Annotated in this window: 51 protein-coding genes (2 of these 51 cut by a window edge); 17 read left to right on the plus strand and 34 right to left on the minus strand. The window is 67.7% G+C overall.

Going from position 1 to position 56,262, the window contains the following annotated elements:
- The 3 genes from B5Y19_RS04435 to B5Y19_RS04445 form a co-directional block, all read right to left on the minus strand.
- Nucleotides 1-556, minus strand: partial view of an HAD family hydrolase gene (locus B5Y19_RS04435; protein WP_055730524.1) — the 5' portion only. 119 nt of this gene lie to the left of the window's left edge; only the first 556 of its 675 coding nucleotides appear in the window; the start codon lies at nt 554-556; the stop codon falls past the left edge of the window.
- Between the two features lie 76 nt (nt 557-632).
- Nucleotides 633-2,093, minus strand: coding sequence for a xylulokinase (gene xylB / locus B5Y19_RS04440; protein WP_055730523.1), 1,461 nt, complete (start codon nt 2,091-2,093; stop codon nt 633-635).
- Between the two features lie 48 nt (nt 2,094-2,141).
- Entirely contained in the window at nt 2,142-3,182 is a 1,041-nt protein-coding gene (locus tag B5Y19_RS04445; RefSeq protein WP_055730522.1) for a zinc-dependent alcohol dehydrogenase, read from the minus strand.
- Between the two features lie 214 nt (nt 3,183-3,396).
- On the opposite strand from B5Y19_RS04445, the gene B5Y19_RS04450 reads away from it, so the two are divergent.
- On the plus strand, nt 3,397-4,344 hold the full coding sequence (locus B5Y19_RS04450; protein ID WP_055730521.1) for a sugar-binding transcriptional regulator: 948 nt from the start codon (nt 3,397-3,399) through the stop codon (nt 4,342-4,344).
- Between the two features lie 3 nt (nt 4,345-4,347).
- On the opposite strand, the gene B5Y19_RS04455 is transcribed toward B5Y19_RS04450, so the two are convergent.
- The 7 genes from B5Y19_RS04455 to B5Y19_RS04485 all read right to left on the minus strand — a co-directional run bounded on the left by B5Y19_RS04455 (nt 4,348) and on the right by B5Y19_RS04485 (nt 11,449).
- On the minus strand, nt 4,348-5,139 hold the full coding sequence (locus B5Y19_RS04455; protein WP_055730520.1) for an inositol monophosphatase family protein: 792 nt from the start codon (nt 5,137-5,139) through the stop codon (nt 4,348-4,350).
- Nucleotides 5,140-5,152: 13 nt separating this feature from the next.
- Complete coding sequence (locus tag B5Y19_RS04460) at nt 5,153-5,977, minus strand: phosphodiesterase (protein ID WP_055730519.1); 825 nt, start codon at nt 5,975-5,977, stop codon at nt 5,153-5,155.
- 216 nt (nt 5,978-6,193) lie between these two features.
- Nucleotides 6,194-7,465, minus strand: a complete 1,272-nt coding sequence (locus B5Y19_RS04465) for an ABC transporter substrate-binding protein (RefSeq protein ID WP_139384260.1) — start codon at nt 7,463-7,465, stop codon at nt 6,194-6,196.
- Nucleotides 7,466-7,556: 91 nt separating this feature from the next.
- Nucleotides 7,557-8,321 (minus strand): carbohydrate ABC transporter permease, encoded by a 765-nt coding sequence (locus B5Y19_RS04470; RefSeq protein WP_411914140.1) that lies wholly within the window; start codon nt 8,319-8,321, stop codon nt 7,557-7,559.
- Between the two features lie 113 nt (nt 8,322-8,434).
- Entirely contained in the window at nt 8,435-9,358 is a 924-nt protein-coding gene (locus B5Y19_RS04475) for a carbohydrate ABC transporter permease (protein WP_055730516.1), read from the minus strand.
- Between the two features lie 2 nt (nt 9,359-9,360).
- Entirely contained in the window at nt 9,361-10,548 is a 1,188-nt protein-coding gene (locus tag B5Y19_RS04480; RefSeq protein ID WP_055730515.1) for an ABC transporter ATP-binding protein, read from the minus strand.
- Nucleotides 10,549-10,627: 79 nt separating this feature from the next.
- A complete protein-coding gene (locus B5Y19_RS04485) occupies nt 10,628-11,449 on the minus strand; it encodes a metallophosphoesterase family protein (protein ID WP_055730514.1) in 822 nt (273 codons plus the stop codon).
- Nucleotides 11,450-11,687: 238 nt separating this feature from the next.
- Here B5Y19_RS04485 and B5Y19_RS04490 point away from each other — a divergent pair, with 238 nt between their 5' ends.
- Complete coding sequence (locus B5Y19_RS04490; RefSeq protein ID WP_055730513.1) at nt 11,688-12,581, plus strand: LysR family transcriptional regulator; 894 nt, start codon at nt 11,688-11,690, stop codon at nt 12,579-12,581.
- Nucleotides 12,582-12,615: 34 nt separating this feature from the next.
- Here B5Y19_RS04490 and B5Y19_RS04495 read toward each other — a convergent pair whose 3' ends face one another.
- Nucleotides 12,616-13,860: an MFS transporter gene (locus B5Y19_RS04495; protein WP_079591150.1), complete on the minus strand. Its 1,245-nt coding sequence runs from the start codon at nt 13,858-13,860 to the stop codon at nt 12,616-12,618.
- 248 nt (nt 13,861-14,108) lie between these two features.
- On the opposite strand from B5Y19_RS04495, the gene B5Y19_RS04500 reads away from it, so the two are divergent.
- The 4 genes from B5Y19_RS04500 (at nt 14,109) to B5Y19_RS04515 (ending at nt 19,368) form a co-directional block, all read left to right on the plus strand.
- Complete coding sequence (locus B5Y19_RS04500) at nt 14,109-14,822, plus strand: orotate phosphoribosyltransferase (protein WP_055730512.1); 714 nt, start codon at nt 14,109-14,111, stop codon at nt 14,820-14,822.
- A 222-nt stretch (nt 14,823-15,044) separates the two neighbouring features.
- Complete coding sequence (locus B5Y19_RS04505) at nt 15,045-16,373, plus strand: ABC transporter substrate-binding protein (protein ID WP_139384261.1); 1,329 nt, start codon at nt 15,045-15,047, stop codon at nt 16,371-16,373.
- 176 nt (nt 16,374-16,549) lie between these two features.
- Entirely contained in the window at nt 16,550-18,268 is a 1,719-nt protein-coding gene (locus tag B5Y19_RS04510; RefSeq protein WP_055730550.1) for an ABC transporter permease, read from the plus strand.
- 2 nt (nt 18,269-18,270) lie between these two features.
- Nucleotides 18,271-19,368: an ABC transporter ATP-binding protein gene (locus B5Y19_RS04515; RefSeq protein ID WP_244555479.1), complete on the plus strand. Its 1,098-nt coding sequence runs from the start codon at nt 18,271-18,273 to the stop codon at nt 19,366-19,368.
- Between the two features lie 15 nt (nt 19,369-19,383).
- Here the strand turns inward: B5Y19_RS04515 and B5Y19_RS04520 are convergent, their stop codons facing one another.
- Nucleotides 19,384-19,875: a MarR family winged helix-turn-helix transcriptional regulator gene (locus B5Y19_RS04520; RefSeq protein ID WP_055730509.1), complete on the minus strand. Its 492-nt coding sequence runs from the start codon at nt 19,873-19,875 to the stop codon at nt 19,384-19,386.
- A gap of 45 nt (nt 19,876-19,920) precedes the next feature.
- Between B5Y19_RS04520 and B5Y19_RS04525 the strand changes: the two genes are divergently transcribed.
- Nucleotides 19,921-20,808, plus strand: coding sequence for an alpha/beta fold hydrolase (locus B5Y19_RS04525; RefSeq protein WP_055730508.1), 888 nt, complete (start codon nt 19,921-19,923; stop codon nt 20,806-20,808).
- Between the two features lie 67 nt (nt 20,809-20,875).
- Here B5Y19_RS04525 and B5Y19_RS04530 read toward each other — a convergent pair whose 3' ends face one another.
- Entirely contained in the window at nt 20,876-21,205 is a 330-nt protein-coding gene (locus B5Y19_RS04530) for a hypothetical protein (protein ID WP_139384262.1), read from the minus strand.
- Nucleotides 21,206-21,340: 135 nt separating this feature from the next.
- Nucleotides 21,341-22,405 carry a ferrochelatase gene (hemH, locus tag B5Y19_RS04535; protein WP_055730506.1) on the minus strand — a complete coding sequence of 355 codons (1,065 nt, stop codon included), beginning with the start codon at nt 22,403-22,405 and terminating at the stop codon, nt 21,341-21,343.
- 248 nt (nt 22,406-22,653) lie between these two features.
- On the opposite strand from hemH, the gene B5Y19_RS04540 reads away from it, so the two are divergent.
- Both B5Y19_RS04540 and ung read left to right on the plus strand, forming a co-directional pair.
- Entirely contained in the window at nt 22,654-24,174 is a 1,521-nt protein-coding gene (locus B5Y19_RS04540) for a bifunctional metallophosphatase/5'-nucleotidase (RefSeq protein WP_055730505.1), read from the plus strand.
- Nucleotides 24,175-24,325: 151 nt separating this feature from the next.
- A complete protein-coding gene (gene ung, locus B5Y19_RS04545; protein ID WP_055730504.1) occupies nt 24,326-25,024 on the plus strand; it encodes a uracil-DNA glycosylase in 699 nt (232 codons plus the stop codon).
- Nucleotides 25,025-25,150: 126 nt separating this feature from the next.
- Here ung and B5Y19_RS04550 read toward each other — a convergent pair whose 3' ends face one another.
- The 11 genes from B5Y19_RS04550 to B5Y19_RS04600 form a co-directional block, all read right to left on the minus strand.
- On the minus strand, nt 25,151-26,383 hold the full coding sequence (locus tag B5Y19_RS04550; protein WP_055730503.1) for a phenylacetate--CoA ligase family protein: 1,233 nt from the start codon (nt 26,381-26,383) through the stop codon (nt 25,151-25,153).
- A 169-nt stretch (nt 26,384-26,552) separates the two neighbouring features.
- Complete coding sequence (locus B5Y19_RS04555) at nt 26,553-27,398, minus strand: ABC transporter ATP-binding protein (protein ID WP_055730502.1); 846 nt, start codon at nt 27,396-27,398, stop codon at nt 26,553-26,555.
- Nucleotides 27,399-27,562: 164 nt separating this feature from the next.
- Entirely contained in the window at nt 27,563-28,891 is a 1,329-nt protein-coding gene (locus B5Y19_RS04560; RefSeq protein WP_055730501.1) for an ABC transporter substrate-binding protein, read from the minus strand.
- A 104-nt stretch (nt 28,892-28,995) separates the two neighbouring features.
- Nucleotides 28,996-30,075, minus strand: a complete 1,080-nt coding sequence (locus tag B5Y19_RS04565) for a branched-chain amino acid ABC transporter permease (RefSeq protein ID WP_055730500.1) — start codon at nt 30,073-30,075, stop codon at nt 28,996-28,998.
- Nucleotides 30,076-30,088: 13 nt separating this feature from the next.
- Nucleotides 30,089-31,003: a branched-chain amino acid ABC transporter permease gene (locus B5Y19_RS04570; protein ID WP_055730549.1), complete on the minus strand. Its 915-nt coding sequence runs from the start codon at nt 31,001-31,003 to the stop codon at nt 30,089-30,091.
- A gap of 172 nt (nt 31,004-31,175) precedes the next feature.
- Nucleotides 31,176-31,976 carry an ABC transporter ATP-binding protein gene (locus B5Y19_RS04575; RefSeq protein ID WP_210168204.1) on the minus strand — a complete coding sequence of 267 codons (801 nt, stop codon included), beginning with the start codon at nt 31,974-31,976 and terminating at the stop codon, nt 31,176-31,178.
- Between the two features lie 11 nt (nt 31,977-31,987).
- Nucleotides 31,988-33,973, minus strand: a complete 1,986-nt coding sequence (locus B5Y19_RS04580; RefSeq protein ID WP_211200393.1) for an AMP-dependent synthetase/ligase — start codon at nt 33,971-33,973, stop codon at nt 31,988-31,990.
- A 321-nt stretch (nt 33,974-34,294) separates the two neighbouring features.
- Nucleotides 34,295-34,609 carry a hypothetical protein gene (locus B5Y19_RS04585; protein ID WP_139384263.1) on the minus strand — a complete coding sequence of 105 codons (315 nt, stop codon included), beginning with the start codon at nt 34,607-34,609 and terminating at the stop codon, nt 34,295-34,297.
- A 78-nt stretch (nt 34,610-34,687) separates the two neighbouring features.
- The gene (locus B5Y19_RS04590) at nt 34,688-34,933 is read right to left on the minus strand and encodes a hypothetical protein (protein ID WP_139384264.1); all 246 of its coding nucleotides are present in this window, start codon (nt 34,931-34,933) and stop codon (nt 34,688-34,690) included.
- Between the two features lie 36 nt (nt 34,934-34,969).
- Nucleotides 34,970-35,644 carry a Crp/Fnr family transcriptional regulator gene (locus B5Y19_RS04595; protein WP_055730495.1) on the minus strand — a complete coding sequence of 225 codons (675 nt, stop codon included), beginning with the start codon at nt 35,642-35,644 and terminating at the stop codon, nt 34,970-34,972.
- Between the two features lie 257 nt (nt 35,645-35,901).
- Entirely contained in the window at nt 35,902-39,459 is a 3,558-nt protein-coding gene (locus B5Y19_RS04600) for an indolepyruvate ferredoxin oxidoreductase family protein (protein ID WP_244555481.1), read from the minus strand.
- Nucleotides 39,460-39,773: 314 nt separating this feature from the next.
- Here B5Y19_RS04600 and B5Y19_RS04605 point away from each other — a divergent pair, with 314 nt between their 5' ends.
- A complete protein-coding gene (locus B5Y19_RS04605; RefSeq protein ID WP_055730494.1) occupies nt 39,774-40,418 on the plus strand; it encodes a DUF1007 family protein in 645 nt (214 codons plus the stop codon).
- Nucleotides 40,409-41,431, plus strand: coding sequence for a nickel/cobalt transporter (locus B5Y19_RS04610; RefSeq protein WP_055730493.1), 1,023 nt, complete (start codon nt 40,409-40,411; stop codon nt 41,429-41,431). The genes B5Y19_RS04605 and B5Y19_RS04610 overlap by 10 nt, the downstream gene beginning before the upstream one ends.
- A gap of 13 nt (nt 41,432-41,444) precedes the next feature.
- Here B5Y19_RS04610 and B5Y19_RS04615 read toward each other — a convergent pair whose 3' ends face one another.
- From B5Y19_RS04615 to B5Y19_RS04640, 6 genes are read right to left on the minus strand one after another with little or no spacing between them, the layout of a single operon-like run.
- Nucleotides 41,445-42,386 carry a DUF6454 family protein gene (locus B5Y19_RS04615; protein ID WP_197282500.1) on the minus strand — a complete coding sequence of 314 codons (942 nt, stop codon included), beginning with the start codon at nt 42,384-42,386 and terminating at the stop codon, nt 41,445-41,447.
- A gap of 60 nt (nt 42,387-42,446) precedes the next feature.
- Nucleotides 42,447-42,854 (minus strand): nitrile hydratase accessory protein, encoded by a 408-nt coding sequence (locus B5Y19_RS04620; protein ID WP_244555482.1) that lies wholly within the window; start codon nt 42,852-42,854, stop codon nt 42,447-42,449.
- Nucleotides 42,841-43,500 (minus strand): nitrile hydratase subunit beta, encoded by a 660-nt coding sequence (gene nthB / locus B5Y19_RS04625; RefSeq protein WP_055730492.1) that lies wholly within the window; start codon nt 43,498-43,500, stop codon nt 42,841-42,843. Before nthB ends, B5Y19_RS04620 begins: the two co-directional genes overlap by 14 nt.
- Entirely contained in the window at nt 43,497-44,117 is a 621-nt protein-coding gene (gene nthA, locus B5Y19_RS04630; RefSeq protein WP_055730491.1) for a nitrile hydratase subunit alpha, read from the minus strand. Before nthA ends, nthB begins: the two co-directional genes overlap by 4 nt.
- 12 nt (nt 44,118-44,129) lie before the next feature.
- On the minus strand, nt 44,130-45,326 hold the full coding sequence (locus B5Y19_RS04635; protein WP_055730490.1) for an amidase: 1,197 nt from the start codon (nt 45,324-45,326) through the stop codon (nt 44,130-44,132).
- Between the two features lie 22 nt (nt 45,327-45,348).
- Entirely contained in the window at nt 45,349-46,938 is a 1,590-nt protein-coding gene (locus B5Y19_RS04640) for a gamma-glutamyltransferase family protein (protein ID WP_055730489.1), read from the minus strand.
- Between the two features lie 133 nt (nt 46,939-47,071).
- Here B5Y19_RS04640 and B5Y19_RS04645 point away from each other — a divergent pair, with 133 nt between their 5' ends.
- Nucleotides 47,072-47,311: a hypothetical protein gene (locus B5Y19_RS04645; protein WP_055730488.1), complete on the plus strand. Its 240-nt coding sequence runs from the start codon at nt 47,072-47,074 to the stop codon at nt 47,309-47,311.
- 137 nt (nt 47,312-47,448) lie between these two features.
- Here the strand turns inward: B5Y19_RS04645 and B5Y19_RS04650 are convergent, their stop codons facing one another.
- From B5Y19_RS04650 to B5Y19_RS04660, 3 genes are all read right to left on the minus strand, one after another.
- Complete coding sequence (locus B5Y19_RS04650) at nt 47,449-47,814, minus strand: DUF1850 domain-containing protein (protein ID WP_079591152.1); 366 nt, start codon at nt 47,812-47,814, stop codon at nt 47,449-47,451.
- Nucleotides 47,811-50,117: a TRAP transporter permease gene (locus B5Y19_RS04655; protein ID WP_079591153.1), complete on the minus strand. Its 2,307-nt coding sequence runs from the start codon at nt 50,115-50,117 to the stop codon at nt 47,811-47,813. The genes B5Y19_RS04650 and B5Y19_RS04655 overlap by 4 nt, the downstream gene beginning before the upstream one ends.
- 117 nt (nt 50,118-50,234) lie before the next feature.
- Entirely contained in the window at nt 50,235-51,203 is a 969-nt protein-coding gene (locus B5Y19_RS04660; RefSeq protein WP_055730486.1) for a TAXI family TRAP transporter solute-binding subunit, read from the minus strand.
- 225 nt (nt 51,204-51,428) lie between these two features.
- Between B5Y19_RS04660 and B5Y19_RS04665 the strand changes: the two genes are divergently transcribed.
- The 5 genes from B5Y19_RS04665 to B5Y19_RS04690 all read left to right on the plus strand — a co-directional run.
- A complete protein-coding gene (locus tag B5Y19_RS04665; protein WP_055730485.1) occupies nt 51,429-53,060 on the plus strand; it encodes an OpgD/OpgG family glucan biosynthesis protein in 1,632 nt (543 codons plus the stop codon).
- Between the two features lie 228 nt (nt 53,061-53,288).
- Nucleotides 53,289-54,023 (plus strand): zinc ABC transporter ATP-binding protein AztA, encoded by a 735-nt coding sequence (aztA, locus tag B5Y19_RS04675; RefSeq protein WP_055730483.1) that lies wholly within the window; start codon nt 53,289-53,291, stop codon nt 54,021-54,023.
- A gap of 151 nt (nt 54,024-54,174) precedes the next feature.
- Nucleotides 54,175-55,053 carry a metal ABC transporter permease gene (locus B5Y19_RS04680; RefSeq protein ID WP_055730482.1) on the plus strand — a complete coding sequence of 293 codons (879 nt, stop codon included), beginning with the start codon at nt 54,175-54,177 and terminating at the stop codon, nt 55,051-55,053.
- 34 nt (nt 55,054-55,087) lie between these two features.
- On the plus strand, nt 55,088-56,038 hold the full coding sequence (locus B5Y19_RS04685; protein WP_055730481.1) for a metal ABC transporter substrate-binding protein: 951 nt from the start codon (nt 55,088-55,090) through the stop codon (nt 56,036-56,038).
- Between the two features lie 46 nt (nt 56,039-56,084).
- Nucleotides 56,085-56,262, plus strand: partial view of a CobW family GTP-binding protein gene (locus B5Y19_RS04690; protein ID WP_055730480.1) — the 5' end (the start) only. Its footprint extends 785 nt past the window's final position; the window shows 178 of its 963 coding nt (coding positions 1-178); its start codon is at nt 56,085-56,087; the stop codon falls past the right edge of the window.

A 56,262-nucleotide genomic window follows, 5' to 3' on the forward strand; every position in this document is an offset into this window, starting at 1 on the left:
CGTAGACGGTCATCCCGGCCGCCTTGGCGGCCATGACGCCGCTGACGCTGTCCTCGATCACGAGGCAGCGCTCGGGCGCCGCGCCGCGCTCCCGGGCCGCGAGCAGGAAGAGATCCGGGGCGGGCTTGCCGCGTGCGACGCGGGTGGTGCTGAAGATGCGGCCAGCGAACAGGTCCCAGAGGCCGGTATGGCGCAGGCAGTGCTCGATGCGCTCCTCGTCGCTCGATGAGGCGACGCAGTAATCGGTGCCGAAGGCGGTCACTGCCGCGCGAACGCCGGAGACCGGTTCCAGCGCCGCGCTGAAAGCGGAGAAGAGCCGCGTCCGCCAGTCCTGCCTGAAGCTCTCCGGGGCCGGGCGGCCGGTCATTCTCTCATAGTCCTCGACGACGGCGCTGGCCGGGCGCCCGAGATAGCGCCGCATCACCGTTTCCAGATCATAATCCGGATCCAGAGGCGAGAGAATATCGACGAGGGTGCGGCAGCTGATCGTCTCGCTGTCGACGAGGACGCCGTCGCAATCGAGGATGATCAGGTCGAAGCGCGGATCGGGAGCCATCAGACAGCAAGAATCCTGAACGAATGCTCCAGTCAAGAGCATTCGCTCGAATTCTGTCAATCGCGTTCTCCGGCGCCTAACGCAGCTCGCGGCTGAACCGAGCGGCCCGGCCCCACAAGGCTCGATGCTCCGCATAGGCGGCGGCCAAATTTGGTTCCGGCACGAAGCTGCGGGCCCGGCCCTGCGGCCGCCGGCAGATGGCGAGCGGGTCCTCGCCGGTGCAGGCCAGGCGCGCGAGGCGGGCCGCGCCGAAGGCGGCGCCGGCCTCGGCCGCGGGATAGCGCAGCAAGGTCATGTCCAGGACGTTGGCGAGGATGGAGAGCCAGAGGGGCGAGCGCGCGCCGCCGCCGATGGCGATGGCCATCTCGATTGGCGGGCCGGCGGCTTCGAGCGCATCCTTGCCGTCACGCAGGGCGAAGGCGACACCCTCCAGCACCGCTTGGGTCATCGCCTCGCGGCCGGTGCCGTGGCCGAGACGGGCGAAGCCGCCGCGCATCCGCGGGTCGTTGTGCGGGGTGCGCTCGCCGGACAGGTAGGGCGTGAACAGGGCGGGCGAGGGATGTTCGGGCCGTGTGCCGAGTGGCGCCAGCAAGGCCTTCTCGGAGCGGCCACTGATGGCGGCCCACCAGGCCAGGCTCGCCGCGGCCGAGAGATGCACCGACATCTGGTGCCAGAGGCCCGGCAAAGCATGGCAGAAGGCATGGACCGCGCTGTCAGCCTGCGGGGCGAAGCCATCTGTGGTGCGCCAGAGCACGCCGGAGGTACCGAGCGAGAGGAAGCTGTCGCCCGACGCGACCGCGCCGAGCCCGACCGCGCCCGCGGCATTGTCGCCCGCCCCGCCGGCGAAGAGCGGCGGGGCGGCGAAGCCGAGCTCGCGGCTCAGTTCCGCCCGCATTCGGCCGGCCGGCCGCGAGCCCTCGACGAGGGCTGGCATGTGGCCGAGCTCGAGGCCTGTCGCGGCGAGCATGCGCTGCGACCAGTCGCGGGCACCGACATCGAGCCAGAGCGTGCCGGCCGCATCCGACATGTCCTCGATCGTCTCGCCGGTCAGTGCCAGCCGGAGATAGGCCTTCGGCAGCAGGACGCGGCGGGTCCGGCGGAAGAGGTCCGGCTCGTGCCGGCGGACCCAGAGCAGCTTCGGGGCGGTGAAGCCGGGCATGGCGATGTTGCCGGTGATCGCGCGCGAAGCCGGCTCGGCGGCCTCGATCGCGGCGCATTCCGCCGTCGCGCGGCCGTCATTCCACAGGATGCAGGGGCGTAGCGGCCGGTCGGCTTCGTCGAGCAGGACGGCGCCGTGCATCTGCCCGGAGAGACCGATGCCCTTGCAGGCGCGGAAGGCGGCCGGCGCGTCGTCGCCGAGGCCGCGCAGCACCGCGATCGCAGCCTCGATCCAGTCGGCCGGGTCCTGCTCGGACCAGAGTGGCTGTGGCCGGCGGACGGCAAGATCGCATGTTCGACTCGCCAGCACGCGCTGGCGCTCGTCGACCAGGACGGCCTTGACCGAGGAGGTGCCGAGGTCGATGCCGATATAGCTCATGCCGGCCGCCTTGCGGGCGTGGCGCGGTGCCGAAGCCGCAGTGATCGCTTACCGGCGTTTGCCATCGGTCCCGTGCGGATAGAGCAGGCTCTTGACCATGCCGGCCTCGTTGGCGGCATGGCGCCGGAAAGCCTCCGGCCCGTCGGCCAGGGGGAAGCGGTGGCTGACGACGGCGTCGACATCGACCTTGCCCTGCGCGACCAGCTCGATCGCGCGGGGGTAGACATGGCCCATGCGGCGGGAAAACTTGACGGTGAGCCCGCGCCGGCGCGCCTCGGCCGCGGGGATCATGTAGCTGTCGCCATCGGGGATGCCGACGAGCACGAGGCGCCCGCCGATGCGCGTGGCGCGGATGGCGTCGCGGAATCCTTCCGGCGCATTGGTCGCCTCGATCACGAGCGGCAGCCCTTCGCCTCGCGTCCATTCGGCGATGTCCGCCACGTTCGCGCCGGCTCTGGTCGCGCCGAGCTCGAGCGCCAGGGCGCGGCGATGCGGCTGCGGATCGCAGACCAGGATCTCGCCGACCCCGACGCTGCGCAGGACCTGCAGGATCAGCAGGCCGATCGGCCCGCAGCCAACCAGGGCGACCCGCTCCAGCAGGCGCGGCCTCGCCAGGTCGACGGCGTGGATCGCGACGCCGAGCGGCTCGAGCATCACGGCGTCGCTCGGGGTGAAGCGCTCGGGGACCGGGACGATCTGCGATTTCGGCACCCAGATCCGCTCGGTCATCGCGCCGTCATGGGGGGGAGCGCCGATGAAGACCACGTCGGGGCAGAGATTGGGATGGCCGTCGCGGCAGTGCTGGCAGTGGCCGCAGGCCTGGTTGGGGTCGACCGCGACCAGTGCGCCGCGCGCGAGCCCGAGCTCCGGCAGATCCTCGGTCAGCCAGCCGCTGAACTCGTGGCCCGGTACAAAGGGGGTGGCGATGACGGCCGAGCCGATGCCGCCGTCCTTGTAATAATGCAGGTCGCTGCCGCAGAGGCCGATGGCGGCGACGTCGAGCAGGGTCTCGCCGGGCGTTCCCTCGCGTAGATTGAACGGCGCGAAGCGCGCGTCACCCGCGGCATGCAGAAAGACGGCGTGGGACATCGCGGACTCCGGCCTCGCAAAGCTCTTCAACAAATGTATTCTCATATTTACATTAGTGATGGTCAAGGCGAATCCGCCTGCCGGATCCTGCGCCGCCTGCATTGTCGCAGCGCGTGAAAGCGGGGTAAGCCGGTTGGCTTGAAGCCCTGAAACCGATGCCGCCGCGGAGGGCCGGCGGCGTCGGAGCGCCTGTCCGCCCCTTCTGGATGACACGATGCCGGAGGATCCGCAGACGCAGGTCAGAGCCGCATGGCTCTACTACATGGAAGGGCTGACCCAGGCGGAGATCGCCGACCGGCTGAAGATGACGCGGCTCAGGGTCAACCGCCTGCTGGTCGAGGCGCGCGGCAGCGGGCTCGTCAACATCACCATCAATTCGCGGCTGGAGAGCTGCGTCAGGCTGGAGCAGGCGCTGGTCTCGGCTTTCGCGTTGAAGGAAGCGGTCGTGGTGCCGAGCCCGGGTGATCCGGCGCAGATCTCGGCCCAGATCGGCAAGGCCGCGGGCGAGTTCGTCTCGCGCATCATCGACGAGCATCCTGCCGGTGTCTTCGGTGTCGGCTGGGGCGGGACGCTGCGGGAGACGATCCGGCATGTGCGCGCCGGGCAGCATCGCGGCCTGACGGTGACCTCGATGATGGGCGGGCTGACCTATGGCATCGAGCTCAACACCTTCGAGATCGCCAGCCGCTTCGCCAGGCTCTGGCAGGCGGAGTGCCACTATCTCGCTGCGCCGATCTATGCCGGCACGCCGCAATCGCGCGACACCATCCTGGCGCAGGACGTATTCGAGGCCGCCTTCGCGCGCATCCGCGCCACGGATGTCGCGATCCTCAGCGCCGGCGATCTCAGCGCGCGCTCGCTCCTGGTGCGCTACGGGCTGCCCGGCGATGTCGGGCCGGAGGAGCTGGCGGCGCAGGGGGCGGTCGGCGACATGCTGGGCCAGTTCATCGACGCGCAGGGCGAGGCGATCGCGCATCCGATCAACCGGCGCGCCATCGCCCTGCCGCTGGAGGAGCTGCGCCGCATCCCGACCGTGATCCTCGCCTCCGGCGGCGCCAACAAGGCGGCGGTGATCGCCGCGGCGCTGCGGGGCGGGCTCGCCTCGGTGCTGATCACCGACGAGGACGCGGCGACGGCGGCGCTGGCGCTGCAGGCCGGCTGAGGCTCAGGCGTCGCGGATCGCCTCCAGAAGCTCCTCGTGGATCAGGCCGTTCGTGACGATCTTTTCCAGGTCCTCGTCGCGCGAATCCTGGCCGGCGACTGTCGTCACCTTGCCGCCGGCGGCGCGCACCAGCGGCATGGCGGCGGCGTGCGAGACGATGTCGGCCTTGAGCCCGATGAAGGCGTCGAGCCTTCCCGCGGCGACGAGCGACATTTCGAGCCCGCCCGAAACGATGACGCGCACGCCGCGGCACAGACCGGCGAGCCGCCGGATCACGGCGCAGGTCCGTTCCGAATCCTCGACGGAATAATGCGAGGTCAGGCAGATCGAGACCACGGCGTCGGCGAGGCAGGTCGTCTGCGAGACCGCGGCCGGGCTGCCGTTCACCGTTGCGACGGTGCCCGCGGCAAAGTGGGCGACCAAGCCGGCGAGCGGCGCGTGCGTCAGGCCGAGCACGGTGCGGCCGGCCTCCTGATAGGCCAGGGTCACGGAGAACCAGGGCAGGCCGCCGGCATAGTTCACCGTGCCGTCGAGCGGGTCGATGATCCAGCGCGGGGCGTCCGAGGAGCCGGAGAAACCCGCCTCCTCGGACAGGATCGCCGCCTCGGGCGTCAGGGCGCGCAGACCCTCGATGACGAGGCGCTCGGAGGCGAGGTCGGCGGCAGTGACGACGTCGCGCAATTCCTTGCGCGTGACGGCGAGCTGCTCGCCCTGCATCCGCACCAGCAGGTCGGCGGCCTGCCCGGCGAGCGTGCCGGCCTGATCGAGGAGGGAGAGGAGGCGCTGATCAGACATGGGCGGAAACCGTTTACTGCCTGCCGGGATAGGCCGGGTCGAGGATGAAGGGACGCCGCGGGCCATAATCGCCGATCGGTTGCAGATGGCTTACCAGCCCGGTCCGCGGCTTCCAGACATGGAGCGCGATCGCTGGCGGCTCCATGATGAAACGGTTTTCCGTGCCGGGGCGCAGATCGAGCGCGACCTGATGGGCCGTGCCCGGCGCGACATAGCCGATCGTGCCGGCGAAGCGCAGCTGGATCGGGCGGTGATAATGGCCGCAGAGCACGCGCTCGATCTCGGGGTGGCGGGCGATCAGCGCGGCGAAGCCGGGCGAGACGCGGGCCGGCATGACGTCCATGCCGTCGACCCCGACCGCGAAGGGCGGATGGTGCATGAAGATCACCGTCGGGTGGCCCTGCCCCTCGGTGAGCCGTTCGGCCAGCCAGGCTTCGCGCGCGGCGCAGATCTCGCCGCCATCCTCGCCCGCCATCACGGTGTCGAGCCCGATCAGCCGGACCGGGAAATCCTCGACGACATAGTGCAGGAAGCCTGACTGCGGCAGATAGCCATGGGCTGGCGCCAGCGCGGCAGCGAAGGTCTCGCGCCGATCGTGATTGCCGGGCACGACATAGGTCGGCATCGGCAGCCGCGCGAGCTCGCGCTGCACGATCTCGTATTCCCCGGGCAGGCCGCAATCGCAGAGATCGCCGGTGACGATCACGCAGTCCGGCCGCGGGTCGAGCGCCAGCACCGCGTCGATCGCCTGCCGGGTCGCGGCGTTGGTGTCGACGACGCCATAGGCCGGCTGGCCGTGCGGGCGAACATGGAAGTCGCTGAGCTGGGCGATGATCATCGAAAAGCCTTTGGAATGAGGGCAGTCACGGAACCTCAGCCCTCATCCTGAGGAGCTGCGAAGCGGCGTCTCGAAGGATGCTCCAGATTGCGCCGGAGCCTCCTGGACCATCCTTCGAGACGCGATCCTTGGGATCGCTCCTCAGGATGAGGGCTCAATAGGGACGCCGCCCGGCGATGGGCCGGGCGGCGGGAGCGGGCCGTCAGGGGCGTCCGCTCACTTCATCAGGGCTTCGGTTTCGGAGACGATGCGCTCGATGCCGGCCTTGGGTTGGATCTCGCCGCGCATCACGCCGGCGATGACCTCGCGCTGCTGGCGCCAGATCCGGACCGAGTTGCCGCCCGGATAGCCTTCCCACGGCGCGGCACGGGAGACCTGGCCGTTGATGGTCCGGAAGTTGGCGTTGGCCTTGTAGAACGGCCCGAGGAAAGCGTCCTCGCCGGCGCGCAGGTTGGTCGGCATGTAGCCGGCGGTCTCGACGACGATCTTCTGGGCCTCGGGCCCGGTGACGAACTTGATGAACTCCCAGGCCGCCTTCTGCTTGGCCGGGTCCTTGGCGGTGATCAGCGCCGCGTTGCCGCCGGTCGGCAGCTTGCCCTTGGCCTTGTCGTCGACCGGGAAGAGCGCGGTCTTCAGCGTGAAGCGGTCGCCGATCAGGTCGGTGACCTGGCGCAGGCGGGCCGGGGTGTCGAAGAAGATGCCGATCTTGCCGGCGATGAATTGCTGGCGCGACTGGTCCCAGTCGATCAGCGGCATGCCGGCGTCGGTGACGAAACTGCGCAGCAGCGACAGCGTCTTCTCGCCGGTCTCGCCGCCGAAGGCGACCTTCTTGCCATCCGCCGAGAGCATGGAATGCCCGCCCTGTAGGATCACGCCGCGCCAGAGCCAGTCATCCGGCCAGTCATGGATGTTGTAGGCGAGGCCGGCGGTGTCGCCGCTGCGGATCTTCTTGGCGAGCGCGATCGTGTCGGCCCAGTTGTCGGGCATCTTGTCGGGATCGCCGCCCGCCTGCTTCACCAGCTCGGCGTTGAAGTACATCAGCGGCGTCGAGGCGTTGAAGGCGAGGCCCGCCTGCTTGCCGCCGACCTGCCCGAGCGAGAGCAGCGCGTCGGAATAGTTGGCCTTGCGCCAGGCTTCCGGCTCGGCCTTCAGCAGCGGGCCGAGATCGACGACCTGCTTGCGCTTGTCGAGGGATTCTACGAGCTCGGTCAGCAAATGGAAGCCGGAATAATAAACGTCCGGCAGCTGGTTGGTGACGGAGGAGCGCAGCATCGTCTGATGCCCTTCGTCATAGCTCGCCGCCGGCGCCCGGAAATTGATCTTGATCTCCGGGTGCTTCTTCATGAATTCCGCGGCGATCGGCTCGTGGAACTTGGCGAAGGCGGGGAAGGCGTAGAGCACGTCGAGCGTGACTTGCTCGGCCCTGGCGGCCGTCGTGGCTGCGAGGGTGAGCGCTGCTGCGGCCAGCGCTTTGCCGAGAGGTTTCATGCGTGATCTCCTTGGCATGGACAGCGGGGCTGTCGGGTTTGCGTTGCTTCAGGCCTGAACTCTGGGCGGGGGTGGGCGGCTTCGTGGCCGGCTACTTCACCCCGGTCATGGTGATGCCGTCGATGAATCGGCGCCGGGCGATCAGGAAGGCGATGACGAGCGGCGCGGTCAGGATCGTTGCCGCCGCGGTGAGCGCGCCGTAGTTCGAGCCGGTCTCGGCATCGGCGAAGAACATCATCCCGAGCGGCGGCGGTGCGAGCTTGGCGTCGGAAATGACGATCAACGGCCAGTAGAGGTCGTTCCAATGCGCCACGGCCGAGAACACCGAGAAGGCGGCAATGGCCGGCCAGGCGCTCGGCGTGACGATCCACCAGACGATCTCGAACTCGCTCATGCCGTCGAGGCGGGCGGCATTGATGATGTCGTCGGGAAAGCTGCGAAAGAACTGGCGGAACAGAAAGATGGCGAAGACCGAGAGGAAGAACGGCACCATCATCGAGAAATAGGTGTTGAGCAGGCCGAGCTGGGCGAGCGCGATGTAGAGCGGCATGGCCGGCACCTGCACGGGGATGCACAGGCCGAGCAGCACCAGCACGAAGAGGGCGTTGCGGCCGGGGAAGTTCAGCTTCGCCAGCGCATAGGCGCAGGGGATTGCGACCAGGAGCTGGACGGTCAGGATGCCCAGGCAGAGGACGAGGCCGTTCAGCGCGAAGCGCAGCAGCGGCGCCTTCTCCAGGGCGAAGAGATAGTTCTGCACGCCGTAGAACTGCTTCGGCCAGAGCGAGATCTCGGCGCTGAAGATCTCGGCCGGCGGCTTGATCGAGGTCACCAGCATCCAGATGAAGGGCGCCAGCATGAAGATCGCGCCGGCGATCAGGACGCCATGGACCAGTGCCAGGGTGATGAAGCGCCGCAGCACCGAATGAACGGGCGTGACGGGCCCGGCGGCGGACAAGGTGAGATCGGTCATCAGTAGTGCACCTTCCTGTCGAGGGCGAAGGTCTGCACGGCCGAGAAGACGAGGATGAAGGCGAGGAAGATGAAGGTCAGCGCCGCGGCATAGCCGGTGTGGAAGTACTGAAAGCCTTCCAGATAGATGTTGTAGAGCAGCACCTCGGTCGAGCCCACAGGGCCGCCGCGCGTCATCACCGCCACCGTATCGAAGATCTTGAAGGCGGTGATCATCGTGGTGACCAGCACGAACATCGTGGTCGGGCCGAGCAGCGGCCAGGTGATGGTGAGGAAGCGGTCGATGCCGCTCGAGCAGCCGTCGATGTCGGCGGCCTCGTAGAGGTCGCGCGGGATCGCGGTCAGCCCAGCCAGGAACAGGATCATGTTGAAGCCGATGAGCTGCCAGATGCCGATCACGGCGAGCGTGGCCAGCGCCGTCGAAGGCTCGCTGAGGAAGGCGACCGGCGCGAAACCCAGCCATTTCAGCACGCCGTTGACCGGGCCGAGCGAGGGATGGAGCAGGAACTGCCAGACCGTCGCCATGGCGATCAGCGTCGAGGTTACCGGCAGGAAGTAGATCACCTCGTAGAGCGAGCGGCTGCGCGTGCGGCGATGCACCAGCACCGCGATCATCAGCGCGCCGAGCACGCCGCCGGGGACGACGATGGCGACATAGAGGAGCGTGTTGACGAGGGAGCGGCGGATGATCGGGTCGGCCAGGGCCTTGCCGAAATTGGCGAAGCCGACCCAGTCCATGTCGACGCCGCCGAACTCGTAATTGGTCAGGCTGAGCCAGAGCAGGACGGCGAGCGGCAGCAGGATCGTCAGCAGCAGCAGGACGAAGGCGGGCAGGGCGAAGCCCAGCCCGGTGATACGTTCGATCCAGAGCCGGCGGCGGGCGACGGGCGCGAAACCCGCGGGGGCGGAGAGGGCGAGCGTCATGGTCAGGCCCTCAGCGGCACGACGGAGCCGGTCGCGCCGTTCTCGCCCCGTGGCTCGACCCGGCCGCCATCGGTGCCGAAGATGTGGCAGGCGGCTTCGTCGAAGCCGAGCGTGACCTCGGCGGCCTCGCTCAAGCCGGCCGCGATCGCGGGCGTGGTGCGCATCGTCACGCCCTGCGCATCGCGCCCTGCGAGGTCGAAATGCAGGATGTATTCGGAGCCGAGATTCTCCTTGCGCCGCAGCCTCGCCGTGAACCAGGCGCGGCCGGGAGCGCCCGGCTCGCCATGCACGAGCGCCAGCGCCTCGGAGCGGATGCCGAGCGTCACCGCCTGCCCCTGCGCCAGCGGGACGGCGAGCGCCATCGGCCTGCCGAAGAGCTCGAGCCGGCCGGCGGCCGCGACCGTCGCGGGCAGGAGGTTGATGGCCGGGCTGCCGATGAACTGCGCGACCTTGAGCGAGGCCGGCTTCTCGTAGAGCCGAGAAGGCGTGCCGAGCTGCAGGATGGAGCCCGAATCCATCATCGCGACGCGGTCCGACATCGTCATCGCCTCGACCTGGTCGTGGGTGACGTAGATGAAGGTGGCGCCCAGCCGCTTGTGCAGCTCCGCCAGCTCGGTGCGCATATGGACGCGCAGCTTGGCGTCGAGATTGGAGAGCGGCTCGTCCATCAGGAAGACGGCCGGCTGCCGGACCATGGCACGGCCGAGCGCGACGCGCTGGCGCTGGCCGCCGGAAAGCTGCGCCGGCTTGCGGTCGAGCAGATGGTCGAGCTGGAGCTGCATCGCGACGGCGCCGACATCGGCCTCGATGCCGCGCATCACCTCGCGCCGGCGGCGGGAGAGGAGGCGCAGCAGCGGCAGGCGCTGCCGGAGCGACAGCCGCGACATGGTCAGCGGCAGGGCGATGTTCGCCCGCACGCTCATATGCGGATAGAGCGCATAGGACTGGAAGACCATGGCGACGCGCCGCTCATGCGGGCGCAGGTGGTCGACGCGGCTGCCGCCGATGGCGACGCCGCCGCCATCCTGATGCTCCAGCCCGGCGATGATCCGGATCAGGGTCGACTTGCCGCAGCCGGAGGGGCCGACCAGGGTCAGGAACTCGCCATCGGCGATGTCGAGATCGACGCCGCCCAGTACCTTCGTGGAGCCGAAGGACTTGGCGATGGAGGAGAGCGCGACGGTAGCCATGTCGTTCGCCTTTCTGCGCGGCCCGCGGGCCTGTTCAGGGGGCGTTGGTGCCGGCCGCCGAACGGCCGGCGGCGGCGCCTCAGGCGGCGCGCGGCGGGTAGACCTCGTGGATCACGTCGTCGATCCAGAGGGTCTTCAGCGCCGCGATCTCGTGAATCTCGGCCGAGAAGTCGCGCCCGTCGAAACCGTAGGCGACGGCGCCGAGCGTGGTCGTGCCGGCCATGCCGGGCTGCAATTCGGGCCCGACGACGAAGCCGGAGGAGGGCCCCCAGATGTAGCGGGTGCCGCCGACCGTGAAGTCATGGGCGCGGTGCAGATGGCCGCTCGCCACGAAGGCGACGTCGTGACGGCTGATGAGATCGAGCAGATGCGCCCGCGGGCGGGGCGGCACGCTCCAATAGCCCTGGTCGCCCTCGTCCGGCGCCTCGATGAAGAGCGGCCGGTGCAGGAACCAGCCGAGCCGGCGTCCTTCAGCCTCGGCGATCTGCCGGTCGAGCCAGGCCAGCTGGTGCCGCTCCTCGGCCTCGTCGCTGCCGAACAGCATCGAATTGAGTCCGATCAGCCGCCAGCCTTCGAGATCGCGGACCCAGAAATCCTCGCCGATATGGCTGCGCCAGCGGGCGAGCCGTTCTTCATTCACCGGCTGATGCGGATGATAGGCCTCGCCAACGTCATGGTTGCCCGGAATGCTGAGCACCGGGACGCCGATCGAGTCGAGCAGGCCGCGGCAATGCGCCATATCCTCGTCGACATCCGCCCCGTCGACGGTGACGTCGCCGGTATGGATCACCAGGTCCGGCGTCCGCGCCGCGAGCCAGGCCGTGAGCGGCGCCCAGTTGCCGGAAAAATGCGGCTTGTTCGGGCTCAGATGGGTGTCCGAGATCTGTACGACCCGTTGCATGGCTTCCCTCCAGACACGTTCCCGCAAGGGAACGGGTCGCCTCCGTCGTGTCCGGGGCGACGATTTTTGCCATGGACCATACAAATGAATGTTTGATGACACAAATGTATTTTATGCATCCGCCGGAGCTTCGGGGCCGTGGGCTCCGCTGCCGAAGGAAAGCAGGCGCCGTTGACGCGTGCGGGCTCAGTCCCGGATAACCGTCCGACAGCGTCGGAGCGGTTCCGGATACCAGAACATGGCCATTTCCATGGAACAGCTCGAGGCCTTCGTCGCGGCCGCCGAGCACGGCTCCTTCTCAGCCGCCGGCCGGGCGCTACGCAAGGCACAATCCGCCGTCAGTACGCAGGTCGCCAATCTCGAAGCCGATCTCGGCCTTTCCCTGTTCAGCCGCGCCGCGCGCCATCCGGTCCTGACGGCGGCGGGCGAACGACTCCTGCCGGAGGCGAAGGTCATCCTCGATCGGCGGGAGCACCTGATCGGCGTCGCCGCCAGCTTCGAGGCGCATGTCGAGACGCGGCTGGCGGTGGCGATCGACGAGCTCTATCCCGAGCGGGCGCTCGGCGCGCTCTTCGCCGATTTCGCGGCGCGCTTCCCACATGTCGAGCTCGAAGTGCTGTTCCCGATGATGGAGGATGTCAGCCGGCTGGTGCTGGATGGCAAGGCCGATATCGGCGTGATGTGGCGCCAGGAGGTGCTGCCGACGGCGCTCGCCTTCCACACGATCGGCTGGATACCGCTCAAGCTGGTCTGCGGCCGGCAGCATCCGCTCGCGAACACGGTGATCGACTGGGAGGAATTGAAGCGCCACCGTCAGATCATGGTGGCGGTGCGCAGCGAAGGGCCGGAAAAGCAGCGCCTGCGCATCGCCGCCGAAGTCTGGTGGGTCGAAAGCCACTGGGTCATTCTGCAGATGGTCAAGCAGGGCATCGGCTGGGCCCTCGTGCCTGACCACATCATCGCCAATTCCCCCGTGGTCGGGGAACTGGTGACGCCCGCGCTGCAGTTCGACGATGCCGATTGGCCGGTTGCGCTGGAGCTGGTCTGGCACAAGCAGCGGCCGAGCGGACCGGCGGCGAAATGGCTGCGGGAACGCTTCGCCACCACCCGGATCGGCGGGGTTCAGGCCTGAGGCCTGCGCTTCCGCGCCGGCCCGACCGCCTCGCCTATTGCAGCTCCTCGCCGCGGCGCTCGGGAATCAGGAACCACATCGCGACCATGTCGAGGATGTAGAGCGTCGCCAGGAGCGCGATCGCGGTCTGGAAGCCATAGGCCCCGGCGATGGCGCCGACGACGACCGGCCCGAAACCGCCGACGCCGCGGCCGATGTTGAACAGTACGTTCTGGGCGGTGGCGCGCGCCGCGGTCGGGAAGAGCTCGCTGATCAGCGCACCGTAGCCGCCGAGCATGCCGTTGACGAAGAAGCCCATCACCGCGCCGGCGACGAGCAGCTGCATCGGGTCGGTCAGCCGCGAATAGAGCACGACCATCACCGCAGCGCCGAGCATGTAGCCGAAGAAGGCCGGCCGGCGGCCGATGCGGTCGGCGATATGGCCGAAGGCGAAGATGCCGAGCGCCATGCCGCCGATGGTGACGGCCGTCCAGAGCGCGGACTGGGTGAGCGCGAAGCCGAACCGCGTGGCGAGGTAGTTCGGCAGCCAGATCATCACGCCGTAATAGCCGAAGTTCTGCACCGAGCAGAGCACGACCATGCCGAGGCTGAGCTTGGTGGTCGGCCAGTCCTTGACCAGCAGATGCAGCGCCGATCCCTTCGGCCGGTCCTTCGAGCGGGCGACGAAGACCTCGGGTTCATGCAGCGACTGACGGATGAAATAGGCGGCGATCGCCGGCAGCACGCCGATCGCGAACATGCCGCGCCAGCCGATCGAGGGCAGCAGCAGCGGGGTGGCGAGCGCCGCGGCCAGCACGCCGACCTGCCAGCCGAGGCCGACATAGGAGGAGGCGCGCGCCCGCTTCGAGGCCGGCCAGGCCTCGGCGACCAGCGCCATCCCGATGCCGAACTCGCCGCCGAGCCCGAGACCGGCGATCGTGCGGTAGATCAGCAGGTCCCAATAGCCCTGGGCGAAGGCGCACAGGCCGGTGAAGACGGCGAAGAGCACGATGGTCCAGGTCAGCACGCGGACGCGGCCGATCCGGTCCGAAAGCATGCCGAAACCGATGCCGCCGAGCACGGCGCCGACCAGCGTCGCGGTGACCAGCGAGGCGGCCTGAGCCTGGCTGAGCTGCAGATCGGCCGAGATCGCCCGCAGCATGAAGCCGAGGATCAGCAGGTCGAAGCCGTCCATCGCATAGCCGATGGCGGCGCCCCAGAGGGCCTTGCGAGCCTTGCTGTCCACTTCCGTCGGGGCCGCGGCGAGATGGCCGGCCGCTGCCGTGCGTTGGTCAGTCATGTCTCGGCCCTCGTTCCTGCGCGCAGGGGCGGCATCTCACGGCGTCGAAGCCGGCGCAATGACCGTGCGGCCACAGCCTGTGGACGCAAGCATGGAATCATGCATTCGGCGGCCGGTGGAAAATCGCGCGACGGAGGATTGACCTGCCGCTCCGGCGCGATCAGAAGAGACCGTTTGCCAATTCGACCTGCCCCTCGCGCCCTTGCCGTCCCCGGCGAGCGGCGGCGCTCAGCCCGGAGACACCGCCCATGTCCAACCTGTTCACCCCCACCGACAGGACCGTGATCGCGCGCGAAGCCGCCAAGATGCTGCTCGAGATCAAGGCGGTCCATTTCTACAGCGACAAGCCCTTCTTCTTCACCTCGGGCTGGGCCAGCCCGGTCTATATCGACTGCCGCAAGATCATCTCCTATCCGCGGCTGCGCTCGACGCTGATCGATTTCGCGGCGACCACGATCGTGCGCGACATCGGCTATGAATCGCTCGACATCATCGCCGGCGGCGAGACGGCGGGCATCCCCTTCGCGGCCTGGATCTCCGACCGCCTGTCGCTGCCGATGCAGTATGTCCGCAAGAAGCCGAAGGGCTTCGGCCGCAATGCCCAGATCGAAGGCTCGGTCGTCGAGGGCGCGCGCACCCTGCTGGTCGAGGATCTCGCCACCGACGGCCGCAGCAAGGTCAATTTCGCCGAGGCGCTGCGCAATGCCGGTGCCGACGTCCAGCACTGCTTCGTGCTGTTCTATTACGACATCTTCCCGAAGAGCCGCGAGCTGATGGCCGAGATCGGCGTCAACCTGCACTACCTCACCACCTGGTGGGACGTGCTCGCCGTCGCCAAGGAGAGCGGCCATTTCGAGCCGAAGATACTGGGCGAGGTCGAGAGCTTCCTGAACGATCCCGCGAGCTGGTCGGCCAAGCATGGCGGCATCTCCGCCTTCGGCGAAGAGAAGAAGCCGGCCTGATCTCAGGCCTGTTTCCGGGTCGCGCGACCGCGCCGACCCTTGCGGGATCCGCGATCCCCGCCCGTTTCCCATGCCTCGCGGCCGGCCTCCAGCCGGCCGCTTCGCCCTTTAGGGGGTGACAGCCGGCGCGCCAATGTGACAGCTTCGTGACGAAGCGACACAATCGTCGCCGGAAGGGCGCCGACCTCGACGTCGGCCCCGGGGGGAAACGGGAGGACAATGATGGTAACGCGCAGGATCGCCATTGGGGCTGCGGTCGGGCTCGGCTTGCTGGCCGTTCCGGCCTGGGCGCAGGCGCCCGCCGGCAAGGTCACGGTCGTCACCTCCTTCTCCAAGGACGTCACCGATCCGATCAAGAAGGCCTTCGAGAAGGCTGTTCCCGGCGTCACGCTGGAGGTCCAGAACCGCAACACCAATGCCGGCGTGAAATATCTCGAGGAGACCAAGGCCAACAACCAGGTCGACCTGTTCTGGGCCTCGGCGCCCGACGCCTTCGAGGTGCTCAAGGGCAAGCAGCTGCTGACGCAGTACAAGACGAAGGCGACCGGGATCCCGGACAAGATCGGCTCCTACCCGATCAACGATCCGCAGGGCTATTATTTCGGCTTCGCCGCCTCGGGCTACGGCATCATGTGGAACGAGCGCTATGCCAAGGCCAACAAGCTGCCGGAGCCGAAGGACTGGCAGGACCTCGCCAAGCCCGCGTTCTTTGACCATGTCTCGATCGCCTCGCCGGCGCGCTCCGGCACGACCCATCTGACGGTCGAGACGATCCTGCAGGGCGAGGGCTGGGACAAGGGCTGGCGCACCATCAAGGAGATGGCCGGCAACTTCAACGCGATCACCGAGCGCTCCTTCGGCGTGCCGGAGGCGGTGAATTCGGGCCAGGTCGGCGTCGGCATCGTCATCGATTTCTTCGCCTTCTCGGCCCAGGCCTCGGGCTTCCCGGTCAAGTTCGTCTATCCGACGGTGACTACGGTGGTGCCGGCCAATGTCGGCATCGTCGCCAATGCGCCGAACAAGGCGGCTGCCGAGGCCTTTGTCGAGTTCCTGCTCTCGCCGACCGGGCAGGAGGTGCTGCTCGAGCCCGGTATCCGCCGCCTGCCGATCAACCCGGCGGTCTATGCCAAGGCCGGGGCCGACTACCCCAACCCCTTCACCGATCCGCGCTTCCAGAAGATGATCGGCTTCGACGTCGACAAGTCCGAGGCGCGCACCGCCGCCGTCGACACGCTGTTCGACCAGCTCGTCTCCTTCCAGCTCGACGCGCTGAAGGGCGTGACCAAGGTCCTCCACGAGGTCGATGCCGCACTCGCCAAGAAGCCGAACCCGCAGGCCAAGGCGCTCGCCGACGAGGCGCGCAACCTGATTGCCGCCATGCCGGTCTCGGAGGCGCAGGCCTCCAGCGCCGAGATCAAGGGCGCCTTCACCGGCGGCAAGCAGAAGGGCGCGCGCCAGGCCGAGCTCGAGAGCCAGTGGGCGAGCTTCGCCCGCGACAACTACGCCAAGGCCAAGGCCAAGGCGGAGGAAGCGCAGAAGGCGGCGAAATAGGGTCGGACGTCGTCGTCTCGCGGAGCATCCCCGTGCGCACTGCGGCGTGAAACGCCGCGGCGCAGACACGGGGACCGCGTGACGAGTAGGCGCCTTTTCCCGAAGACGATCCCGCATCTGCGCAGCGGCATTCGATGGCGCTGCGCGTGCGGGACGACAGCCTGCCCCGAGAGCGCATGACCGCCATTCCTGCCACTGCTCCTCCCCGTGCCCGCCGCCTCTCGGCCACGCCCGGCCAGATCGCGCTGGCGCTGGCGATCGCGGCCTTCCTGCTCGCCTTCCTCGTCCTGCCGGTCGCGACCGTGCTCTACGTCGCCTTCACCGAGAAGGGCACGGGGACCTTCACACTGGTCAATTTCTACGATTTCGTCCGCACCGAGCTGTTCATGCGCTCGCTGTGGAATTCCTTCTACGTTTCGGCGATGTCGGTCGCCTGGGCTTCGGTCCTCGCCTTGCCGCTGGCCTATCTGACGACGCGCTTCGCCTTCCGCGGCGCGGCCATCGTGCAGACGCTGGGTTTCCTGCCGCTGATCATGCCGCCCTTCGTCGGGGCGGTGGCGATGCAGCTCTTCTTCGGCCGCAACGGCTCGATCAACCTGCTGCTCGACGACTGGTTCGGCTTCAAGATCGGTTTCATGGAGGGGCTGAACGGCGTCATCTTCGTCCAGTCCGTCCATTATTTCCCGTTCATCCTGATCAATCTCTCCGCCGCCCTGCGCAATATCGACCGGGCGATGGAGGAAGCGGCGCAGAACCTCGGCTGCTCGGGCTTTCGGCTGTTCCGCCGCATCGTCTTCCCGCTCGCGCTGCCTGGTTATCTCGCCGGAGCTTCGCTGGTCTTCGTCAAGGTCTTCGACGATCTGGCGACGCCGCTGCTGCTCAACGTCAAGGACATGCTGGCGCCGCAGGCCTATCTGCGCGTCACCTCGATCGGCATCGCCGATCCGATGGGCTACGTCATTTCCGTCGTGCTGATCGTCGCCTCGGTGATCGCGATGTGGCTCTCGGCGGCGGCGCTGAAGGGACGCGACTACGCCACGACGCAGCGCGGCGGGGGCGGGCTGGCCAAGCGGCGGATGACGCGAATGGAGGCCGTGCTCGGTTATGGCGTCGTCGTCCTGATCCTGGCGCTGGTGCTGGCGCCGCATCTCGGCCTGCTGCTGCTCTCCTTCGCGACGGTCTGGTCGTTCTCGCCGCTGCCCGACGGCTTCACCCCCGCGCATTACGCCCGCGTCTTCGGCGAGAGCTCGCTCTACATCAAGAACACGCTGATCTACGCCACGCTCGCCGGCGGCATCGATATCGTGCTCGGCGTCGCCATCGCCTATCTGGTGCTGCGCACCAAGCTCGTCGGGCGCGAATGGCTCGACTGGGCGGCTTCCGCCGCGCTCGCCATCCCGGGCGTCGTGCTCGGCATCGGCTATCTCAGGAGCTTCTACGGCGTCACCCTGCCGGACGGCACGCCGCTCGCGGCGCTCTGGGTCACCATCGTGCTGGCGCTGGCGATCCGGCGGCTGCCCTATGCGCTGCGTGCCTGCTACGCCGCGCTCCAGCAGGTCTCGGTCTCGCTGGAGGAGGCGGCGGAAAATCTCGGCGCCACCAAGGCCCGCACGGTGCGGCGCATCGTCGTGCCGCTGATGGCGGGCGGTATCCTCGCCGGCTTCGTCACCAGCTTCTCCACCGCCGCGGTCGAACTCTCCGCGACGCTGATGCTGGTGCAGTCGAACTCGGACGCGCCGCTAGCCTATGGCCTCTACGTCTTCATGCAGTCGGCGGCCGGGCGGGGGCCGGGCGCGGCGCTCGGCGTCGTCGCCGTGCTGCTGGTCGCGCTCTGCACCTTCATCTCGCACGCCATCATCGAACGCAGCCAGAAAACCAAGGGGCTGGGCCATTGACCGTGACCGTCGCCGCAACGCTTACCGCCTCGGCCGTCTCGGTCGATATCGAGGGCATCAACCTGTCCTATGGCGACAACCACGTGCTGAAGGATGTGAATCTGGCGATCCGTCCCGGCGAGTTCTTCGCTTTCCTGGGCCCGTCGGGCTGCGGCAAGACCACGCTGCTCAGGCTGATCGCCGGCTTCAACCAGGCCGATACCGGCCGCGTGCTGATCGGCGGCAGCGACATCTCGGCCCTGCCGCCATGGAAGCGCGATGTCGGCATGGTGTTCCAGTCCTATGCGCTGTGGCCGCATATGACGGTCGCCGCCAATGTCGCTTTCGGGCTCGAGGAACGCGGCGTGCCGAAGGCCGAGATCGCCCGGCGCGTGACCGCGGCGCTCAACCTGGTCGGGCTCTCCCATCTCGGCGGTCGCCGGCCCTCGCAGCTCTCCGGCGGGCAGCAGCAGCGCGTCGCAGTGGCGCGCACTGTCGCGGTCGAGCCCAAGGTGCTGCTGCTCGACGAGCCGCTGTCCAATCTCGACGCCAAGATGCGGGTGCAGGTGCGTCGGGAGTTGCGCGACCTGCAGCAGCGCCTCGGCCTGACCACGATCTTCGTCACCCATGACCAGGAGGAGGCGAACACGATCTGCGACCGCATCGCGGTGATGAATGACGGCATCGTCCAGCAGGTCGGCACGCCGATGGAGCTCTATGAGCGCCCGGCCAACCTGTTCGTTGCCAATTTCCTCGGCACGGCCAACATCCTCGACGGCAGCGTCGTGGCGGATGGCGACGGGCGCTGGTTCGCGGTCGAGGGCGGCGCCCGGGTGCCGGTTCCGGCGGATGCCGTGGTGCCGCCGGGGACCAAGCTGGTCTTCAGGCCGCAGCATGCTTCGCTCACCCGGGCGGGTGCGGTGGCCGAAGCAGGACAGCTGCAGGGCGCGATCAGCCATCGCGAGTTCCTGGGCGCCAGCATGCGTTACGGCGTCAGGATCGGCGGCAGCGAATTGTCGGTCGACCTGCCTTTCCAGTCCGGTGCCGCGCTGTTCGAGGCCGGCGACGCAGTGACGCTCGGCGTGCCGCCCTCGGCGCTGCTCTGGCTGCCGGCCGCCTGACGTCCGGGGCCGGCCTCAGCGCGCGGTCGAGCGGGCCTCGAGTGCCTTGGCGACGCGGCGCATCGCTTCGCCGGCGGCGTTGCATTCCTCGTCGCTCAGCACCGTCATCATTGCCTCGATCTCGGCGACATGGATCGCCATCGCCTTGCGGGTCAGCGCTTCGCCCGCAGGAGTGAGCCAGAGGCGGCGCAGGCGCCGGTCGGCTTCGTCGCTGCGCCGCTCGATCAGGCCGCGTCGCTCCAGCACCGGCAGCAGCATGCTCATCGCGCTGCGCCCGACGAGCAGCTTTTCCGCCAGCGCCTGCTGGGTCAGGCCCGGGACGTGGAAGATGTTGGCGAGCACGTCGTAATGCGGCAGCTGGATGTCGAGCGGCGCCAGCGCCTCGCCGAAGACCTTCTCCCACAGGACATGGGCGCGGGCGACCGCGATCCAGTTGCGGAAGCGCGGCAGCTCCCAGGGCAGGAGCTGCGTCGCCGGCGGGTCGGAAAGTTCTTGCTTTTTGTTCATGGCTGAACATATTTGTTCAGCGTTGAACAAGATCGGGTCTCCGCCATGACCGCTTCCGCACTCCGTTACATGCGCCCGCTGGTGCGGGCCGCGAGCTTCGTCGCCCCGGCCGCCACTGGCCGGCTCGCCTTCCGTCTGTTCTGTACCCCGCCAAGGCGGCCGAAGCGAAACGGAAACGGCAAGCCGGTCGAGACCGCGGCCGCGGCTCGGCTGCGGCACGCGAGCGCCCGGGCGATCCCGTTTCCGTGCGGAAGCGTGCAGGCCTATGTCTTCGAGCCCGATGCCGCCGTGCCGGCCGGCACGGTGCTGCTGGTCCATGGCTGGACGGGGGATGCCGCCACGATGACCGGCTTCGTCGAGCCGCTGCTGGCGAAGGGGTTCCGGGTCGTTGCCTTCGATCTGCCCGGCCATGGCGCCTCGACCGGGCGGGAGCTCAACATCCCGCTCGGCGTGGCGAGCCTTGCCGCCGTGGCGCGGGTGTTCGGGCCCTTGCATGCGATCGTCACCCATTCCTTCGGCGGGGCGATCGCGCTCGCGGCGCTGGCGGACTCGGTCAGGGGCCAGCCGGCGGTCAGCGCCGGGCGGCTGGTGCTGATCGCCGCGCCGTCCTCGATCAGCGAGATCACCCGGCGCTTCGGCGCGACCCTCGGCCTTGGCCGACGCGGGCAGGCGGCGCTGGAGCGGCGCATCCATGTCGTCGCCGGCAGCCCGGTCGAGGTCTTCGAGGGTCCGCTGCAATTGGAGGCGATCGGGCTGCGGACGCTGGTGATCCACGACCGGAACGATCGGGAGCTCGGCTTCCACCATGCGCAGGCGCTCGCTGATGCCGGATCCTTCGTCAGGCTGGAGGCGACGGAAGGGCTCGGCCATCGCCGCATCCTGAAGGCGCGGCCGGTGGCCGAGAAGGTGGCGCGCTTCGTGGCTGCCGGCTAGGCCCGCTGTCCGGGATCAAGCAGCGGGCCGCCGCGAAACGATCCCGCTTGGGCGGTGCGTTCCACCGTCAGCGCTTGGTCAGGATGGCGCGGGCTGCGCCGCCATAAGTGTCCGAATAGGCGTAGTTGAGCGTCTTTCCGTTTCCTGTCTTCAGGATGACGGTGCCTGCATTCCCTGCCGTGAAGGTGATTTCATTGCCGGAGCTTCGGGAATTCCAGACCTTCACCGGCTTGCCGCGAAATGCGTAGGACTGAACCGTGTTCGAGGCGATCTCGATCTCGACGCTCGCGCCGTTCTCGATCTTGCCCGCCCATTTTCCATCCGCGGTCTGTGCCGAAGCGGGTGCGCCCATCAGGACGAGCGAAGACGCAAGAAATACTCGGGCAAGGACCTTCATCGTGCTGGCTCCCCGGCGCTCTTTCCGGAGAGACTACAGCTTCGACATGCGGCTCGCGTCCCCCATCCGGGGGGCGCTGACGGACCGGACCGCAAGCGCGATGCCCTTGGCGAGCGGCCTGGCATCAGAACCAGCTCAGAGCCAGCCCATCAGCTCGCGCTGCACGACCTCGGCGATGACGTCGATGCCCTCGGGCGAATCGTTGAGGCAGGGCAGGTAGGCGAATTTCTCGCCGCCATTGTGCAGGAAGATCTCGCGGTTCTCGCCGTCGAGTTCTTCCAGCGTCTCGAGGCAGTCGGCCGAGAAGCCCGGCGCGACGATGGCCATCGACTTCCTGCCCGCCTGGGCCAGCGCCTTGACGGTCTCGTCGGTATAGGGCTGCAGCCACTCGTCAGGTCCGAAGCGCGACTGGAAGGTCAGTGGGAAGCGCTCCTCGGAGAGGCCGAGCTCGGCGCGCAGCAGGCGCCAGGTCTTGACGCACTGGCAGTAATAGGGGTCGCCCTTCAGCAGATATTCCTTCGGCATGCCGTGGAAGGAGCAGAGGATGACCTCGGGCTCGAAATCGAGCTTGGCGAGCGAGGCGCGCATCGAGCGGGCGAGCGCGCCGATATAGACGGGGTCGTCGTGGTAGGGCGGCGAGACGCGCACCGTCGGCTGCCAGCGCATCTGCATCAGGGCGCGGAAGGCCTGGTCGCAGGCGGTGGCCGAGGTCGGCGCGGCATATTGCGGATAGAGCGGCACCAGCAGGATGCGGTCGCAGCCCTGGTCGAGCAGGGCCTTCAGCCGGCTCTTCACATCGGGGAAGCCGTAGCGCATCGCCCAGTCGAAGACGACGCGGTCGCCGGCGAGCGGCTTCAGGCGTTCGGCCAGCTGCTCGGTCTGCGAGCGGGTGATGGTCTTGAGCGGCCCCTCGTCACGCTCCCTGTTCCAGATCGAGGCGTAGTCCTTGCCCTTCCGGCCGGGGCGCGTCGACAGGATGATGAAGTTCAGGACCGGCCACCATTTCCAGCGCGGTTCCTCTATGACGCGCCGGTCGGAGAGGAACTCCTTAAGATAGGCGCGCATCGGCCAGTAGCCGGTGCCTTCCGGCGTGCCGAGATTCAGCAGCAGGACGCCGATCCGCCCATATCTCACCTGGGGATGGTCGGGCGGCAGGGCAGCGGCTTCGCGGCGCGGCGCCGCGGCGATGTCAGCAGTCATGAGCGAAGGCCTCTCCTTGCCCCTGTGATTTAGACGAGTTCGCGCTTTCGTCCAGCCTCGAAGGCTTCCGGCGGCCGGGGTGCGACACTGCCGACCGGGCCGGGGCGGTTCCGGAGCGGCCGTCCGGCGCTGCGCGAGGCGGCGTTCTATCCCTTTGTCAAAGCGGCGGATTCGCCCGAAGGATGAGTTCCACTTTCCAAATCGATGCTCTAGTCTGGAGCCATTCTCAGGATCGCGAGGCGCAGGCCATGACGAAGCTTACCCGCCGCAAGGCACTCGGGGTTCTGGCGGCGCCGGCGACGCTTGCCGCAACGGCACCTGTCGCGATGGCGCAGCAGCCCGCGCCGAGCTTCACGCTGCTGCTGCTCAACGACATCTACAAGATGAGCGACGACAAGGGGCGCGGCGGCTTCGCCCGCGCCGCCGGCATCGCCAAGGCCGAGCGCGCCAGGGGCGTGCCGGTGCTGTTCTGCCATGCCGGTGACTGCTACTCGCCCTCGCTGATGTCGGGTTTTGACCAGGGCGCGCATATCGTCGCGATGCAGAACAAGATGGGCATCGACGTCTTCGTGCCCGGCAACCATGAGTTCGATTTCGGCAAGGAGAACTATCTCAAGCTGACGGCGGCACAGAGCTATCCGACCTTCGCCGCCAACCTGCGTGACGCCGCCGGCAACGCCTTGCCGCACCACAAGGATTCGCAGATCTTCGAACTCGGCGGCATCAAGGTCGGCGTCATCGGGGCGGCCTTCGACCAGACGGCGCTGGTCTCCTTTCCGGGCGACCTGAAATTCTCCTCGACGATGGAGGCGCTGCGCCGGGAGGCGAAGGCGCTGAAGGGGCAGGGCGCCGACATCCTCGTCGCCGTCGTCCATGCCGACCGGGCGACGGACTACGAGATCGTCCGCTCGCGCGTGGTCGACATCGTGCTCACCGGCCACGACCACGACCTGGCCATCGCCTATGACGGCAAGGTGGTGATGGTCGAGTCGAACGAGGAGGGCAATTACGTCACCGCGATCGACATCGCCGTCAATGTCAGGGGCGAGGGTGCGTCGCGACAGGTGTCGTGGACCCCGACCTTCCGCGTCAACGATTCCCGTTCGGCCACGCCGGATGCGGACGTCGCCGCGATCGCGAAGGGCTATGAGGCGGAGCTCTCGAAGGAGCTCGATGTCGACATTGCGACGCTCGCCGCCCCGCTCGATTCCCGCACCGGCGTCATCCGCACCCAGGAGACGGCGATCGGCAACCTGATCGCCGATGCGATCCGTTCCGCGACCGGTGCCCAGCTCGCCATCACCAATGCCGGCGGCATCCGCGCCAACAAGCAATATGCTGCTGGCCAGAAGCTGACCCGCCGCGACGTGCTGAGCGAGCTGCCCTTCGGCAACGCCACCGTCATGGTCGAGATCACCGGCAAGGATGTGAAGGACGCCGTAGAGAACGGGCTGCGCGATGCGCCGCAGGGTGCCGGCCGCTTCCCCGTCATCTCCGGCTTCGCGTTCGAGGCCGATCTGAAGCAGCCGCAGGGCTCGCGCGTCGTCGCGGTTACGGTCGACGGCAAGCCGATCGACCCGGCCGGCAAATACACCGTCGCCTCCAACAACTTCATGCTGGAGGGCGGCGACGGCTACACCGCGCTCGGCCGCGGCCGGACGCTGATCGGCCTGACCGACGGCAAGCTGATGGCGAACGAGGTGATGGTCTATGTGCGCCGGCTCGGCACCGTCGACGCCAAGGTCGAGGGCCGGGCGGTTCTGCGATAGGCTCTTTCCCACGCGCATCCGTCATTGCGGGCGCAGCGAAGCAATCCAGGAGGGCTGGGGAGACGTTCAGCCCAGCCCCCTGGATTGCTTGGTCGCTTCGCTTCTCGCAATGACGGTTCCGTCTGTTCGATCCTTCGGAAACCCGTTCCTCATGTCCTGCCAGAATGCTCTCGCCGTCTTCCTCGCTTCTCCGGGGGCCGCTGGCTGGCGCGAGCTGCCGGTCTTCGCCGCCGGCGGCGAAGCGGCGAGCGCCTGTTCGACGGTCGATGCCGAGCGGGCGGCCGGCCATGTCGTCGCTCCCGCGCCGGAGCGGGTCTTCGCCGCACTGGCGCTGACGCCGCTCGACGCGGTCCGTGCCGTCATCCTCGGGCAGGATCCCTATCCGACGCCCGGCCATGCCAACGGGCTCGCCTTCTCCTATGTCGGCCCGCCGCCGCTGCCGCGCTCGCTCGTCAACATCTACAAGGAGCGGGCGGAGGATCTCGGCGCCGCGGCGCCCTCCGGCGGCGATCTGACCCGCTGGGCGGAACAGGGCGTGCTGCTGCTCAACACCGCGCTGACGGTCCGAGAAGGGGCGAGCAAGGCAGGCTCGCATCTCTCGCTGGGTTGGGGGAAGGTCACGGATGCCGTCATCGCGGCCGTCTCGCGCGAGCGGCGGCATGTCGTCTTCCTGCTCTGGGGCGCGCCGGCGCAGGCGAAACGGCCGCTGATCGATGAAAGCCGGCATCTCGTCATCGCCAGCGCCCATCCCTCGCCGCTCTCGGCGAGGCGCGGCTTCTTCGGCTCGAGGCCGTTCAGCCGGGCCAATGCCTGGCTGCAGCGGCAGGGGGAACGGGCGATCGATTGGTGAGGGGCCGTCATGCTCGCCCTTGTCGTGAGCATCCACGTCTTGAACGCGAGCTTCAACCAAAGAAGACGTGGATGGCCGGGACAAGTCCGACCATGACGGGAGCAGCGTGGGGGCCGGCTTCGAACGTCACCCCACCGGGCGCTCGTCGGCGATGACTTTGCCGTCATTGGGCAGGGCGCCGAGCGGCAGAATTTCGACCGCGCCCTTGAGCTTCGTCACCTGCTGCAGGGTCGAGGAGACGGCGTCGACGAAGCCAGCCGGCTCGGCATAGATCTCGGCCTTCAGCGTCATGGTGTCGGTCTCGTCGGCGCGACCGACGACGAGTCTGAGCTTGGCGATCTCGGCATGGCGCCTGGCGATCTCGGCGACCTGTTCGGGGCGCACGAACATGCCCTTGATCTTCGCCGTCTGGTCGGCGCGGCCCATCCAGCCCCTGATCCTGGTATTGGTCCGCCCGCAGGCGCTCATGCCCGGCAGCACGGCCGTGAGATCGCCCACCGCGAGGCGGATCTGCGGATGATGCGGGTCGAGATTGGTGACGACGACCTCGCCGACCTCGCCTTCCGGGACCGGGTCGCCGGTGCCGGGGCGGACGATCTCGACGATCAGGTTCTCGTTCAGCACCATGCCCTCGCGTGCCGCGGTCTCGTAGGCGATGAGGCCGAGATCGGCGGTGGCGTAGAGCTGATAGGCGTCGATGCCGCGCTCCCTCACCCAGGCCTGGAGCGAGGGCGGGAAGGCGGCTCCCGAGACGACGGCGCGGGTGATGCTGGTGATGTCGCCGCCGCGCGCTTCGGCGGCCTCGATCAGGATCTTGAGGAAATCGGGCGTGCCGACATAGACGCTCGGGCGATAGGCGCCGATCACCTCCATTTGCTGCTCGGTGTTGCCGGGGCCGGCGGGGATGACGGCGCAGCCCAGTGCGCGGGCGCCGGAATCCAGAATGAAGCCGCCCGGCGTCAGGTGATAGCTCAATGTATTGAGCACGATATCGCCGGGCTGGATGCCGGCGGCACGCAGGCCGCGGGCCACGCCCCAGGCATCGGTGGAAGCGCTTTCCGGCTCGAAGATCGGTCCGGGCGAGGTGAAGAGGCGGCCGAAGGAACCGGGCCTGGAGGGAACGAGGCCGCCGAAGGGCAGGTTCGCCTTCTGCAGCGCCGGAAGATCGGCCTTGCGCAGCACCGGCAGCCGGGCCAGCGCCTTGCGGTCGGTAATCGCGGCCGGATCGAGGCCGCGCAGGCGCTCGGCATAAGCGGGCGCCTGCATCGCCGCGGCGAGCAGCTTCGGCAGGCGCGCAAAGAGATCGGCCTCGCGCTCCTCGGGAGAGCGGGTTTCGAGCGTGTCGTAATGCTCGGTCATCAAAGCGTCCTCGGATCACTCATGAACCGGCGTGGTCCTCCCGGGCTAGGCGAAGCCGAGGTCCGGGATCCATGCCTGAACTCTTATCGGCAATGCTCCGGCATGGATCCCGGATCGGCGCGGCTTCGCCGCTTGTCCGGGACCACATGGCCAAGAGGCGATGCGCCTGTCACGAGAGCCAGCGCTTGCGGCGCTTGTAGCTCTTCACCTCGCGGAAGGACTTCTTGTTGCCCTCGGCGACGCCGAGATAGAATTCCTTCACGTCCTCGTTCTCGCGCAGCATCTTCGCCTCGCCGTCCATGACGACGCGGCCGGTCTCCATGATGTAGCCATAGGTGGCGTAGCGCAGGGCCATGTTGGTGTTCTGCTCGGCGACGAGGAAGGAGACGCCCTCATCGGCGTTGAGCTGGCGGACGATCTCGAAGATCTCCTCGACGATCTGCGGAGCCAGGCCCATCGAGGGCTCGTCGAGCAGGATCATCTTCGGGTTCGACATCATCGCCCGTCCGATGGCGCACATCTGCTGCTCGCCGCCGGAGGTGTAGCCTGCCTGCGAGGTCCGGCGCTGCTTGAGGCGCGGGAACAGCGTGTAGATCTTCTCGAGATCGCGCTTGATCGCGGCGTTGCCGTCGCGGCGGGTGAACGCGCCGGTCAGCAGGTTCTCCTCGATCGAGAGATGGCCGAAGCAGTGCCGGCCCTCCATCACCTGGATGCAGCCGCGCCGCACCAACTCGTTCGGAGAAAGCTTGTCGACGCGCTCGCCGTCGAAGACGATCGAGCCCTTGGTGACCTCGCCGCGCTCGGCCTTGAGCAGGTTGGAGATCGCCTTCAGCGTCGTGGTCTTGCCGGCGCCGTTGGCGCCGAGGATCGCGACGATGCCCTGGCGCGGCACGGTGAGCGAGACGCCTTTCAGCACCAGCACGACATGGTCGTAGATGACCTCGATGTTGTTGAGCGACAGGATGGTGTCGCTCGCGGTCGCGGCGGCTGGCTTCTCGAGGGTGGCGGTCGACATTGAACCTCCAATCCTTCTCCCTTCGGGGGAGAAGGTGGCCCGGCGTCAGCCGGGTCGGATGAGGGAAGGACGGATGAGGAGAGTGCCAGACTTCCCTCATCCGTCAGCGCTTCGCGCTGCCACCTTCTCCCCCGAGGGGAGAAGGAAGCGCGCCCTCGGTCAGATCAGGACGACTTCTCGCAGGACTCGGTGCGCTTCGGCCAGTTGCCGGCCTTCTCGACATAGTCCTTGGCGTTGGACTCGATCAGCGGACGGACCTCGTCCTTCATCGGCTCGACCCAGTCGCCCTTCTTCGTCCACTTGGTGCCGTCCCATTCGGAGACGAACATCTTGCTGTGGCCGGAGTGGTCGGTGCAGGAGATCGTGGTCGGCGTGACGAAGCCGCCGAGGCCGATCTCCTTGAGACGTGCCTCAGTCAGGTTGAGCGATTCCAGCCCGCGGCGCATGTCCTCGGCGTTGATCACCTTCTTGCCGGTGAGCTTCTGCGCATTGCGGATACCCTCGACGACGAGCATCGCGTTGTAGACGCCGCGGTTGTAGAGGGCTTCGCCGACCTTCTCCTTCGGCGTCGTGCTCTTGCCCTTGTCGACGACGTGCTTGAGAATATCCTGCATGGCGGGCGCGTCGGTGCCAGCGAGCGTCCAGCTCAGCGACTTGTAGCCCTTGGCCTGCTCGCCACCGGCGCGGGCATCGTCATCGCCGCCGGCCCACCAGACGCCGACCAGCTTGTTCATCGGGAAGTTGTTCTTGGCCGCTTCCTTGACCGCGGTCGGGTTCATCGCGCCCCAGCCCTGATTGTAGAGGAAGTCCGGTCGGTCGCGGCGGATCGACAGCCACAGCGAGCCCTGGTTCTGCATGTCGGCTGCCGCGACCGGATAGAGCTTGAGCTCGAAGCCGTATTTCTTGGCGAGGTTCTCGAGAACCGGGATCGGCTCCTTGCCGAAGGGCGCGTCGAGATGGATGAGCCCGAGCTTCTTGCCCTTGAGCTTGTCCATGCCACCGAGCTCGGCCGCCATGTGCTTCACCATGACGGAGGCGCCGTCCCAGTAGGTGAAGGGCGGGATGAAGACCCAAGGGAAGTTCGTGCCATCGGCCGAAGAGGACAGGCCATAGGCCATCGACAGGATCGGGATCTTGTCGACATGGGCGCGCGGGATCGCGGCCAGCGTCGCGCCGGTCGACCAGGGCGAATAGACGATGGTGTTCTTCGACTTGGCCTGCTCGTAGCACTCGATCGACTTCTTGGTGTCGTAGCCGGTCTCGCATTCCTCGTAGATGACCTTGACGCCGTTCACGCCGCCGTCGCGCTCGTTGATCATCGTGATGTAGTCGCGCATGCCGTCGCCGATCGGGATGCCCGAGCCCGAAAACGGGCCGGTGCGATAGGCATTGTTGGCAAAATAGACGCTGTCCTGCGCCATGGCCGGGGCGAGCGCGCCGGCGGCGAACAAGGCTCCGAGCGCTGCACCCTTCAACAGATTGCTGGTCTTCATGGACTTGCTCCGTTCGTTTCCTCCCGACCAGACTGCTGTCGGATCGGTCTTTATCCGCCGGCGCTTCAGTGTCGCCGGTCGTTTCTTGGGCCTTGCCCGTAGCCTCAATAGGGGAAGGGCCATGTCCGCAATTTCTGCTTGCCGATCTGCCAGAGCCGGGCGAGGCCGTGCGGCTCGACGATCAGAAAGGTAATGATCAGCGCGCCGACAAGCATGAAGGTAACGTGCTCGGCCGCCGCGCCCTGGATCGGGATGCCCAGTGCCGGCAGGCCGAACTTCAGCGCCGTCGGCAGGATCGACAGGAAGGCCGCGCCGAAGAAGGAGCCGATCAGCGAGCCGAGGCCGCCGATGATGACCATGAACAGGATGTTGAAGGAGAGGCGGATCGAGAACACGTCCGCCGCCTCGCCGCCGCCGTACCAGAGGAAGATCATCATCGCGCCGGCGACGCCACAGAAATAGGAGGAGACGGCGAAGGCGGTGAGCTTGGCGTTGAGCAGCTTGATGCCCATCAGCTCGGCGGCGATGTCCATGTCGCGCACGGCCATCCAGGAGCGGCCGAGCTTGCCGTGGACGATGTTGGAGGCGAACCAGGTCAGCACCACGACGAGGCCGAGGCAGACGAAATAGCGCGTCTCGGGCGTGGCGGAGGCGCCGGTGATCGGCAGGTCGAAGAGTGTGCGCTGCGGCACCTCGATCGCACCCGAGGCGTTGTAGTTGAACAGCCAGGGCACGCGCACGAAGGCCCATTGCAGGAAGAACTGGGCGGCGAGCGTCGCGACGGCGAGATAGAAGCCCTTGATGCGCAGCGAAGGCAGGCCGAAGAGCACGCCGATGCCAGCCGAGAACAGCCCCGACACCAGGATCAGGACGACGATGTTCACGTCCGGGAAGATCGTCGTCAGCTTGTAGCAGCTATAGGCGCCCACCCCCATGAATGCGGCGGTGCCGAGCGAGATCAGCCCGGTATAGCCGGTCAGGATGTTCAGCCCAATCGCCGCAAGGGAGAAGACGAGGAAGGGGATCATCACCGAGGCGATGAAGAAGTCGCTGCCGAGGAAGGGGATCGCGATGAAGGCGATCGCCAGGATGACGCCGAGCCCGATCCGGTCTTCCCGCAACGGGAAGACGGCCATGTCGGCGGCGTAATTCGATTTGTATTGGCCGGCCTCGCGGTAGAGCATGTCGTGAGGCTCCTCAGATGCGTTCGATGATCTTGTCGCCGAACAGGCCCTGCGGCCTGAACAGCAGGAAGCCCAGCGCGATGAAATAGGCGAGCCAGCTCTCGATGCCGCCGCCGATCAGCGGGCCCCAGTAGAACTCGCCAAGCTTCTCGCCGATGCCGATGATGAGGCCGCCGACGATGGCGCCGGGGATCGAGGTGAAGCCGCCGAGGATCAATACCGGCAGCGCCTTCAGCGCCACGATCTCGAGCGCGAAGGAGACGTCCGAGCGGGCGCCCCACATGATGCCGGTGATCAGCGCGACGATGCCGGCGGTGAACCAGACGATGACCCAGATCTGGTTGAGCGAGATGCCGACCGAGAGCGCGGCCTTGTGGCTGTCGGCGACGGCGCGGAGTGCGCGGCCGATGCGGGTATACTGGAAGAAGGCGGCGAGCGCGGCGATCATCAGCGAGGCGATGAGCGCTGCGGCGATGTCGATCTTCTGCAGCGAGACCAGCCCGCCGAGGATCTGCAGATCGATCGCGCCCTTGGGCAGGTAGAGCTGCTCGGCGATCATCTGCTTGGGGTTGCCGCCGAAGAGAGCCTCGCCGAAGCCGATCAGGAAATAGGTGATGCCGAAGGTCGCCATGAACAGGATGATGTCCGGCTGGTTGACCAGCGGGCGCAGCACCACACGCTCGATGGTGACGGCGAGCGCGAACATGACGCCGAGCGTGATGACGACCGCGAGGAAGGCGGGCACGCCCTTCTCGTAGAGGCCGACCAGCGTCAGCGCCGCGAACACCACCATGATGCCCTGGGCGAAGTTGAACACGCCCGAGGCCTTGAAGATCAGAACGAAGCCGAGCGCGATCAGGGCGTAGAGCACGCCCGAGACCAGCCCTTCCCAGACGGTCTGCACCAGCAGGTCGGGCGCCTGGACCATCTGCTGGAACGGATCGACGAAGATCGCATAGAGCGTGTTGCTGGAGTCGAGCCGGATGCCGACGGCAAGCACCGCGACGATGGCGGCGAGGATCAGCCCGGTCTTGACCAGCGGGCTGGCGAGAAGGTTCGGGGCAGGGCGGGTGGCGATGTCGCTCATATGTCCGCGCTCCTCAATGCGCCACGCCGAGATAGGCGTCGATGACGCGCTGGTCGGCCTTGACCTCGTCGGGCGTGCCGTCGGCGATCTTGCGGCCGTATTCGAGCACGACGACGCGGTCGGAGAGGTCCATCACCACGCCCATGTCGTGCTCAATCAGCGCGATCGTGGTGCCGAACTGGTTGTTCACGTCGAGGATGAAGCGGCACATGTCCTCCTTCTCCTCGAGGTTCATGCCGGCCATCGGCTCGTCGAGCAGGAGCAGTTCCGGCTCCATGGCGAGCGCCCGTCCGAGCTCGACGCGCTTCTGCAGGCCGTAGGGCAGCTTGCCGACCGGCAGCTTGCGGATGTGCTCGATCTGCAGGAAGTCGATGATGTCCTCGACGACGCGGCGATGCGCGATCTCCTCCTGCATCGCCGGGCCGTGGCGCAGCGCCTGCCAGAAGAAGCCCTTCTTCATTTTGAGGGTGCGGCCGGTCATGATGTTGTCCAGCGTCGACATGCCCTTGAACAGCGCGACGTTCTGGAAGGTGCGGGCGATGCCGCCGGCGGCGGCGCGATGCGGGCGCATCTTGGCGCGGCGCTCGCCCTTGAAGACGATCTGACCTTCCTGCGGCTGGTAGAAGCCGTTGATGCAGTTCAGCATCGAGGTCTTGCCGGCGCCGTTCGGGCCGATGATGGCGCGGATCTCGCCCTTGCGGATGTCGAAGGAGACGTCGGTGATCGCCTTCACCCCGCCGAAGCGCAGCGAGATGTTCTCGACCGAGAGCAGGACTTCGCCCTTTTCGCGGATGGGGGTGCCGGTCACGTTCATCGGCTCCGCGTTCATGCCGCCTTCGCCGCTGCCGGCGCCTCCTGTCCGGTGACGGGGTAGATCTTGGCGTCGCGTACCTTGACGCGTGCCGAGATCACGCCCTTGCGGCCGTCCTCGAAGGTGACTTCCGTCGAGATGTCGGCGGCCTCCGAGCCGTCATAGAGCGCGGCGACCAGCGGCGCGTAGCGCTCGGCGATGAAGCCGCGGCGAACCTTCTGAGTGCGGGTGAGCTCGCCGTCGTCGGCGTCGAGCTCCTTGTGCAGGATGAGGAAGCGCTTGATCTGGGCGCCGCCCATCATCGGCTCGCCGGCAAGCGAGCGGTTCACCTCGTCGACATGCTTGGCGATCATGTCGTAGACGAGATCGTGGCCGGCGAGCTCCTGGTAGGAGGCGTAGACCACGTTGTTGCGCTCGGCCCAGTTGCCGACGGCGACGAGGTCGATGTTCAGCGCGACGGTGGCGTAGTCGCGGCCCTGCCCGAAGGCGACCGCTTCCTTGATGTTCGGATAGAACTTGAGCTTGTTCTCGATGTATTTCGGCGGGAAGAGGTCGCCGCCCGCGAGCTTGCCGACATCCTTGGCGCGGTCGATGATCTTGAGGTGGCCGCCCTCGTCGAAGAAGCCGGCATCGCCGGAGCGGACATAGCCGTCCGCGGTCATGGTCTCGGCGGTCTTGTCGGGGTCCTTGTAGTAGCCGCCGAAGATCGAGGGCGAGCGGTAGAGCACCTCGCCATTGTCGTCGATGCGGATCTCGACCATCGGCGCGGGCTTGCCGACGGTGTCGGCCTTGATCTCGCCGTTCGGCTGCATGGTGATGTAGACGCCGGCCTCGGTCTGGCCGTAGAGCTGCTTCAGGTTGACGCCGATCGAGCGGTAGAAGCGGAAGAGCTCGGGGCCGATCGCTTCGCCGGCGGTGTAGCCGACCTTGATGTTGGTCAGGCCGAAGCGGTTGCGCAGCGGGCCGTAAACCAGCAGGTCGCCGAGCTTGTAGAGCAGGCGCCCCTTCAGCGGCACGCTCTCGCCGTTCAGGATCTGCTCGCCATAGCGCTTCGCGACGTCGAGAAAATAGTGGAACATCTTCCGCTTCAGCGCGCCGGCATCCTCCATGCGCACCATGGTCACGGTCAGCATGTTTTCGAAGACGCGGGGCGGGGCGAAGGCATAGGTGGTGCCGACCTCGCGGCGGTCGTCGATGACCGTGTCCGGGCTTTCCGGGCAATTGACGCAGAAGCCCGCCAGCATCGCCTGCGCATAGGAAAAGACGTGGTCGCCGACCCAGGCGATCGGCAGATAGGCGATGACCTCGTCGGTCTCGTTGAGCCCATCGAAGCCGCAGCCGATCTCGGCGGCGATCAGCACGTTGTAATGGCTGAGCATCACGCCCTTCGGCCGCCCGGTCGTGCCGGAGGTGTAGAGGATGATGCCGAGATCGGAGCCCTGGCCCTGCTCCATCTCGCGAGCAAGCGCGGCCTCGGCCTGCGGGTCCTTCAGCGCCCTGGCGCCACTCGCGATCACGGTCTCGATGGCGTGGAGCTTGCTGTGATCGTAGTCGCGCAAGCCCCGCGGCTCGTCATAGAGCATGTGCCTGAGATGCGGCAGGCGGTCGGCGATCGAGAGCAGCTTGTCGACCTGCTCCTGATCCTGCACCACGGCGAAGACCGCCTCGGCATGGTCGAGGACATAGGCCATCTCCTCGGCGACGCCGTCGGCGTAGACCGGCACGGGAATCGCGCCGATCCACTGCGCCGCGCACATCGACCAGTACAGCCGCGGCCGGTTCTGGCCGATGATCGCGACCTTCTCGCCGCGCTTCAGGCCGAGATCTGCCAAGCCCTTGGCGAAGTTGCGGACATGGGTCGCGACCTCCGCCCAGTTCCAGGATTGCCAGATCCCGAGGTCCTTGTGACGGAAGGCGACGCGGGAGGCGCGCTCCCTTGCGTTGCGCACCAGCAATTTCGGAAAGGTATCCGCCTGGCCGGCGGTGCCGCTTGCCACGATTGCGTTCTCCCTGACGAGCCGCCATGCGTCGTGGCGGCTTCTGCGGGCCGGTGTCCGGCCTCGTTCTCATGCAAGCCTCGCAGCTGGCCACCATCTTCGCAAGGAGGCGCTTGACAGACAATTCGCCTTTTGGTGATTATGGTCCCGCCGAGGTTTAATCAGCCAATCGGGCTGCTGATTCTTGCCCCGGTTTCCCATCGATTCCCAGTGATTTCCGCCTTGCCGGCGCCGCCGCCAACGTGCGCCCGACGAAAGTCGCATGCAAAAAAGCGCCCCGCGACTCGCATGAGCCGCGGGGCGCTTCTGGTTTGTCAGGGGCGCTCAGCGATAATAGCGATGCTGGCGATAGCCATGGGCCGGCGCATGCGGCGGAGGCCCGCCATGGCGGCGGCCATAGCCGTAGCCGCGATCGTAGCGGCGGTCGTAGCCGCGGCCATAGCGATAGTGGTCGCGCCGCTGCTGCCGCTCCACGTTCCGCTGGATTTCCCACATGCGGTGCTCGCGGGTGTGACGGGTGTACTCGGCCGGCAGCCTGTCCAGCGCCTCGGCCTGCGGAAGGGATTGGGGCGCGGCGCCGGCCGGCGTGGCAGCGAGGGCGGCGAGGGTGAGGCCGGCGGCCATCAGAATTCTACGCATGGTCGTCTCCTTCAGTCGATGGCCGCATTGAAGCGGCGCTCGACCCAATGAAGCCTGAACGGCGATGTTGGCTGTCGTTCACAAAGGCCGGCGGCTGGCCGGGGCACGATGCGATGTTCTGCCCTGCGTCCGGCGGTCGACGACGATCCTGGCCGGCTGGAGAACGTGGAAGGGATCGAACATGTCGCCCCAGGCACGCCGGGCGATGTCCGATTGGGCGGCGGCGTATTCGGCGATCTGGTCGTTGACCCGTTTTGCGAACAGGTCGAGCAATCCAAACATCTCGAAAATTCCTTTCTCAGCAAAGCTGTTCGGGAAGGGCAACGCGCGAGACGCGGTTTGGTGCCCTCGAAGGGGCGTTCAACCTTCGTAGCGGGCCAGCTTGTCGAGGTCTCGGATGGTGATGCTGCCGTGGCCGAGCTCGATCAGGCCGAGCTCGGCCAGTCGCGCCAGGCCCTGATTGGCCATCTGGCGCGAGATGCCGGCGAGCATGCCGAGTTCCTCCTGCGAGATCGCCAGCGTGCGGCCGAGATCGGGGTAGAGGATCGGGTTGAACAGCCAGGCGAGGTTCCGGGCGAGGCGGCCGGTGGAATCGAGCGTGCGCTCGGTCTCGGCGAGCGCGATGAACTGGGCGAGGCGCTCGTTGAACTGGTGGACGAGGAAGCGGTTGAACGCGGCCGAATGCTCGAACAGCCACAGGAAGGTCGAGCGCCGCATCAGGGCGAGCCGCGTCTCGCGCAGCGCCACCAGCTCGTAGCGGCGCGGCTCGGCCTTGATCACCGTGCCTTCGCCGAACCAGGCACCGGCGCGCAGGCCGGCGAGCGTCGCCGTCTTTCCCGATTTCGAGGTGGTCGCCATCTTGACCAGCCCCTCGGCGACACCCGTCCAGGATTCGAGCCGGTCGCCGACATGGCAGATCGAGGCGCCCTTGCCGTAGCTCTTGAGGGAGATGCCGCGCCGCGCCTCTTCGAACTCGTCGTCCGACAGGTCGTGCGACCAGGAGGCGATGGCGCGTAGTTCCTCGGGCGTGATCACAAGCAGTCCTTGAAGCCGAGTGTCGGCTCAGTATGGGGCGCGATAGCAAGGGGACTCAAGCTGAACCAAAGAGGCGCGATTGAACGAGAGAGGCGCGGCAGCGCTCTCCCGGAGGAAGAGGGCAGGGTGAGGGGTAGGCCGCTCACCCTGCCTGCCGTGAGGCGGTCGCTGCGCAGCGGCGCGGCAGAGTTTCGCTGGTCCAGGGGCCGACACCTCACCCCTACCCCTCGCCTTACAGGAGAGGGGTTCCCCGAGCCTCATTCTGCCGCTTGCGGCAGCGCGGTCGAAGGCGGTCCGTCGCGCAACTGCCCCAGCAATGTCGCTTCCTCGGCCTTGGCCGCCCTGAGATGCCGTTCCTTGACATGGCCGAACCCGCGGATCTTTTCCGGGATCGCAGCGAGCGCGACGCAGAGCGCGTGGTTTTCCGGCGAAAGCCGCGTCAGCAGCTCGTTCAGCAGCGTCTCGTAATCGACGATGAGCCGGCGCTCGGTGCGGCGCTCCTGCGTGCGGCCGAAGGGGTCGAGGGCGGTGCCGCGCAGGCGCTTCAGTTTCGCGAGCACGCCGAAGGCGCCCATCATCCAGGGGCCGAAGCTCAGCTTGCGCGGCAGGCCCGTGTTGGGGTCGCGCCGGGCCAGCAGCGGCGGGGCGAGATGGAATTCATAGCGCAGCTTCTGGCCTTCGCTGCCCTCGGCCTCGAAGGTCGCGGCGACCTGCCGGCGGAAGGCGCCGTCGCTGTAGAGTCGGGCGACCTCGTATTCGTCCTTGTAGGCCATCAGCTTGAAGAGGTTGCGGGCGACGGCCTCGCTCAGCGCGGTCTGGCTCGGCGCGGCCGCGGCCTCGCGCGTCTGCACGCGGGCGACGAGATGACGGTAGCGCGCCGCGTAAGCCGCATTCTGATAGGCGGTGAGGAAGGCGACGCGGCGCTCGATAATCTCGTCGAGCGTCTGCGAAAGCTGGCGGGCCGGGGTTGCCGCCTTGCTCTGCGAGAGCAGCCCGGCCAGCGCCGCAGGATCATGCGCGGCGCGGCGGCCGAGCTCGAAGGCCTGCCTGTTCATGGCGACGGCCTCGCCATTCAGCTCGATCGCCCTGAGCAGGGCCTCGCGCGAGAGCGGTACGGCGCCGAGCTGCCAGGCATGGCCGAGCATGAACATGTTGGCGGCGATGGCATTGCCGAGGAAGGCGACGGCGGCCGCGGTCGCGTCGATGAAATGCGTCTGCTCGCGGCCGGCGGCCGAAAGGATCGCGCGCTTCAGCCGTTCGGTCGGCAGCGAGAAATCGGCGTTGCGGGTGAAGTCTCCCGGCAGGCTCTCGGCGGTGTTGACGATGACGGTGCCCTGCTCGGGCCGGACCGCGCCGAGCACCTTCTTCGAGCCGGTGACGGTGAGGTCGCAGCCGAGCACCAGATCGGCCTGTCCGGCCGCGACGCGGATGGCGTGGATGTCGTCCGGATGCGGCGCGAGCTTGACGTGGCTGAAGACCGCGCCGCCCTTCTGGGCGAGGCCTGCCATGTCGATCATGCCGCAGCCCTTACCTTCGAGATGCGCGGCCATGCCGAGGATGGCGCCGATGGTGACCACGCCGGTGCCGCCGACGCCGGTGACGATCACGGCGAAGCTGCGATCCAGCGCCGGCACGACCGGTTCGGGCAGTTCGGCTTCGCCGAGCGCGGCGGCATCGAGCCGGAGCGGATCGGCTTTCCTGGGCTTCGCGCCATGGACCGTGACGAAGGACGGGCAGAAGCCCTTCACGCAGGAAAAATCCTTGTTGCAGTTCGACTGGTCGATCTGGCGCTTGCGGCCGAACTCGGTCTCCAGCGGCTGCACCGAGACGCAGTTCGACTGCACGCCGCAATCGCCGCAGCCTTCGCAGACAAGCTCGTTGACGATGACGCGCTTGTCCGGGTCGGGATAGGCGCCGCGCTTGCGCCGCCGGCGCTTCTCGGTGGCGCAGGTCTGGTCGTAGAGCAGGAGCGAGACGCCGGAGGTCGCGGCGAGCTCCCGCTGCACGGCGTCGAGCTCGTCGCGGTGGTGGAGCGTCGTGCCGGCCGGCCATTGCGTGCTGGGCGGATATTTGCCGGGTTCGTCCGTGACCACGGCGATGCGCTTCACGCCCTCGGCCGCGACCTGGCGGGCCATCTGGTCGGGCGAGAGGTGGCCTTCCGCCTGCTGGCCGCCGGTCATGGCGACGGCGTCGTTGTAGAGCAGCTTGTAGGTGACATTGACCCCGGAGGCGACGGCCCAGCGGATCGCGAGCGAGCCGGAATGGGTATAGGTGCCGTCGCCGAGATTCTGGAAGACATGGCCGCGCGTCGAGAATGGGGCTTCGCCGACCCAGTTCGCACCTTCGCCGCCCATCTGGGTGAAGCCCGCCGTGTCGCGGTCCATCCACTGCACCATGTAGTGGCAGCCGATGCCGGCATAGGCACGCGAGCCCTCGGGCACCACGGTCGAGGAATTATGCGGGCAGCCCGAGCAGAAATAGGGCGTGCGCTTCGCGATCTCCTGCGCCTCGGCGAGGCGCCCTTGCGCCTGGGCGATTTCCTCCAGCCGCGCACGCAGGGTGGGATCGTCGCGGTATTGCAGGAGGCGGCCGCCGAGCGCGATCGCGATGTCGTTCGGGTCGAGCGCGCCATGGACGGGGAAGAGCCAGTCGCCCTTCTCGTCCTTCTTGCCGATCACCATGGGCTGATGCTTGGCGCCGTAAAGCTCTTCGCGGACCTGGACCTCGATCAGCGAGCGCTTCTCCTCGACCACCATGATCAGGTCGAGGCCCTTGGCGAAGGCCTTGAGTTCGGCCGGATCGATCGGCCAGGGGCAGGCGAGCTTGAACAGGCGGATGCCGAGGTCGTTGGCGCGGACCTCGTCGATGCCGAGATCAGCCAGCGCCTGCTGCACGTCGAGATAGGATTTGCCGACGGTGGCGATGCCGATGCGAGGTTTCTTCCCGCCCTGGGTGACGATGCGGTTCAACTTGTTGGCGCGCAGGTAGGCCAGCATCGCATCGCGCTTGTAGAGATGCAGGCGGCGCTCCTGCTCGACGAAATCGAGCTCGCGGCGAATGGCGAGGCCGCCGGGCGGCGGGACGAAGTCGCTCGGCGTGACGATCGAGACGCGATCGAGCGAACCGTCGACCGAGGCCGTCGATTCGATGTTGTCCTTGACGCATTTGATGCCGACCCAGACCGAGGCGAAGCGCGAGAGTGCGATGCCGTGCAGGCCGTAATCGATGATCTCCTGCACCCCGGCCGGGTTGAGGATCGGCATCATCCGGTCGACCAGCACGAATTCGGTCTGGTGGGCGTTGGTCGAGGATTCGGCGGTGTGGTCATCGCCCATCAGGCAGATGACGCCGCCCTTCGGGTCGGTGCCGGCCATGTTGCCATGGCGGAAGACGTCGCCGGAGCGGTCGACACCCGGCCCCTTGCCGTACCAGAGCGCGAAGACGCCATCATGCTTGCCTTCGCCGCTCAGGCCCGCCTGCTGCGTGCCCCAGATCGCGGTCGCGGCGAGATCCTCGTTCAGGCCAGGCTGGAAGACGATATTCGCGGCCTTGAGCGGCTTGGACGCCCGCATCAATTGCTGATCGAGCCCGCCGAGCGGAGAGCCGCGATAGCCAGAGACGAAGCCGGCGGTGTCGAGCCCGGCCTGCCGGTCGCGCTCGCGCTGCATCAGCAGCATGCGCGCGACGGCCTGCGTGCCGGTGAGGAAGACCTCGCGCTTGGCGAGGTCGTATTTGTCGTCGAGCGCGACCTCGCGCAGTCCGATCTGGCGCAGCGCGCCCGCCTCGGTGCCGGATTTACGCGGTGTCTCGGCCATGAGCGGCCTCCCGGATCGTCGTTCCCGCCGACGGGCCGGTTGTCCCGGCCTCATGTTCCGCCATCGTCCGGCAGTAAATATGTCAGTGAGGCTGACATATCGACCGGAGGCGGTCAATCGATCTGGTATCATTCCAGTTTTCGCCGGCAGGTCCAGAGGGGGGCGGGCATGGCCGGCGCGCATCGGACGACGCGCCGCGATTTGGCCCCGTTTGGCGGAGATGGCTGTGGCCATGGCCGCGAGGGGCGGCACGCCGTTGACGATCGCTTAACCATGATCCACGCAAGCCTACCGGGAACGAGGAGGTTTCGCCCGTGACGCGACGCGCCTATCTGACGGCCCTGTCCGGGTTCCTGCTCGCCGCCCTGGCGGTGGGGCAGGCGGTTGCGCATCCGCATGTCTTCGTCGATGCGAAGGCCGAGATCGTCTTCGCGCCCGACGGCTCGATCCAGGCGATCCGGCATCGCTGGAGCTTCGACGAGGCCTATTCGGCCTATATCACGCAGGGGCTGGACAAGAATGGCGATGGCAAGCTGACCTCCGACGAACTCGCCGAACTTGCAAAGATCAATGTCGAATCGCTGCCGGACGTCGAGTTCTTCACGGCCGCCAAGCTTAATGGCCGCAAGCAGGAATTCGGCACGCCGGGCGAGCAGGTGATGTCCTATGAGGACAAGATCCTGACGCTGACCTTCACCTTGCCGCTGAAGACCCCGGCGAAGGCGCGCTCCTTCGGCATCGAGATCGGCGACCCGACCTATTTCGTCGCCTTCACCATCGTCGACGCGCCCGATGCGGTCGTTATCAAGGACGCGCCGCAGGGTTGCGTGGTGCGGGTGAATCGTCCGCCCAAGCTCGACGACGCCACGCAGAAGCGCCTCGCCGAGGCCGACATCACCGCGATGCCGGATGTCAGCGGGCTCGAGATCACCACGCGGGCGCTGGTGGCATGTCCGTGACATCGGCCGCGACAGCGCGTTCGGCCGGTGCAGTGTTGTCGCGCCGCCTGATCGCCTGCGTGCTGGCGCTGCTGCTGGTCGCGGGCGTGGTCGCACTGCTCGCCATGCTGATCGCGAGCGTGAGCCCGCCGCCCCCGCCTCCGCCGCGCAATCCGTTCGGCACGGCGCTGCCGCGCGAAGCTTTGCCGTCCACCACGGGCTTCGGCGCAGTGCTGCTTGCCTGGCAGTCGAGCTTCTATCGCGAGCTCACCGCGACTCTGAAAGCGATCGCGACCGCGCCGGCTGCGCTCTGGGGGCTGCTCGGCCTCTCCTTCGGCTATGGCGTCTTCCACGCGGCCGGTCCGGGGCACGGCAAGGCGGTGATCTCCGGCTATATCGTCGCCGACAACCGCAGCCTGAAGCGGGGCCTGGGCCTCAGCTTCGCCGCCGCCCTGCTGCAGGCGCTGGTCGCCATCGCGATCGTGACGGTGGCGACGCTGCTGCTGCGGGTCACGGCGATGCAGATGAACGCTGCGACCACGGTGATCGAGCAGGGCAGCTTCCTGCTGGTGGCGCTGGTCGGCCTGCTGATGCTCTGGCGCAAGTCAGGCGCCCTGGTCGCGCTGGACGGGGGGGCGGCGCATGATCCTGCCGCCTGCGACCATGTCCATATGCCCGATGCCGAGCAGGTCTCGCGGCTCGCCGGCTGGCGCGACATGGCGGGCGTCGTGCTGGCGGCCGGCTCGCGGCCCTGCGCGGGGGCGCTGATCATCCTCGTCTTCGCGGCCTCGCAGGGGCTGTTCTGGGCCGGCGTCGCCGCCACCTTCGCCATGGCGCTGGGCACCGCGATCACCACCGGGGCGCTCGCCGCCTTCGCGGTCTTCTTCAAATTCGCCGCGCTGAAGCTCGCCGGCGGCGGCAGCCTGCGCTCGGCCCGGCTGGTCGCCGGGCTCGAACTCCTCGCCGCCGCTTTCGTCGCCGTGCTCGGCGCGGCCTTGTTCACCGGCCTCTGGATCGGCGGGGCCGGGAGCTAGAGCGTCCGATGGCTCAGCGCGCCTCGGCCTCGTAGACGAACAGCGTCGACTTGTCGTCGTCGGGCATGAAATAGGCTCGCACGCCCTGTCCTGCAGGCTCGACCCAGAACGGGTTCTGGGTCATCGGCAGGCCCGAAGGCGACCAGAGCTCGACCGGGAGCTGGTAGACCGGCCGGTTGTCGCGCAGATCGACGATCTCGAGCCCGCCCAGCCGGAAGACCGGAGCGTCGGGCGAGACGCGGTAATTGTTCAGCCCGGAGCAGAGCATCCGGCTGCGGCCGATGAAGTGGCAGTCCTGATAGTCGATATAGAGCGCGGGATTGGCGACGCGCAGCTGTTCGGGAGCGGCGTTCGCGTTGGTGATCTTGCCCTCGCCGTCGAGCGGCCATTTGTAGAAGCGTCGCGAGCCCCAGCTGACGCCGTGCAGCGACTTGTCGTCGGTGTTGTGGACGATGCCGCCGATATGGTCCTTGAAGCGGAAGACCTCGGTCGCCTTCATCGTCGCCGGGTCGACCTTGTAGATGATCGACTGGCTGTTGGGCCGGTACTCGGCGACCGGCACCCAGATGTGCTGGCCGTCGAAGTCGATGCCGCCGGGGTGGTAGATCGAGCCCTCGCCGAGCGTGAGGTCGGCCAGCAGGCGGCCTTCGGCGTCGAACTTGAAGAGATGCCCGACGCCTTCGCCAGTGTCGCGGTCATAGCCGCCCTGCGGGGTGGGGAAGCGGTTCGTCGGCTTACGGATGTCGACGGAGGAGACGAAGAAGGCGTCCCCGATCTTGACCATGCCCTGGGGGTGGAAGGTCGGGAATTGCAGCGTCACCGCCGCCTTCTGCTGCCATTGCGTCGCGCGCGTCAGCTTCGGGATCGTGTCGTTGAGGGCCGGGTCGGCAGCGAGGGTCGGGGTGGCGGCCAGAAGGGCAGCTCCGAGCAGTCCGGTGGCGAGGCGCGTCTTCATCAGGATTCTCGCGGGTTGTGACGACGCCCTGCCGGCGTTCTTTTTCAGGGTGATGACAGCCTATGCGATCGCGGTCGGCCCGGCCGGGCGCAGCGGGTCGTTCTCCAGCCGGATCGGCTTGCCGTGCGGCGTCGCCTCGGCGGCGCGGGCCCAGGAGGCGGCGAGCGCGTCGACGCTCGTATGGGAGGCCAGCCCCTTCGCGATCAGCAGATGCTCCAGCGCCTCGCACCAGCGCTCGTAATAGTCCGAGCCGTCGCGGCAGCCCCCGGCTGCGAGCGCCTCGCGGATCTCGGCGCCGAGCGCCTGCGCCCATTCATCGGCGGAGAAGACGCCCTTGTTCTGCAGGGCGACGACGAGGGCGAAGGCCTGGGCCTGCCAGGGCTCGGCGAAGATCGGGCCCTCGGCATCGCGCGGGATCGGGGTGTCGGCGGCCAACGCTGCCGCCAGATCGGTCTCAGGCGGGTTCAAGATAGCTCTCCCAGGCCTCGATGCTGACGGTGGAGCTCGGATCGCCGTCGCGGCCCCAGAGCTCGCGACCGTCGAAGACCACCGTGTAGAGCCATTGCGCTGCCTCGGGCTGGCCTTGCGCGCCGGTATCGGGAAAGACGTGGCAGCCGGTGACTCGTTCGACCACGCCTTCCTTGCCGCGGGCATAGCGCGGCAGGCGGGTGTGGTGCTGCGGGTGCATCACGATGGTGCGCACCTTGTCGCCGGCCGCGAAGCGCGCCGGGGCCTTGGCCTCGCGCTCATAGGGAAAGCCGCGACGCAGCACGCCGGCGACCTCCTCGCCCTTGAGCACGCGCTTCGGCTCGCGGCGCTGGGCGGAGGGCTGGCCGGTGGCGAGCTCGTCAGGGCTCAGGAAGCCGTGCTTGACCAGCACCTTGTCGAGTGCGGCGAGCCAGATCTCGTAATAGGTCGAGGACAGGTACTGCGCCGGCGGCAGGCTCTCGCGGGCATGGCGGATCTCGTCGATGGTCCAGGCGCCCATGGCGCCGGCGGCGACATTGATCGCGAGCACGCGCTTTTCCCAATCGCCATGGAAGACCGGCTCGTTCGGCTCCGGGATCACCGGGCCGAAGGCCATCTGGCCGCCGAGATCGTGAGCGCTGTTCATGCCGCATCCTCCACGCGGGGGAGGCCGGTGCCGATCATCGAATCGCGCGAGACGATGCTGGCGAGCTTCTCCTCGCTCCAGCCTTCGGTGCCGGCGGGCCTCATCGGGATGACCATGAAGCGGGTCTCCGCCGTCGAATCCCAGACGCGGATGCGCTGGTTCTCAGGCAGCGTCACGCCGAAATCGGCGATCGTGCCGCGCGGGTCGATCACCGCCTTGGCGCGGTAGGGCGGGGATTTGTACCAGACCGGCGGCAGCCCCAGCACCGGCCACGGATAGCAGGAGCACAGCGTGCAGACGATGAGGTTGTGCTCTTCCGGCGTGTTGAAGCAAGCGACGATGTGCTCGCCGCCGCGCCCACCATAGCCGAGTTCTGCCACCGCCGCCGTGCCGTCCGCCTTCAGCCGCGCGGCGAAGGCCGGGTCCGTCCAGGCCCTGGCGACGACGCGGGCGCCGTCACGCGGGCCGATCTTGGTCTCGTAAGTGTCGATGATCGCGTCGAGCGCGGCCGGGTCGACATAGCCCTTCTCGACCATCAGCGTCTCCAACGCCTTCACCCGCGCCTCGATGGCGGTGAAGTGATTGTCGTGGTCGTGATCGTGGTGATGTCCGCCCATGGCGACCTCCTCTCAGGCGATCCGGATGCGTGCGGCGCGCTCGTAGCGCACCGCGAAGGCGACGAGAGAGCGGTCCGAACCCTTCGGGCCAATCAGCGACAGGCCGAGCGGGGCGCCCTCCCGCTGGGCCACCGGAATCGTAACTTGCGGGAAGCCCGACAGCCCCGCAAGGCAGAGCAGCCGCAAAGCCCGGTTGCGGAAATCCTCCAGCTCCGATTCCTTCGCGGCGATCAGGGGGGCGACGTCCGGCATGGTCGGCAGGATCAGCACGCCGTCCTGGCCGAGCAGGCGCGAAAGCTTGGCGCGGAAGGATTTCCGGGTGGCCTCACCCTTGGCGTATTCCGCATCGGTCACGGTCTTCGAGAAGGCGAAGCGCTCCTTCACGCCCGGCCCGAGCGGCGGGGCGAAACGCTCGATCATGGCGCCGTCGGACGCCCAAGCCTCGCGCCCCTGGATCCAGCGGAACGCCCAGTAGAGCGCGTCGAGGTCGCGCGCGAGCTTGACGCCTTCCGGCTGGCCGAGCTCGGGGATCGCGCGCTGCACGACATTGCGCAGGATCGTTTCCGCCTCGGGCACGGCCTGGGCGAACATGTCGTCGGCGATGAAGAGGCGCGGGGTTTCGGGCAGCTCGGCCTTGTCCGGGCCGAAGAGCGCGTTGGCGACACGGGCGAAGACCTCGCCGTCGCGGGCGAACCAGCCAGGCGTGTCGAGGCTTGGCGCCAGCGGCCAGGTGCGCTTCAGCGAGAGCCGGCCATGGCTCGGGCGGATACCGAAGAGGCCGCCATAGCTCGCCGGCGCGCGCACCGAGCCGCCGGTGTCGGAACCAATGGCGATATCGGCGAGGCGCCCGGCCACCGCCGCCATCGAGCCGCAGGAGGAGCCGCCGGTGATCCGCTCCGGTGCGGCCGGATTGATCGGCGAGCCGAAATGCGCGTTCTGCCCGTTGAGCGAGAAGGCGAGCTCGTCGGTATGCGTCTTGCCGACGAAGCGGGCGCCGGCCTTGAGCAGGTCCTTCACGATCGGCGCGGTCTTATCCTTGATGCCGGACTGCGCCAGCACCAGCGGCGAGCCGGCTCCGGTCGGATAGCCCTTGACGTCGAAGAGGTCCTTCACCGCGAGCGTCAGCCCGGAGAGGGGCCCTGCAACGGCATGCTTCACCGGAGCGTCGGGATAGGGGACGAAGCAGCGGAAAGGATCGTCAAAGGTCATCGCGCGTCAGAGCTCCCTCGCATCAGATTCCCCTGGCATCGCCATCGGAACGCGGATCATGCACCGCCTCGACCCGGCCTTTCGCGTGCTTTACCAGCATGCCGGCATGGCCGAAGCCCTCGGAATAGGCGAGGCCGCTCTCCTCGACCGGATGTCCGGCGGCATCGAGCCGTTCCAGGAGCGACGGGTCGAAGCGGCTTTCGAGCTTGAGGCTGGTCGAGCCGGCGCCCCAGGTCTTGCCGAAAAGCCAGCGCGGCGCATCGACCGCAGCGGCGAGGCCCTGGCCGGCGCGGTAGCGCGTCAGGATCTGGGCCTGGAACTGTGGCTGACCGTCGCCGCCCATCGAGCCATAGGGCAGGATGCGCCCATCGTCGAAGCGGGCGAAGGCGGGGTTCAGCGTGTGGAAGGGCTTGCGGCCCGGGATCAGCGGATTGGCGGCGTTCCGGTCGAGCGAGAAGGAGACGCCGCGGTTCTGCCAGTGGATGCCGGTTGCCGGCAGCACGCAGCCGGAGCCGTATTCCCAGTAGATCGACTGGATATAGGAGACGGCGAGGCCGCTGCCGTCGATCGCGCCCATCCAGATCGTGTCGCCGTCGCCGTTGCGCAGCGGCAGCTTCGCCGCCCGCTTTCCGTCGATGGCCGCGGCCTCCCGCGCCAGCGCGGTCTCGCTCAGGAACGCGGCCGGGTCGCGCTGGAGATGGGCGGGGTCGGTGATATAGCGGTCGCGGATGGCGAAGGCGCGCTTGGTCGCCTCGATCAGCCCGTGATGCTGCTCGAAGCTGTCGTGCTTCGCCGGCCCTAGCCGCTCGGCGATGCCGAGGATCATCAGCGAGGCCAGCCCTTGCGTCGGCGGCGGCAGGTTGGAGACCGTGACACCCGGCAGCTTCAGCGAGAGCGGCGCGACGGATTGCGCGCGATAGCGCTCGAGATCGGCGCGGGTGACGGGAGCGCCGACGCGTTCGAGATCGGCGGCGATCTCGCGGCCGACATCGCCGCGATAGAAATCGTCGAGCCCGGCATCGGCGAGTTGCTGCAGGGCAGCGCCGAGGGCCTCAGGCTTGCGGCGGGCGCCGGGCTTGGGCGGGGCGCCGTCGATCCAGAAGGTCGAGACGAAACCAGGGGCGGCCTTCAGCGCCTCGAGCTCGTTGGGCTTGTTGCCGAGCTCGGAAACGGAGACCGCATAGCCCTCGCGGCAATGGCGGATGGCATCGGCCAGCAATTCGCCGAGCGGCAGGCGCCCGCCGAGGGAGCGGGAGAGGTCGCGTGCGAGCTGCCAGCCGCCGATGGCGCCCGCGACGCTGAGGGCTGCCTCCGGCCCGCGGGCGGGAATGGCGTCGTAGCCCTTGCCGCGATAGCGCTCGATCGTCGCCAGCGCGCCGGCCGGTCCGCAGGCCTCGATGCCGTGCAGCCGGCCGCCGGGCTCATGCACCAGCCAGAAGCCATCGCCGCCGATGCCGTTCATATGCGGGTAGACCACGGCGATCGTCGCCGCCATCGCGACCATGGCCTCGATCGCATTGCCGCCTTCGGCAAGAATGGCCCGCCCCGCCTCGGAGGCGAGGTAATGGGGCGCCGCCACGGCGGCGGAGGCGAAGACAGGCGTATCCGGCATCAGGGGTTTTCAATCTCCGAAACCATGCCCATCTGGGCGAGCGGCGCGAATTTGTTGCATGGGGCGGCAAGCTCCGCTAGGTGCGTGGGGCGCATGGCCGCGTGAGGCGGCCCGCGCACGAAGGAAGGACAGCATGGCCGGACGGCACACCAACTGGCGCAACCTGATCATGGTCACCTCGTTCGGGATCCTGATCGCTGTCGAGCTCTTCGGCGTGGCGCTGGCGGCCGGCTGGGCTCTGGCCGGCCTCTTCGATCTCGGCACCATCTTCGAATACATCATGATGGCGATCTTCTCGGTGTTCGCGGCCTATGGGCTGCTGAACCTGATGCGGCGGATGCTCAAGATCGAGCACCTGACCGAGGTCGACTGAAACCTTCGTCTCTCTCCGGGCGCAAGCGGCCATTGCGAGGAGCGCGAGCTCCGAAGCAACCCAGGAGGACGTGGAACTCTGCGCCCTCCTGGATTGCTTCGCTTCGCTCGCAATGACGGGTCCGCGGCTCGGATGATCTAGTTGCAGATCTTCAGCGTCACCGGGTCGGCATCATCAGGCAGGTAGTCGCCCATCGGCCGGCACTGCCCGGCCAGGCAGATGCGCCAGTCGGCGGTCGCGCCCGAGCGGCGCATCACCACTTCCTTCAGCGGCGGCAGCGTCGGGCGCCAGCGCCAGAAGCCGTCGACCAGCCTGGCGCCGTCGGGCGGGTCCATGCCGGCGCCGGAGCCCTCGATCCGCGCCTCGACGATCTCGGGGCCCGCGGGCGTCGCCTGCCAGACCTCCTCCCACAGCGTCTTCTGCACCGAGTGCCGCCAGCTCAGCGTGACCTCGCCGCGGCCGAGCGCCACGACGAGCGCACCGGCCGCGAGGCAGAGGCTCATGCGGTGGCCGGGGTGGCGCGGATGCGCCAGAGATGCTGGCCGACCAGCAGGGCGCCGAGAATGAAGCCGGCTTCGTCGGTGATCGGCAGGGCGGCGACCAGCAGGGCGGCGGCGACGGTGGCGAGGATGCGCTCCCAGGTCGCCAGCTTACCGTACAGATAGCCGACCACGGCTGCGCCCCACAGGATCATCGCGAAGCTGGCCTTGGCCACGATATAGACGACGGCGAGCCAGTAGGACGTGCCTTCGAGCCCGGCGACCGGCTGCAGCATCAGGTTCGGATCATAGACCGCCATATAGGGCACGACGAAGCCCGGCAGGGCGATCTTCACCGCCTGGACGCCGATCTTCATGCCCGAGACCTTGGCCATCGGGGCCGCGGCGAAGGCGGCCAGTGCGACCGGTGGCGTCAGATCCGCCATGATGCCGAAATAGAACACGAACATGTGGCTGACGATCAGCGGCACGTCGAGCTGGAGCAGGATCGGCGCGGCCAGAGACGAGGTGATGATGTAGTTCGGGATGGTCGGGATGCCCATGCCGAGGATCAGGCTGAAGATCATCGTCAGCACCAGGGCCAGGAACATCGAGCTCTTGCCGATGCCGATCAGCCAGGAGCCGAAGATCGTGCCGATGCCGGTCAGCGTCATCGTGCCGATGACGATGCCGACGAGCGCGCAGGCGAGGCCGACCGGCAGCGCCTGGCGGGCGCCGTCGGCCAAGGCCTCGATGCAGGAGCGCAGCACCTCGCGGCCGGTGGCGCCGCGGAACACGTTCCAGACCACCAGCGCCAGGACGACCATCAGCACTGTCGCCATGCTGATCGTCATCGAGGCGGCCGAGATCAGCGCGAACCCGACCCAGAACACGATCCGCAGCGCCGGCGTCGCCAGGCCCGAGGCGACCGCGAGCGCGAGGATCAGCGCGACGGTGAGGGCAAGCCCGATCGCACCGGCGAAGAGCGGGGTGAAGCCGGCGAAGAGGAGATAGACCAGCACCAGCAGCGGCGCGATCAGGTACCAGCTCTTGCGCAGTTCGGCGCGTGCGCTCGGCAGCTCCGATTTTGGCAGACCGTGCAGGCCGAGCTTGCCGGCCTCGAGATGGACCGCCCAGTAGCAGGCTCCGAAATAGAGCAGCGCCGGAATGATCGCGGCCTCGACGATCTTGGAATAGGGGACGTCGATCGTCTCGGCCATGATGAAGGCGACCGCGCCCATCACGGGCGGCATGATCTGGCCGCCCATCGAGGAGGTGGCCTCGACGCCGCCGGCGAAGGCGCCGGAGAAGCCCGAGCGCTTCATCAGCGGAATCGTGAACTGGCCGGAGGCCACGACATTGGCGACGCCGGAGCCCGAGACCGTGCCCATCAAGGCCGAGGAGGCGACGCAGACCTTGCCGGGGCCACCCTGCTTGCCGCCGAAGACGGCCATCGAGATGTCGTTGAAGAAATCGATCACCCCGGCGCGCTCCATGAAGGCGCCGAATAGGATGAACAGGAAGATGAAGGTGGCGGAAACTGCCGTCGGTGTGGCGTAGAGCCCCTCGGTGCCGAAGGCCATCTGCTCGACGACCTGATCGAGGCCGTAGCCGCGGTGGTCGAAGGGCGCCGGCAGGTAGCTGCCGAAGAAGCAATAGGCCAGGAAGGTGCCCGCGACGAGCGGCAGCGCGATGCCCATTGCCCGCCAGACCAGCAGGAACAGCACCGTCAGCGCCGCCAGCCCGATGACGATGTCGGCCTGGGTCAGGTCCCCGGCACGGTTCACCAGCTCGACATAGTTCCACCAGTGATAGAGGCCGATCGCGAAGCCCACGATGCCGACACCCCACCAGAAGATCCGGGCGGGAGGCGAGGTTTCGTCCGCATTGGCCAGCAGGCCGCAGGCGGTCAGGCAGAGGAAGCCGACATGGACGGTGCGCAGCACCTGGTTCGGCAGCGTGCCGGTGTAGAGCGTGACGAGCTCGAAGGCGCCGAGCAAGGCGAGGAAGGCGATCGCTGCCTCGCCCATCGGCCGGCCCCGCAGGGCCGACAGGACGATCCAGGCGAACCAGAGCACGAAGCCGACACGGATGACGGTGATCGGCGTCAGCCAGTCCACCCTTTCGAGAATGCGGAAATCAAGCGGGATGCCGAAGGCCGTCACAACCTGAAAGAGCGAGAACGCGACGGCGATCCAGAACAGCACGCGCCCCTTCCAGCCGCTGCCGAAGGTCGCGGGCAGGCCGTGCTCCGGATCGTGCGCGGGCGGCACCGGCGCGCCGGCCAGATCAGGCACGGCGAGGGGTCTGGTGGTATCCTGGCTCATGGCGACGTCCCCATCCGGCCGCTTCGCGGGCGGCGGCCCTTCCGGCACTGCTTCAGACAAAGGGCGAGGCCGGCAAACCGGCCCCGCCCCGGACTATGCGGTCGAAGGATTCGGGCCTCAGGAGCCGACCTTCAGGCCTTTTTCCTTGAAATAGCGCGCGGCGCCGGGATGCAGCGGGACAGGCATGCCCTCGAGCGCGCTGTCGAGCTTGATCGCGCGCGCCGCCGCATGGGCCGCGGTCAGGTCACCGAGATTCTCGTAGATCGCCTTGGTCATCTGGTAGGCCGTCTCCTCCTTCACGCCGTCATGGGTGACGAGGTAGTTGACGACCGCGGCGGCCGGCACTGCGGCCGTCTGTCCGGTATAGGTGTTGGCCGGGATCGAGACCTTGACGAAGGGCGGACCGGCCTTGTCAACGACCGCAGCCGGAACCTCGACCATGGTGATCTCAACCGAGGTCGCGAGGTCGCGCAGCGAGGCGACGCCGAGGCCGGCCGACTGCAGCGTGGCGTCGAGCTGCCGATTCTTCATCAGCTCGACCGATTCGGCGAAGGGCAGGTACTCGACCTTGCCGAGGTCCTTGTAGCTCAGCCCCGCGGCGGCGAGGATGGCGCGGGCGTTGAGCTCGGTCCCGGATTTCGGCGCGCCGACCGAGAGGCGCTTGCCCTTGAGGTCGGCGAGTGTCTTGATACCGCTCTCCTTCGAGGCGACGATCTGGACGTAGTTCGGGTAGATCGCGGTGACGCCGCGCAGCTTCTTCAGCGGCGCCTTGAAGCCGGCCTCCTCGTCGCCCTTCCAGGCGGCGTCGAGCGAATCGCCGAGCGTGAAGGCGATCTCGCCCTTGCCCTGCTGCAGCAGGACGAGGTTCTCGACCGAGGCCTTGGTGGCCTGCACGGTCGGCCGGACGCCCGGAATCTTCTCGCCATAGATCTTCGAGAGCGCGACGCCCAGCGGATAATAGACGCCCGAGGTGCCGCCGGTCAGGACGTTGACGAAGTCCTGCGCGCGGGCCGCTGCCGGGGCGACGGCGAGCGCTACGACGGCGGCAAGGCCGGCGAGCCGCCGGGTGCGAAACAGCGATTTCATGGTCTCTCCCTGAGCTGAGGTCCGGCTCGTTCGGCCGGTTCATCGCGTTTTTAGAGCATGCTCGACCGGAAAGGGAAAGCGCCGGGCCGCCGGTGCCGGTCCGTCTTTAGCCCAAGGAGCGGACTGGTTTCGCCATGATTGGCTGACTATCTCTTGCCGCGTGCGGTTGCCCTTGCCCCTGGGACAGGCTAGCCGGGCATCGAGCAACCAGCGATCAGGAACGACATGGACGACCGCGCCGGGCAGGGCAGCCAGAGGCTTCGCCTCGATCGACGGACTCTTCTCGCAGGTGCGGGCGCGACGGCGACGCTCGCCGCGCTGGGCTTTGCGCCGCAGGCGCTGGCGCAGCAGGGGCTGAAGCTCGGACAGGCCGAGGATTTCACCTTCGAGGCGCTGAAGGCGCGGGCGAAGCAGCTGGCGGCACAGCCCTATCAGCCGCCGCCGAATCCGCGTCCGGACGTTCTCGAGCGGATCGACTATGACGCCCATGGCAAGATCCGCTTCAAGCCGGAGATGGCGCTCTGGGCGAACGGGCCCTCGCCCTGGCCGGTGACCTTCTTCCATCTCGGCCGCTACTTCCAGAAGCCGGTGCGGATGCATGTCGTCGAGGGCGGCAAGGCGCGCGAGATCGTCTACGACGAGAGCTATTTCGAGATGCCGGCCGACTCGCCGGCGCGCGATCTGCCGACGGGGGCTGGTTTCGCCGGCTTCCGCTTCCAGGAAAGCCGCAGCGGTCATCCCGGCCGCAAGGGGGAGACGCTCGACTGGAAGAAGAACGACTGGGTCGCCTTCCTCGGCGCCTCCTATTTCCGCGCGATCGGGGAGCTCTACCAGTACGGGCTCTCGGCGCGCGGCCTCGCCATTGACCCGGCGGTCGCCGGCCGGGCCGAGGAGTTTCCCGACTTCACCCATATCTGGCTGGAGACGCCGAAGGACGGCGCCGAGCACGTCACGATCTACGCGCTGCTCTCCGGGCCGAGCGTGGCCGGCGCCTATCGCTTCCGCATGCATCGCGGCAAGGGCGTCACCATGGAGATCGAGACCGCGATCCATCTGCGCAAGGATGTCTCGCGGCTCGGCATCGCGCCGCTGACCTCGATGTTCTGGTATTCCGAGACGGCGAAGGCGACCGCGGTCGACTGGCGCCCGGAAGTGCATGATTCCGATGGACTCGCGCTCTGGACGGGCACGGGCGAACGCGCCTGGCGGCCGCTCAACAATCCGCGGCATACGATCGCCTCGGCCTTCGTCGACGAGAACCCGCGCGGCTTCGGCCTGATGCAGCGCGACCGCGAGGTCGGCCATTACCTCGACGGCGTGTTCTACGAGCGCCGCCCCAGCCTCTGGGTCGAGACGGAAGGCCAGTGGGGCAAGGGCTCGGTCCAGCTGATCGAGATCCCGACGGACGACGAGATCCACGACAACATCGTGGCGATGTGGGTGCCGGAGGCGCCGGCCCGGGCCGGCAACGCCTATAATTACCGCTACACGCTGCACTGGCTTGCCGACGAACCCTTCCCGACGACGCTCGGCCGGGTCGTCGCGACGCGGCTGGGCAATGGTGGCCAGCCGGGGACGGTCCGCCCCAAGGGCGTGCGCAAGTTCATGGTCGAGTTCCTCGGCCCGGCGCTGGAGACGATCCCCTTCGGCGTCAAGCCGGAGGTGGTGCTCTCGGCCTCGCGCGGCTCCTTCTCCTACATCTTCGCGGAAGCCGTGCCGGACGACATCCCCGGCCATTGGCGGGCCCAGTTCGACCTGACGGTCGAGGGCAGCGAGCCGGTCGAGATGCGCTGCTATCTCAAGGCCGGCGGCACGGTGCTGACCGAGACCTGGCTCTACCAGTACCTGCCGTTCTGATCGGCACGGGACAGGCGCGGAATCGCGCTTGCTCCGGCGCGGGCGTAACATTATATCATTTCTTATGGCCCACGCGCACGCCCCCCACACGCATCGCGCCGCCTCGGAAGCTCCGGGGTGGTCGCTGCTGCGTCTCTCGGCGGGAATGCGCATGGGGTTGGCCGCCATCGTCGTCGCCTTGTTGTGGCTGGCGACGCTGGCCGTGATCCTGTGATCGAGTTGCGTTCGATGTCCGCCATCCGCCTGACCGATCTGACTCTGGGCTATGATCGCCACCCGGCGGTGCATCATCTCTCCGGCGAGATCGAAGCCGGCAGCCTGACCGCCATCGTCGGGCCGAACGGTGCCGGTAAATCCACCTTGCTCAAGGGCATCGCCGGGGCACTCGCTCCGCTTTCCGGCGGCATCGCGCTCGCCAAGGGCAAGCGGCTCGCCTATCTCCCGCAATCGGCCGATCTCGACCGCTCTTTCCCGATCCATGTCTACGACCTCGTCGCCATGGGCCTGTGGAACCGGGCCGGCATCTTCGGCCGTATCGGGGCCCGCGCCGCCGACAAGATCGAGCATGCCATCGCGGCGGTCGGCCTGACCGGCTTCGAGCGCCGGCCGATCGGTACGCTCTCCGGCGGGCAGATGCAGCGGGCGCTGTTCGCGCGGCTGCTGCTGCAGGACGCCGACGTGATCCTGCTCGACGAGCCCTTCACTGCGATCGATGCGCGCACGACGGCCGACCTGCTTGATCTCGTGCGGCGCTGGCATGGCGAGAACCGCACGGTGGTCGCTGTGCTGCACGACATCGAGACGGTCAGGCAAGCCTTCCCGCAGACGCTGCTGCTGGCGCGCGAGGCCGTGGCCTGGGGCGAGACCGGCGCGGTGCTGACGCCGGAGAACCTGATGAAGGCGCGGCGCATGGTCGAATCCTTCGACAGCCACGCCGCCCCCTGCCAGCGCGACGCGGCGTGAGACGCATTCGGCAACCCGGTTTTCCGTCATTGCGAGCGCAGCGAAGCAATCCAGGGGGACTTGGTCAAAGCGTTTCGCCTCGTCCCCCTAGATTGCTTCGTCGCTTCGCTCCTCGCAATGACGTTATGCGATCGCCCACCGGATAGCTGACCTGTTGCTCTACGATCTCCTCATCGGCCCCTTCGCCGAATTCGACTTCATGCGGCGCGCCCTCGTCGGCGTGATCGCTCTCTCTGTCTCGGGCGCGCCGATCGGCGTCTTCCTGATGCTTCGACGCATGAGCCTGACCGGCGATGCGATGGCGCATGCGATCCTGCCGGGGGCGGCGCTCGGCTACCTTGTCGCCGGTTTCTCGCTGCCGGCGATGACGATCGGCGGGCTCGCGGCCGGTTTTGCGGTGGCGCTGGCGGCCGGCGCGGTGGCGCGGGCGACGGTGCTCAAGGAGGACGCCTCGCTTGCCGCCTTCTACCTGATCTCGCTCGCGCTCGGCGTCACCATCGTCTCGCTGCGGGGATCGGCGATCGACTTGCTGCACGTGCTCTTCGGCAATGTGCTGGCGCTGGACGACCAGGTGCTGATCCTGCTCGCCGGCGTCGCAACCGTCTCGTTGCTGTCGCTGGCGGCGCTCTATCGGCCGCTGGTGCTCGAATGCGTCGATCCGGGCTTCCTGCGCTCGGTCAGCCGCTCGGGCGGCGTCGTGCACCTGACCTTCCTCGCGCTGGTCGTGCTCAATCTCGTCGCGGGCTTCCATGCGCTGGGGACGCTGCTCGCCGTCGGCATGATGATGCTGCCGGCGGCCGCGGCGCGCTTCTGGACGGCCGACATCACGCGCCTGCTATTGCTTGCGGCGGGCTTCGGCATGGTCTCCGGCTATGCCGGCCTCGTCCTGTCCTATGCGGCGGGCTCGAGCCTGCCGGCAGGCCCCTCGATCATCCTCGCCGCCGGCGCGATCTATCTCGGCTCGCTCCTGTTCGGCTCGCAGGACGGACTTGCGCGCCGCCTCTTGCCTCGCGCCCATCTCCAGCGATAGAAACGTTATATCGTTTCATTTCATGGAGTCGCCAATGCCGAACCGTCGCGCCCTCGTTGCCGCGCTTGCTTTCGGGCTTGCCGTGGCTGCCGCGCCGCTCGGCGCCTTCGCGCAGGAGAACGCGGAAGGGAAGCTGCCGGTGGTGGCGAGCTTCTCGATCCTGGGCGATTTCGTCCGACAGGTCGGCGGCGACCGCGTCAGCCTGACGACTTTGGTCGGCCCTGACGGCGATGCGCATGTCTATTCGCCGACCCCGGCGGACGCGAAGGCGATGGCCGCTGCCAAGCTCATCCTCGTCAACGGCCTGCATTTCGAGGGCTGGCTGCCACGCCTCGTCAAATCCTCCGGCACCAAGGCGACGCTTGCCGAGGCGACGAAGGGCATCACGCCGCTCGAGGCCGACGACCAAGACGGCAACGGCAAGGGCGGCCACGCGCATGCCCATGGCCATGACGACCCGCATGCCTGGCAAAGCGTCGCCAACGCGAAGATCTATGTCGCGAATATCCGCGATGCGCTGAGCGCGGCCGATCCGGCGGGCAAGGCGAGCTACGAGGTTAATGCCACGGCCTATCTCGCCGAACTCGACAAGCTCGAAGGCGAGGTCAAGGCTGCGGTGACGCGCATTCCTGCCGAGCGCCGCAAGGCGATCACCACCCACGACGCCTTCGGCTATTTCGTGAAGGCCTATGGCATCGCGTTCGTGGCTCCGCAGCGCGTCTCGACCGAGGCGGAGGCCTCCGCCAAGGATGTCGCCCGCATCATCCGTCAGGTGAAGGCGCAGAAGATCCCCGCGGTCTTCCTTGAAAACGTCACCAATCCGCGCCTGGTCGAGCAGATCGCGCGCGAAAGCGGCGCCAAGGTCGGCGGCCGGCTCTATTCGGATGCGCTCTCGGCGGAGAGCGGGCCGGCGGGGACTTACATCCGGATGATGAAGCACAATATAAGCGAGATCGAAAAGGCGCTGACCGCCGGCCCGGCCTGACCGGGCGGTGCCGTCCCCAGCGTCTCACAGCCATTCAGGTCAAGCCATGTCCGAGAAAATCCCCGTCACGGTGCTCACCGGCTATCTGGGCGCCGGCAAGACCACGCTCCTCAACCGCATCCTGACCGAGGACCACGGCAAGAAATTCGCCGTCATCGTCAACGAGTTCGGCGAGGCCGGCATCGATGGCGACCTCATCGTCGGCGCCGATGAGGAAATCTTCG

Origin of the sequence: Allobosea thiooxidans, from assembly GCF_900168195.1 — a bacterium.
Lineage (GTDB): Bacteria > Pseudomonadota > Alphaproteobacteria > Rhizobiales > Beijerinckiaceae > Allobosea > Allobosea thiooxidans.

Bases quoted from the DNA above. Each gene is read 5' to 3' on its own strand.
- xylB (WP_055730523.1), bottom strand. From the start codon at position 2,093: ATGAGCTATATCGGCATCGACCTCGGCACCTCCTCGGTCAAGGCCGTC.
- B5Y19_RS04445 (WP_055730522.1), bottom strand. From the start codon at position 3,182: ATGTCCCACGCCGTCTTTCTGCATGCCGCGGGTGACGCGCGCTTCGCG.
- B5Y19_RS04450 (WP_055730521.1), top strand. From the start codon at position 3,397: ATGCCGGAGGATCCGCAGACGCAGGTCAGAGCCGCATGGCTCTACTAC.
- B5Y19_RS04455 (WP_055730520.1), bottom strand. From the start codon at position 5,139: ATGTCTGATCAGCGCCTCCTCTCCCTCCTCGATCAGGCCGGCACGCTC.
- B5Y19_RS04460 (WP_055730519.1), bottom strand. From the start codon at position 5,977: ATGATCATCGCCCAGCTCAGCGACTTCCATGTTCGCCCGCACGGCCAG.
- B5Y19_RS04465 (WP_139384260.1), bottom strand. From the start codon at position 7,465: ATGAAACCTCTCGGCAAAGCGCTGGCCGCAGCAGCGCTCACCCTCGCA.
- B5Y19_RS04470 (WP_411914140.1), bottom strand. From the start codon at position 8,321: ATGCTGGCGCCCTTCATCTGGATGCTGGTGACCTCGATCAAGCCGCCG.
- B5Y19_RS04475 (WP_055730516.1), bottom strand. From the start codon at position 9,358: ATGACGCTCGCCCTCTCCGCCCCCGCGGGTTTCGCGCCCGTCGCCCGC.
- B5Y19_RS04480 (WP_055730515.1), bottom strand. From the start codon at position 10,548: ATGGCTACCGTCGCGCTCTCCTCCATCGCCAAGTCCTTCGGCTCCACG.
- B5Y19_RS04485 (WP_055730514.1), bottom strand. From the start codon at position 11,449: ATGCAACGGGTCGTACAGATCTCGGACACCCATCTGAGCCCGAACAAG.
- B5Y19_RS04490 (WP_055730513.1), top strand. From the start codon at position 11,688: ATGGCCATTTCCATGGAACAGCTCGAGGCCTTCGTCGCGGCCGCCGAG.
- B5Y19_RS04495 (WP_079591150.1), bottom strand. From the start codon at position 13,860: ATGACTGACCAACGCACGGCAGCGGCCGGCCATCTCGCCGCGGCCCCG.
- B5Y19_RS04500 (WP_055730512.1), top strand. From the start codon at position 14,109: ATGTCCAACCTGTTCACCCCCACCGACAGGACCGTGATCGCGCGCGAA.
- B5Y19_RS04505 (WP_139384261.1), top strand. From the start codon at position 15,045: ATGGTAACGCGCAGGATCGCCATTGGGGCTGCGGTCGGGCTCGGCTTG.
- B5Y19_RS04510 (WP_055730550.1), top strand. From the start codon at position 16,550: ATGACCGCCATTCCTGCCACTGCTCCTCCCCGTGCCCGCCGCCTCTCG.
- B5Y19_RS04520 (WP_055730509.1), bottom strand. From the start codon at position 19,875: ATGAACAAAAAGCAAGAACTTTCCGACCCGCCGGCGACGCAGCTCCTG.
- B5Y19_RS04525 (WP_055730508.1), top strand. From the start codon at position 19,921: ATGACCGCTTCCGCACTCCGTTACATGCGCCCGCTGGTGCGGGCCGCG.
- B5Y19_RS04530 (WP_139384262.1), bottom strand. From the start codon at position 21,205: ATGAAGGTCCTTGCCCGAGTATTTCTTGCGTCTTCGCTCGTCCTGATG.
- hemH (WP_055730506.1), bottom strand. From the start codon at position 22,405: ATGACTGCTGACATCGCCGCGGCGCCGCGCCGCGAAGCCGCTGCCCTG.
- B5Y19_RS04540 (WP_055730505.1), top strand. From the start codon at position 22,654: ATGACGAAGCTTACCCGCCGCAAGGCACTCGGGGTTCTGGCGGCGCCG.
- ung (WP_055730504.1), top strand. From the start codon at position 24,326: ATGTCCTGCCAGAATGCTCTCGCCGTCTTCCTCGCTTCTCCGGGGGCC.
- B5Y19_RS04550 (WP_055730503.1), bottom strand. From the start codon at position 26,383: ATGACCGAGCATTACGACACGCTCGAAACCCGCTCTCCCGAGGAGCGC.
- B5Y19_RS04555 (WP_055730502.1), bottom strand. From the start codon at position 27,398: ATGTCGACCGCCACCCTCGAGAAGCCAGCCGCCGCGACCGCGAGCGAC.
- B5Y19_RS04560 (WP_055730501.1), bottom strand. From the start codon at position 28,891: ATGAAGACCAGCAATCTGTTGAAGGGTGCAGCGCTCGGAGCCTTGTTC.
- B5Y19_RS04565 (WP_055730500.1), bottom strand. From the start codon at position 30,075: ATGCTCTACCGCGAGGCCGGCCAATACAAATCGAATTACGCCGCCGAC.
- B5Y19_RS04570 (WP_055730549.1), bottom strand. From the start codon at position 31,003: ATGGTCCAGGCGCCCGACCTGCTGGTGCAGACCGTCTGGGAAGGGCTG.
- B5Y19_RS04575 (WP_210168204.1), bottom strand. From the start codon at position 31,976: ATGAACGTGACCGGCACCCCCATCCGCGAAAAGGGCGAAGTCCTGCTC.
- B5Y19_RS04585 (WP_139384263.1), bottom strand. From the start codon at position 34,609: ATGCGTAGAATTCTGATGGCCGCCGGCCTCACCCTCGCCGCCCTCGCT.
- B5Y19_RS04600 (WP_244555481.1), bottom strand. From the start codon at position 39,459: ATGGCCGAGACACCGCGTAAATCCGGCACCGAGGCGGGCGCGCTGCGC.
- B5Y19_RS04610 (WP_055730493.1), top strand. From the start codon at position 40,409: ATGTCCGTGACATCGGCCGCGACAGCGCGTTCGGCCGGTGCAGTGTTG.
- B5Y19_RS04615 (WP_197282500.1), bottom strand. From the start codon at position 42,386: ATGAAGACGCGCCTCGCCACCGGACTGCTCGGAGCTGCCCTTCTGGCC.
- nthB (WP_055730492.1), bottom strand. From the start codon at position 43,500: ATGAACAGCGCTCACGATCTCGGCGGCCAGATGGCCTTCGGCCCGGTG.
- nthA (WP_055730491.1), bottom strand. From the start codon at position 44,117: ATGGGCGGACATCACCACGATCACGACCACGACAATCACTTCACCGCC.
- B5Y19_RS04635 (WP_055730490.1), bottom strand. From the start codon at position 45,326: ATGACCTTTGACGATCCTTTCCGCTGCTTCGTCCCCTATCCCGACGCT.
- B5Y19_RS04640 (WP_055730489.1), bottom strand. From the start codon at position 46,938: ATGCCGGATACGCCTGTCTTCGCCTCCGCCGCCGTGGCGGCGCCCCAT.
- B5Y19_RS04645 (WP_055730488.1), top strand. From the start codon at position 47,072: ATGGCCGGACGGCACACCAACTGGCGCAACCTGATCATGGTCACCTCG.
- B5Y19_RS04650 (WP_079591152.1), bottom strand. From the start codon at position 47,814: ATGAGCCTCTGCCTCGCGGCCGGTGCGCTCGTCGTGGCGCTCGGCCGC.
- B5Y19_RS04655 (WP_079591153.1), bottom strand. From the start codon at position 50,117: ATGAGCCAGGATACCACCAGACCCCTCGCCGTGCCTGATCTGGCCGGC.
- B5Y19_RS04660 (WP_055730486.1), bottom strand. From the start codon at position 51,203: ATGAAATCGCTGTTTCGCACCCGGCGGCTCGCCGGCCTTGCCGCCGTC.
- B5Y19_RS04665 (WP_055730485.1), top strand. From the start codon at position 51,429: ATGGACGACCGCGCCGGGCAGGGCAGCCAGAGGCTTCGCCTCGATCGA.
- aztA (WP_055730483.1), top strand. From the start codon at position 53,289: ATGTCCGCCATCCGCCTGACCGATCTGACTCTGGGCTATGATCGCCAC.
- B5Y19_RS04685 (WP_055730481.1), top strand. From the start codon at position 55,088: ATGCCGAACCGTCGCGCCCTCGTTGCCGCGCTTGCTTTCGGGCTTGCC.